The 57,671-nt window shown below is 60.1% G+C and carries 44 protein-coding genes and 2 pseudogenes (2 of these 46 running past the window's edge); 33 read left to right on the forward strand and 13 right to left on the reverse strand.

The annotated features are described in order from the left end of the window. The 21 genes and pseudogenes from NVV72_11810 to NVV72_11910 form a co-directional block, all read left to right on the forward strand. Nucleotides 1-69, forward strand: partial view of a glycosyl hydrolase gene (locus tag NVV72_11810; GenBank protein ID MCR6659978.1) — the final stretch only. 1,476 nt of this gene lie to the left of the window's left edge; 69 of the gene's 1,545 nt are visible here — the last part of the coding sequence; its start codon lies beyond the left edge, outside the window; it ends in the stop codon at nt 67-69. A 64-nt stretch (nt 70-133) separates the two neighbouring features. Continuing rightward, nucleotides 134-916 (forward strand): FadR family transcriptional regulator, encoded by a 783-nt coding sequence (locus tag NVV72_11815; GenBank protein ID MCR6659979.1) that lies wholly within the window; start codon nt 134-136, stop codon nt 914-916. 221 nt (nt 917-1,137) lie between these two features. Next, on the forward strand, nt 1,138-2,430 hold the full coding sequence (locus NVV72_11820) for a beta-galactosidase (protein MCR6659980.1): 1,293 nt from the start codon (nt 1,138-1,140) through the stop codon (nt 2,428-2,430). Next, entirely contained in the window at nt 2,321-3,001 is a 681-nt protein-coding gene (locus NVV72_11825) for a hypothetical protein (GenBank protein ID MCR6659981.1), read from the forward strand. Before NVV72_11820 ends, NVV72_11825 begins: the two co-directional genes overlap by 110 nt. A 393-nt stretch (nt 3,002-3,394) precedes the next feature. Then, nucleotides 3,395-6,142, forward strand: coding sequence for a TonB-dependent receptor (locus NVV72_11830; protein ID MCR6659982.1), 2,748 nt, complete (start codon nt 3,395-3,397; stop codon nt 6,140-6,142). A 108-nt stretch (nt 6,143-6,250) separates the two neighbouring features. Further along, nucleotides 6,251-8,362: a beta-galactosidase gene (locus NVV72_11835; protein MCR6659983.1), complete on the forward strand. Its 2,112-nt coding sequence runs from the start codon at nt 6,251-6,253 to the stop codon at nt 8,360-8,362. Nucleotides 8,363-8,389: 27 nt separating this feature from the next. Continuing rightward, complete coding sequence (locus tag NVV72_11840) at nt 8,390-9,541, forward strand: cellulase family glycosylhydrolase (protein ID MCR6659984.1); 1,152 nt, start codon at nt 8,390-8,392, stop codon at nt 9,539-9,541. 156 nt (nt 9,542-9,697) lie between these two features. Further along, nucleotides 9,698-12,199, forward strand: a complete 2,502-nt coding sequence (locus NVV72_11845; protein MCR6659985.1) for a PAS domain S-box protein — start codon at nt 9,698-9,700, stop codon at nt 12,197-12,199. 118 nt (nt 12,200-12,317) lie between these two features. Continuing rightward, nucleotides 12,318-14,522: a hypothetical protein gene (locus NVV72_11850; protein MCR6659986.1), complete on the forward strand. Its 2,205-nt coding sequence runs from the start codon at nt 12,318-12,320 to the stop codon at nt 14,520-14,522. Between the two features lie 106 nt (nt 14,523-14,628). Further along, nucleotides 14,629-14,922 (forward strand): hypothetical protein, encoded by a 294-nt coding sequence (locus tag NVV72_11855; protein MCR6659987.1) that lies wholly within the window; start codon nt 14,629-14,631, stop codon nt 14,920-14,922. A 110-nt stretch (nt 14,923-15,032) separates the two neighbouring features. Beyond that, nucleotides 15,033-15,737 carry a hypothetical protein gene (locus NVV72_11860; protein ID MCR6659988.1) on the forward strand — a complete coding sequence of 235 codons (705 nt, stop codon included), beginning with the start codon at nt 15,033-15,035 and terminating at the stop codon, nt 15,735-15,737. Next, a complete protein-coding gene (locus NVV72_11865; GenBank protein ID MCR6659989.1) occupies nt 15,737-17,107 on the forward strand; it encodes a hypothetical protein in 1,371 nt (456 codons plus the stop codon). Before NVV72_11860 ends, NVV72_11865 begins: the two co-directional genes overlap by 1 nt. Continuing rightward, nucleotides 17,104-17,406 (forward strand): hypothetical protein, encoded by a 303-nt coding sequence (locus NVV72_11870; protein MCR6659990.1) that lies wholly within the window; start codon nt 17,104-17,106, stop codon nt 17,404-17,406. Before NVV72_11865 ends, NVV72_11870 begins: the two co-directional genes overlap by 4 nt. Further along, nucleotides 17,393-18,346 carry a MoxR family ATPase gene (locus tag NVV72_11875; protein MCR6659991.1) on the forward strand — a complete coding sequence of 318 codons (954 nt, stop codon included), beginning with the start codon at nt 17,393-17,395 and terminating at the stop codon, nt 18,344-18,346. Before NVV72_11870 ends, NVV72_11875 begins: the two co-directional genes overlap by 14 nt. Beyond that, on the forward strand, nt 18,346-19,662 hold the full coding sequence (locus tag NVV72_11880) for a DUF58 domain-containing protein (protein ID MCR6659992.1): 1,317 nt from the start codon (nt 18,346-18,348) through the stop codon (nt 19,660-19,662). The genes NVV72_11875 and NVV72_11880 overlap by 1 nt, the downstream gene beginning before the upstream one ends. Before the next feature lie 10 nt (nt 19,663-19,672). Continuing rightward, the gene (locus NVV72_11885; GenBank protein ID MCR6659993.1) at nt 19,673-20,710 is read left to right on the forward strand and encodes a stage II sporulation protein M; all 1,038 of its coding nucleotides are present in this window, start codon (nt 19,673-19,675) and stop codon (nt 20,708-20,710) included. Then, nucleotides 20,710-21,627 (forward strand): RDD family protein, encoded by a 918-nt coding sequence (locus NVV72_11890; protein MCR6659994.1) that lies wholly within the window; start codon nt 20,710-20,712, stop codon nt 21,625-21,627. The genes NVV72_11885 and NVV72_11890 overlap by 1 nt, the downstream gene beginning before the upstream one ends. Nucleotides 21,628-21,702: 75 nt before the next feature. Further along, nucleotides 21,703-22,575 (forward strand): glutathione-dependent disulfide-bond oxidoreductase, encoded by an 873-nt coding sequence (gene yghU / locus NVV72_11895; GenBank protein ID MCR6659995.1) that lies wholly within the window; start codon nt 21,703-21,705, stop codon nt 22,573-22,575. 109 nt (nt 22,576-22,684) lie between these two features. Beyond that, nucleotides 22,685-24,009, forward strand: a pseudogene (locus NVV72_11900) (UDP-glucose/GDP-mannose dehydrogenase family protein). Between the two features lie 105 nt (nt 24,010-24,114). Then, entirely contained in the window at nt 24,115-24,414 is a 300-nt protein-coding gene (locus NVV72_11905; protein MCR6659996.1) for a hypothetical protein, read from the forward strand. A 7-nt stretch (nt 24,415-24,421) separates the two neighbouring features. Beyond that, complete coding sequence (locus NVV72_11910; protein ID MCR6659997.1) at nt 24,422-24,847, forward strand: DUF1810 domain-containing protein; 426 nt, start codon at nt 24,422-24,424, stop codon at nt 24,845-24,847. A gap of 6 nt (nt 24,848-24,853) precedes the next feature. Here NVV72_11910 and NVV72_11915 read toward each other — a convergent pair whose 3' ends face one another. The 5 genes and pseudogenes from NVV72_11915 to NVV72_11935 all read right to left on the reverse strand — a co-directional run bounded on the left by NVV72_11915 (nt 24,854) and on the right by NVV72_11935 (nt 30,503). Then, the gene (locus NVV72_11915) at nt 24,854-25,912 is read right to left on the reverse strand and encodes a LacI family DNA-binding transcriptional regulator (GenBank protein ID MCR6659998.1); all 1,059 of its coding nucleotides are present in this window, start codon (nt 25,910-25,912) and stop codon (nt 24,854-24,856) included. Next, nucleotides 25,913-27,497, reverse strand: a pseudogene (locus NVV72_11920) (tryptophan 7-halogenase). A 453-nt stretch (nt 27,498-27,950) separates the two neighbouring features. After that, complete coding sequence (locus NVV72_11925; protein ID MCR6659999.1) at nt 27,951-28,811, reverse strand: glycoside hydrolase family 16 protein; 861 nt, start codon at nt 28,809-28,811, stop codon at nt 27,951-27,953. A gap of 85 nt (nt 28,812-28,896) precedes the next feature. Next, on the reverse strand, nt 28,897-30,048 hold the full coding sequence (locus NVV72_11930; GenBank protein MCR6660000.1) for a sodium:solute symporter: 1,152 nt from the start codon (nt 30,046-30,048) through the stop codon (nt 28,897-28,899). Beyond that, nucleotides 29,985-30,503: a hypothetical protein gene (locus NVV72_11935; protein ID MCR6660001.1), complete on the reverse strand. Its 519-nt coding sequence runs from the start codon at nt 30,501-30,503 to the stop codon at nt 29,985-29,987. The genes NVV72_11930 and NVV72_11935 overlap by 64 nt, the downstream gene beginning before the upstream one ends. Before the next feature lie 96 nt (nt 30,504-30,599). Between NVV72_11935 and NVV72_11940 the strand changes: the two genes are divergently transcribed. The 4 genes from NVV72_11940 to NVV72_11955 all read left to right on the forward strand — a co-directional run bounded on the left by NVV72_11940 (nt 30,600) and on the right by NVV72_11955 (nt 36,688). Beyond that, on the forward strand, nt 30,600-31,127 hold the full coding sequence (locus NVV72_11940) for a mismatch-specific DNA-glycosylase (protein MCR6660002.1): 528 nt from the start codon (nt 30,600-30,602) through the stop codon (nt 31,125-31,127). A gap of 47 nt (nt 31,128-31,174) precedes the next feature. Next, a complete protein-coding gene (locus NVV72_11945) occupies nt 31,175-32,155 on the forward strand; it encodes an NUDIX domain-containing protein (GenBank protein ID MCR6660003.1) in 981 nt (326 codons plus the stop codon). A 65-nt stretch (nt 32,156-32,220) separates the two neighbouring features. Then, a complete protein-coding gene (locus tag NVV72_11950; protein MCR6660004.1) occupies nt 32,221-34,839 on the forward strand; it encodes a glycoside hydrolase family 2 protein in 2,619 nt (872 codons plus the stop codon). A gap of 73 nt (nt 34,840-34,912) precedes the next feature. Continuing rightward, entirely contained in the window at nt 34,913-36,688 is a 1,776-nt protein-coding gene (locus NVV72_11955; GenBank protein MCR6660005.1) for a DUF885 family protein, read from the forward strand. Nucleotides 36,689-36,693: 5 nt separating this feature from the next. On the opposite strand, the gene NVV72_11960 is transcribed toward NVV72_11955, so the two are convergent. Beyond that, a complete protein-coding gene (locus tag NVV72_11960) occupies nt 36,694-38,214 on the reverse strand; it encodes a tryptophan 7-halogenase (protein MCR6660006.1) in 1,521 nt (506 codons plus the stop codon). A 169-nt stretch (nt 38,215-38,383) separates the two neighbouring features. Then, nucleotides 38,384-41,272 carry a TonB-dependent receptor gene (locus NVV72_11965; GenBank protein MCR6660007.1) on the reverse strand — a complete coding sequence of 963 codons (2,889 nt, stop codon included), beginning with the start codon at nt 41,270-41,272 and terminating at the stop codon, nt 38,384-38,386. 656 nt (nt 41,273-41,928) lie between these two features. On the opposite strand from NVV72_11965, the gene NVV72_11970 reads away from it, so the two are divergent. From NVV72_11970 to NVV72_11990, 5 genes are all read left to right on the forward strand, one after another. Further along, on the forward strand, nt 41,929-43,302 hold the full coding sequence (locus NVV72_11970; protein MCR6660008.1) for a hypothetical protein: 1,374 nt from the start codon (nt 41,929-41,931) through the stop codon (nt 43,300-43,302). A gap of 15 nt (nt 43,303-43,317) precedes the next feature. Next, nucleotides 43,318-43,839 carry a hypothetical protein gene (locus NVV72_11975; protein MCR6660009.1) on the forward strand — a complete coding sequence of 174 codons (522 nt, stop codon included), beginning with the start codon at nt 43,318-43,320 and terminating at the stop codon, nt 43,837-43,839. Nucleotides 43,840-43,948: 109 nt separating this feature from the next. Beyond that, nucleotides 43,949-44,407: a D-Ala-D-Ala carboxypeptidase family metallohydrolase gene (locus tag NVV72_11980; GenBank protein MCR6660010.1), complete on the forward strand. Its 459-nt coding sequence runs from the start codon at nt 43,949-43,951 to the stop codon at nt 44,405-44,407. Between the two features lie 556 nt (nt 44,408-44,963). Further along, nucleotides 44,964-45,101 (forward strand): hypothetical protein, encoded by a 138-nt coding sequence (locus NVV72_11985; protein MCR6660011.1) that lies wholly within the window; start codon nt 44,964-44,966, stop codon nt 45,099-45,101. Nucleotides 45,102-45,107: 6 nt separating this feature from the next. Further along, complete coding sequence (locus NVV72_11990) at nt 45,108-46,148, forward strand: L,D-transpeptidase (protein MCR6660012.1); 1,041 nt, start codon at nt 45,108-45,110, stop codon at nt 46,146-46,148. A gap of 153 nt (nt 46,149-46,301) precedes the next feature. On the opposite strand, the gene NVV72_11995 is transcribed toward NVV72_11990, so the two are convergent. The 4 genes from NVV72_11995 to NVV72_12010 form a co-directional block, all read right to left on the reverse strand. Beyond that, nucleotides 46,302-46,472 (reverse strand): hypothetical protein, encoded by a 171-nt coding sequence (locus NVV72_11995; GenBank protein ID MCR6660013.1) that lies wholly within the window; start codon nt 46,470-46,472, stop codon nt 46,302-46,304. Between the two features lie 82 nt (nt 46,473-46,554). Continuing rightward, the gene (locus NVV72_12000) at nt 46,555-46,947 is read right to left on the reverse strand and encodes an OsmC family protein (protein MCR6660014.1); all 393 of its coding nucleotides are present in this window, start codon (nt 46,945-46,947) and stop codon (nt 46,555-46,557) included. A gap of 56 nt (nt 46,948-47,003) precedes the next feature. Beyond that, nucleotides 47,004-47,603: an NAD(P)H:quinone oxidoreductase gene (gene wrbA / locus NVV72_12005; GenBank protein MCR6660015.1), complete on the reverse strand. Its 600-nt coding sequence runs from the start codon at nt 47,601-47,603 to the stop codon at nt 47,004-47,006. A 123-nt stretch (nt 47,604-47,726) separates the two neighbouring features. Next, nucleotides 47,727-48,611 carry a pirin family protein gene (locus NVV72_12010; protein MCR6660016.1) on the reverse strand — a complete coding sequence of 295 codons (885 nt, stop codon included), beginning with the start codon at nt 48,609-48,611 and terminating at the stop codon, nt 47,727-47,729. Nucleotides 48,612-48,703: 92 nt separating this feature from the next. Here NVV72_12010 and NVV72_12015 point away from each other — a divergent pair, with 92 nt between their 5' ends. Both NVV72_12015 and NVV72_12020 read left to right on the forward strand, forming a co-directional pair. Then, on the forward strand, nt 48,704-49,597 hold the full coding sequence (locus NVV72_12015; protein MCR6660017.1) for a LysR family transcriptional regulator: 894 nt from the start codon (nt 48,704-48,706) through the stop codon (nt 49,595-49,597). 123 nt (nt 49,598-49,720) lie between these two features. After that, nucleotides 49,721-50,431 (forward strand): FadR family transcriptional regulator, encoded by a 711-nt coding sequence (locus NVV72_12020; protein MCR6660018.1) that lies wholly within the window; start codon nt 49,721-49,723, stop codon nt 50,429-50,431. Nucleotides 50,432-50,438: 7 nt separating this feature from the next. On the opposite strand, the gene NVV72_12025 is transcribed toward NVV72_12020, so the two are convergent. Further along, nucleotides 50,439-50,750 (reverse strand): hypothetical protein, encoded by a 312-nt coding sequence (locus tag NVV72_12025; GenBank protein ID MCR6660019.1) that lies wholly within the window; start codon nt 50,748-50,750, stop codon nt 50,439-50,441. 170 nt (nt 50,751-50,920) lie between these two features. Here NVV72_12025 and NVV72_12030 point away from each other — a divergent pair, with 170 nt between their 5' ends. Further along, nucleotides 50,921-55,447 (forward strand): pre-peptidase C-terminal domain-containing protein, encoded by a 4,527-nt coding sequence (locus tag NVV72_12030; GenBank protein ID MCR6660020.1) that lies wholly within the window; start codon nt 50,921-50,923, stop codon nt 55,445-55,447. Nucleotides 55,448-56,407: 960 nt separating this feature from the next. Here the strand turns inward: NVV72_12030 and NVV72_12035 are convergent. Continuing rightward, nucleotides 56,408-57,671, reverse strand: partial view of an IS66 family transposase gene (locus NVV72_12035; protein ID MCR6660021.1) — the 3' portion only. 365 nt of this gene lie beyond the right edge of the window; 1,264 of the gene's 1,629 nt are visible here — the last part of the coding sequence; the start codon falls outside the window, past its right edge; it ends in the stop codon at nt 56,408-56,410.

The following is a 57,671-nucleotide window of genomic DNA, read 5'->3' on the forward strand; positions in this document are numbered from 1 at the left end:
CCTCTTGGGCAGGGGCTGGTGGTGCCGCCATTATCGGTGACCACCTTTATTGTGACGGCGCGGTCGTGACTACCGCCTTGCGCCGGAAGGCGGCCTCGCTCATAAAGCAAAGGCATTGGGAGCGGTATGAGGCATGACTGAGAACGGAAATGGTCCCGACCTGCAGGGATTTGGCGATTCGACCTATGAGGAAGCGGTCTCCCATGGGCGGCTGCATGGTACCCTGGCGCATCGGCTGGCCGTCGATATCCTGAATGGTGTCTACAGGCCGGGTGATACATTGCCCTTCCAACTCGATTCCAGCGAGGCGCTGAATATTTCCCGCACGCCTTACCGCGAAGCCTTGAAAATTCTGGCCGCCAAGGGATTTGTCGATAGCCGGCCCAAGCGCGGTACGCGCGTACGCGAACGCACGAACTGGAATCTGCTCGATCCGGAAGTCATGGGCTGGATGTTCGAGACCACGCCGACGGAGGACTTTATCCACGGCCTGTTCGAGTTGCGCCTGATCAATGAGCCGGCCGCGGCGGAACTGGCTGCCGAACGCCGCACGGCGGAAGAGGTCGAGCGTATGCGTCACGCGCTGGAGGTGATGCGCGTGGAGACCCTGGCCACCGAGACCGGCCGGCTGGCGGATATCGATTTTCACAAGACTTTGCTGATCGCGACGCGCAACGAGGTTTTGATCTCTCTCAACAGTTCGATCGCGGCGGCCATTGCCTGGTCGACCCGTCTGAAATCGACGGACCCCAAGGATCTGCGCAGCAGTTGGCAGGATCATGCGCGCGTCTTTGAGGCCATCGAGGCAGGAGACGGCCGGGCGGCGCGCTGGTCGATGGAGACCCTGGTGCGCCTGGCGCTGGAAGACACCCGCCGGTCGCAAAAGCGGCGCGAGGTTGAAGGCGAAGCGCGATAATTCGGCAATAAATCACATTTTATAATTGCTGTATTCTTATTGTGTGATAATTCATAGGCGTGGCCGCTTATAGGATGGCCTGCTGCATACGAAAATTCTGTATTTTTTGGTTCGGCAGGCTGCATTTCTGAAAATTCCTTCCAAGTGGCGAATAAATTAATCGCACTAAATGTGAGCGTTGGGTGTGCCTGTGTTTGCGCAGCCTGACCCAGGAGGAACGAATGAGTCAGATAAAACAAACACGCCGGAATTTCCTGGCGTCGGTGGTCGGCGGCGGCGCGGTGATCGCCTTGTCCGGTGTGGCCGGCGCAAAGACCGCGTCGCGTTTTACTGTGACGAATGACCAGTTCGTGCTCGATGGCAGGCCGTTTCAGATCCTGGCGGGCGAAATGCACTATCCCCGCATTCCGCGCGAATACTGGCGCGATCGCCTGCGCAAGCTCAAATCCTTGGGGCTCAATACCCTGACCACCTATGTCTTCTGGAATGCCCACGAGACGTCACCAGGCGTCTTTGATTTCAGCGGCAATCTCGATGTTGCGGCCTATATCAGGCTGGCGCAGGAAGAAGGGCTGTGGGTGAACCTGCGGCCTGGCCCTTATGTCTGTGCCGAATGGGACAGTGGCGGCCTGCCGGCCTGGTTGTTCCCGGAAGAAACCGGCATCGCCCGCACCAGCGACCCCAAATTTGTCGGACCAATGAAGGCGTGGTTCAAGCGTCTGGGCCAGGAACTGGTGCCGCTGCTGATCGATAATGGCGGGCCGATCATTCTGACCCAGATCGAAAACGAATACGGCGCTTTCGGTACCGATCATGACTACATGCGCCAGGTCATGGAGGCCGAGCGTGATGCCGGGTTCACGGGCCTGCTTTACACGGCCGATCCATCACAGTTTGTCGCCAACGGGTCTTTGCCGGGTATCGTTGCCGGTATCAATTTCGGCACCAACTACAAGGCGGAAGAAGAGTTCGCAGCGCGTGCCAAGGTGCGCAGCGATGGGCCCTTCTTCAATTCGGAGCTCTGGGGTGGCTGGTATGACGCCTTCGGCGATCTGCACACGACCATGGAGATTCCGCCTCTCATTGACAGCCTGAAATGGATGCTCGACCGCAAGATGTCGATCAGTTTCTATATGCTGCACGGCGGCACGTCATTCGGTTGGTATGCGGGCGCCAACTGGGATTCCAAGGGCTACAGCGCCGATATCTCCAGCTATGATTACGACGCCATCCTGGACGAGGCCGGTCGGCCGACGCCCAAATATGCGGCGGTAAAGGCCCTGTTCCAGAACTATCTCCCGGCGGAAGCCTTTGCGCCCCCTGCCGCCTGCCGAGGCGCCGGTGACGGTGCCGCGTTTCCGCCTGACGGAAGCGGCGCCTCTGGAGGCGCTTCTAGACAAGCCGATGCGCCAGTCGTCACCGAAATCGCTGGATGCGCTGGGCCAGATGCACGGCCTGATGGTCTACCGTCACCGCGCGGAAAAGCCCTTGTCGGGCGTGCTGAAATTCGATGATGTGCGCGACTATGCCCTGGTGCGGGTAAATGGGATCACGGTGGCAACGCTCGATCGCCGCCTGAAAGAAACCTCCGTCGCAATCGATGTCGCCAAAGGGGCGGTGCTGGAAATCTGGGTCGATACCCACGGTCATTGCAATTACGGCAAGAACATCGGCCGCGACCAGAAGGGCCTGATCGGCCAGGCCATGCTGAATGGCGCGCCGCTTACCGGATGGGAGCAGGCGGGGGTCACGTTTGATGATATTTCAGGACTGACGTTTGCCGCGAAGCCTGTTGCCGGGCCGGCCTTCTATCGCGGCACTTTCACTGTAACGGCGGATGGCGCCGTGCCGGGCTTCACCTTCCTGGATATGCGCGGCTGGGGCAAAGGCTATGTGTTCGTCAACGGGCGTAATCTCGGCCGTTACTGGTCGGTCGGTCCGCAACGCGCCATGTTCGTACCGGGGCCCTGGCTGAAGCCGGGCGTCAATGAAGTGGTCGTGCTCGATCTGCATGAGGCGGGCGAGCGCACCCTGGCCGGCGGGCCAAATGAAATCTGGGATTTGCCGGGACTGGTGAAAGCGTAACGGCCTCCGGGTTTAATGCCGCATTTTTGGATACTGACTTCCATTGCGGCGACAGGAATTGAAAATAATCGGCTTTAAAGAGTCGATTGTTTTCAAAATGGTATGATTAAATTCAGCCTCGCTGCGAGGTGTGGTTTGCCCCCTTGCTCATTTTAGGCGGGTTAACGGTGGTAATTTTTAAAATATCTCAATGCAATCAATATATTTTGTTATTTTTGCGGTGCGGTGAAACCCTTTTGCATTTGGGGGCTGGTGTGCGGTTGTTGCATAATTGTTACGACGCCGCCCCATTAGTCATTCTATATAAATCCGATTTGAAAATAAAATCATATTGTCGTACAAATACTCTCAACCGGCGCCGTGACGCCGACAGAAGAAACAGGAGGGAACTTTATGAAGTCCAAAATGAGATTACTTGCATCTGCGTCCGTCGTGCTGATGATGGCTGGCGGCGCCGCGTTCGCCCAGGAGGCGGCCCAAGAGGCGCCCCAAGGGACGGCTGCGACCAGCGCCGACCAGACGGCTACCGAAAAAGCCAAGGACAAGGACGATCTGACCGTCATCGTGGTCAAGGGCTATCGCGCCAGTCTGCGCTCTGCCCAACAAATCAAGCGCCGGTCTGATCTGATCATCGACGCCGTCGTGGCCGAAGATATTGGCAAGCTACCCGACGTGAACGCGGCCGAATCGCTGGCGCGCCTGCCGGGCGTTCAGATTACGCATGGCAGCGATGAAGGCAGCGGCGTGCTGGTGCGTGGCCTGCCAGATGTGGCCACGACCGTCAATGGCCGCGATATTTCAACCGCCGAACTGCGCCGCGTTCAGATGCAGGATTTCCCGTCCGGCGCCCTGGCCGGCATGGAGGTCTACAAATCCGGCACGGCTGACCTGCTGGAGCCGGGCCTGGCCGGCCTGATCAATGTCCGCACCCGCCGCCCGTTCGATTTCAAGGGCTTTGAAATCGATGGTGCCGTCCGCGAGACCTATAACGACCAGAACGGCAAGTTCAATACCAACGGCAACGTGCTGGTTACCGATCGCTGGATGACCGGCGCCGGTGAAATGGGCGCCCTGCTGAACCTCTCCTACACCGAGCAGGATTTCCGCAATGCCGTGCGCTGGGCAACTGGTTATATAGCCAATTCCACTGCGGATCCTTCATTGCCCAGGTATCCGGACCAGGTTGGCGTTTATATGGATACCGGCCACCGCTGGCGACCTTCGGCCAATGCCACGCTGCAATGGCGCCCGAACGATCAAACCGAACTTTACGCCGACTTCCTGTGGCAGGCCTATCGCGCCGAACACTGGAATGACTGGGCCATGGCACCGTTGTGGAGCGGTACAAAGACCAATGTCGTGATGCAGGAAGGCACCAATCAGATCGCCAGTATGACCAACACGGGCGGTGATCCGATCCAGTTCTACCGCTCGACAGGATTTGACCGCACCGACACGCAGCAGATCGCTGTGGGCGGCAGTTGGACCAGCGGCAAGCTGAAGCTCTCCACTGATCTGGCCTATACCAACAGCCTCTATTCGAACTCGTCATGGAGCCTCGACTCGGCGCTCAAGCAATCCTATCCGATTAATGTCAGCTATGTCACTGACGGTGGCGCTGCCTGGTCGGCCGAAGGTCTGGATGTCTCGGATGCCAGCAATTATGTCTGGCGCGGCTATTATGAAAGCATCTACAAGGTTGGCGGCAACGGTATCCAATGGCGTGGCGATGCGGTCTATGATACCGATTGGGGTATCTTCAAACAGTTGAAAGCCGGCCTGCGTTACTCGGATCGTAACGCCTTCTACGAAGCCAATGATCGTTATGGTTGGGTGTTGCCGCTCGCCATTCCGTTCGACTCGATCGGTGTTGGCGAACTGTCTCTCACGCAAGATACTTTCAGGGGCAGTGATCAGGGCTTCCGGAACTACCTGCAGCCTTCGCGTGCCGGCATTGTAGACAACACGACGCTGCTGGTGAACGAGACCCGCGCGGCGCTTGCCCAAATGGGGAATACTGGTGGCGTGGCGCAGTACACCCCGATCCTCATGGGCTATGATCCATTCCGTGGTTTCACCGCCAAGGAAGCGACCCGTACAGCTTATGCCCAGGAGCACTATCAAACCCACTTCTTCAACTCGGATGTTGACGGTGTGATTGGTGTGCGTGTGGTCAATACGGTCGGCAAATACAGCGGATATTCGCGCGTGAAGTGGAACAATGTCGAAACCGGCGTTCCGAAAACCATTGATCAGAACTACATCGATGTTCTGCCTAATTTCAGCATGCGCCTGAAGCCGAACAGCGAAATGCAGATTCGTTTGGGGGTGACTAAGACCCGCACGCGTCCGGATTTCAGTCAGCTCAACCCGGCGTATAGTATTACGCAGTTCGATCCGAGCACGGGCGGCAACAATCCTGATCCGGCCGATGCCTATGGTTCCGCCGGTAATCCGGACCTGAAGCCGCTGACGTCGACGAATTACGACGTCACCTGGGAATACTATCCGGAGGCGAATACCTCGGCGAGCGTGGCCGTGTTCTACCACGACCTCTTCGGCTTCATCAGCAACTATACGACCCGGACCAATGACCCGATTTACGGTGTTCTTGAAGTTTCGCGTCCTGAAAACGCTGGCGCCGGCAAGATCAAGGGTGTGGAAGTTGCCGGTCAAACCTTCTTCGACTTCCTGCCGGGGGCGTGGAATGGTCTCGGTGTTCAGGCAAACGTTACCTATATCGATGCGTACAATGAACTGCCGGACGCTATCGACCACTCGAAGCAGATGGTGAAAATCCAGGGCGTGTCGAACTGGAGCTATAACCTGGCTCTGTTCTACGAAAAGGGTAAGATCTCCACGCGTCTGTCCTATAACGGCCGCTCTCGCTGGATCAACTCCTATGATAACCGCAAGGGCTCTTGGGAAGGTGAAGGTACGGAAGCTGTGAACCGCCTAGACTATTCGCTCAGCTATTCGCCGAACGACGCTTACACGATCAACCTGGATGCCTCCAACCTGCTGGCGCAACCGTTCCATAACTTCCACGAGTATGACGGCAATGCGCACGCAAAGTTCGTCCGTGATATCCGTGACGAAGGCCGCTACTATGGCCTGTCTGTTCGTTTCAAATATAACTGATGAATGAGGGGGCCGCGCCTTGCGGCCCCCTCATTATTGCTGGATTTCAAGTTCTTGGGGCCGGTCCGGACGGATTCGGCCCCATTAATATCAGACAGGGGCCCATCCATGAGAACACGCAAATCCCTCGCCATCACGCTGTCCGCGCTGACCGGCTTGTTTGGTCTCTGGTCGGGCGCCGCTGATGCCGAACCGAAAAAGCCGGATACGGTCCTGTTCGGCGTGGCCTATTACGACGAATACACGCCGGTCGACCGTGTCGAGGAAGACGCGCGCATGATGAAGGCGGCGGGTATTTCCGTTGTCCGTATCGCGGAATCCACCTGGGGCACGCTGGAGCCGCAGGAAGGCGTCTTCGATTTCAGCCATATCGATCGCACCCTGGCGGCCATGAACCGGCAGGGCATCAAGGTGATCATCGGCACGCCCACCTATGCGGTCCCGACCTGGCTCGTCCGCGCGCATCCCAATGTGCTGGCCATCACGCCGCAGGGGCCAAACAGATACGGCCCGCGGCAAAATATGGATATCACCGATCCCGATTATCGCCGGGCGGCCGAGCGGGTGATCATCGCCCTGATCGATCATGTAAAGGATAATCCGGCGGTCATCGGCTATCAGGTCGATAACGAGACCAAGGCTTACGGAACGTCAGGCCCTAATGTGCAGGCCGGCTTCGTGGCGCACATGAAGCAGACATATCCGGATCTTGACGATCTGAATAAAGCCTTTGGTCTCGACTACTGGAGCAACCGGATCAACACCTGGGAAGACTTTCCCTCGGTCAATGGTTCCATCAATGCCAGCCTGAGCAATGCTTTTGCCGAATACCAGCGCGGCCTGGTCACCGACTTCCTGACCTGGCAGGCGGGCCTGGTGCGTGCCCATGCCCGGCCGGATCAGTTCATCACGCAGAATTTCGACCTCGGCTGGCGTGGCTATTCCTACGGCATCCAGCCGGAGGTCAATCACTGGGAAGCCGCCAAACCGCTCGATATCGCCGGCATCGATATCTATCATCCCAGTCAGGACAAGCTGACCGGCGCCGAGATCGCCTTTGGCGGCGATGTCACCCGCTCGATGAAGAACGGTCAGAACTACCTGGTGCTGGAAACCGAGGCGCAGGGCTTCCCCGAGTGGACGCCCTATCCCGGACAGTTGCGTTTGCAGGCGTTCAGTCATCTGGCATCCGGCGCCGATATGGTGGAATACTGGCACTGGGCGACGACCGCCAATGCTATCGAGACCTACTGGCGCGGACTGCTCTCTCAGGATTACCAGCCGAACGCCACCTATGAGGAGGCCAAGACCATCGGCGCCGATTTCAAGCGCCTGGGGCCGAAGCTCGTCCATATGCGCAAGCATAACAAGGTCGCCATCTATGTCAGCAACACGGCGCTCAGTGGCTTTGACTCTTTCAAGATGAATGCCGAGGGCAGGAGCATCGGCTACAACGAGGTGCTGCGGCCCTTCTACGATTCGCTCTATCGCCAGAATGTCGAGGTCGATATCCTGTCGCCGTCATCGACCACGCCCCTGGACGATTATCAACTGATCATCGTGCCGGCGCTCTATGCCGCCAGCGATGCCGAGATCGACCGCCTGAACGCCTTTGCCAAAAAGGGCGGGCACATCGTCTATACCTTCAAGAGCGGGTTCTCCGACGAGAACACCAAGGTGCGTTATGAAAGCCAGCCCGGCCATATCGCCGAGGCGGCCGGCATAAAATACAACCAGTTCACAATCCCGGAGAATGTGTCGCTCGAAGGCGATCCGTTTGGTGTTGCCGAGGCGGATAACAAGGCGCGCTGGTGGATGGAATTTGTGACGCCGACCACGGCCAAGGTGGTGGCGCGCTATAAACATTCGGCCTGGCCGGACTATGCCGCCGTGACGCGCAATCAGTACGGCAAGGGGCAGGTAACCTATATCGGCTTCATGCCCACCGATGCCCTGATCGACAAGATCATGGCGCAGGAAGTCCAAAGCGCGGGCGTAGCTGATCGTTCGTCCGGGGCGCGCTTCCCGGTCATTGTGCGTTCCGGCACTTTGCAGAATGGCCACAACGTCCATTATGTCCTGAACTATTCCGCGACGCCGCAAACCCTGTCCTACCAGTTCGCCGCCGGCAAGGAGCTTTTGTCGGGCGTCAGCGTGGCCGCCAAGACGGACTTGGGCCTTGAGCCCTGGGGCATCAAAATCATTGAAGAAAACAAATAATAACTGGAGGAAATAGTCGTGAGTTTCATGTCTTCGAAAGCTTTACGCGCGGGCGTGGCGTCTGTGGCGCTTCTGGCCATTTTGGGCGGTCAGGCCCATGCCGAGACGGCCCGCTGGTCAGCGGCGGCGGCCAACCAGTGGTACGCGAAGCAGCGCTGGCTGGTCGGTTCCAACTTCCTGCCGACCGACGCCATCAACCAGTTCGAGATGTGGCAGGCCGATACCTTCAATCCGGCCGAGATCGACAAGGAATTCGGCTACGCCGAAGGCATCGGCATGAACACCATGCGCATCTTCCTGCAGGACCAGCTATGGGCGCAGGACCCGGAAGGGTTCAAGAAGCGCATCAATATCGTGCTCGACCTGGCCGCCAAGCATCATATCAAGCCGATGCTCGTCCTGTTCGATTCCTGCTGGGATCCGAACCCGAAACTGGGGCCGCAGCACCCGCCGATCCCCGGCGTGCACAATTCCGGCTGGGTGCAGTCGCCCGGTACGGCGGGCCTGATGGATGAGGCCGGCTGGGGCAGGTACGAGGCTTACGTCAAGGGCATTGTCGGCGCCTTCGCCAGGGACGATCGCATCCTGGCCTGGGATGTGTGGAACGAGCCCGACAATCAGGGGGGCGGCAACTATCAGCAGCTAGATGAGGCCACCAAGACGGCTCAGGTGGCCAAGCTGCTGCCGCAGGTCTTTGCCTGGGCGCGGACGCAAGACCCCATACAGCCCCTGACCTCCGGCGTATGGCATAATGATGACTGGTCGCCGAACGGCAAGTTGAATGCGGTTGAGCGTGTGCAGATCGACCAGTCGGACGTCATCAGCTTCCATAGCTATGACTGGCCCGAACGTCTGGAAGAGCGCATCAAATCGCTGCAACCCTATGGCCGTCCGCTGATCATGACCGAGTACATGGCGCGCGGCAACGGCTCGACCTTTGACTCGGCCCTGCCTATGGCACGCAAGTATAATGTGGGGGCCATCAACTGGGGCTTTGTGCTGGGCAAGAGCCAGACCAACATGCCCTGGGATTCATGGGAAAAACCCTACACGAAAAGCCCGCCGACCCTTTGGTTCCATGATATCTTCTATGCCGATGGCAAGCCTTACCGGCCGGCCGAAACGGCGCAGATCAGGGCGATGACGGCCGAAGCCGAAAAAACGTTCAGGAAGAAATAGGGCGGTTCGCGGGGAACTGATCATGCAGGGGACGGAGGGCGGGCTCAGCGAACAACCGGTTCGTCGAGTCAGCGGCTTTGGGTAGTTCCAACTGTTTTCTTATTTTATTCTTTGTACGCCAAAAGGCTTCCCGCGCTTACTCGAACCATCGGAACCGTGAATAACAAGCTCGAAAGTGAAGCGCTGCTGGCGCAGGCCCGTCTGGGGGCGATTGTCGAATCGTCCGATGACGCTATTGTCGCCAAGACGCTGGACGGCATTATCACCTCGTGGAATGAGGCGGCTGCCAAGATTTTCGGCTATTCCGCGCAGGAGGCGATCGGCCAGCACATTACCCTGGTCATTCCCGATGACCGCCGCTCCGAGGAAGACCTGATCATCGGCAAGATCAGGGCCGGCGAGCGCGTTCATCACTTTGAAACCGTCCGCCGCCACAAATCCGGGGCGGCCATTGATCTGTCGGTCACGGTATCCCCCATTCGTGACCCGGAGGGCCGGATTATCGGGGCATCGAAGATTGCCCGTGATATCTCTGAGCAGAAGCGTGAGACGGTCCGCCGCCAGGCGCTGATGCGGCTGACCGACGAAATCCGCGATGTGGAAGACGCCGACGAGATCGCCTTTGTGGCAGCGAGGCTCCTGGGTGAAACCCTGAAGGTCAGCCGGGCAGGATATGGCGTGATCGATACGCTCAACGAGACGATTACCATCGAGCGCGACTGGAATGCGCCGGGCATAAAGAGCCTCGCTGGCGTGCTGCATTTCCGTAATTACGGCTCCTACATCGAAAACCTGAAACAGGGCGAAACCGTGGTCTTCGCCGATGCCGAAACGGACCCGAGAACGGCCGGTTCCGCTGCCGCCCTGAAGGCGATCAGCGCGCAGTCCGTCGTCAATATGCCGGTGACCGAGCGCGGGCGCTTTGTCGCGCTGCTTTACCTCAATCACGAGACGGCGCGGGAGTGGCCTGAGGAGGAACTGGCCTTCGTGCGCGAGGTGGCGGAGCGGACACGCACCGCGACGGAACGCGCGCGCGTCACGGCGGAACTCAGAGCGCTGAATGCCCAACTGGAGGAGCGCGTCGGCGCGGCCCTGGCGGAACAGCGCATTCTGGCGGATATCCTGGAATCGACCGACGCCTTTGTTCAGGTGGCGGATATGGATCTGAACTGGCTGGCCATCAACCGGGCCAGTGCGGAAGAGTTCAGCCGCATTTTCGGAGTCACGCCGAAAGTCGGTGACAATATGGTGGCGGTTCTCAGTCATTTGCCGGAGCAGCAGGCGGCGGTGCGCGCAGTCTGGAGCCGGGCCCTGGACGGCGAAGCCTTCACCGAGGTGGCTGAATTCGGCGCCCCCGAGCGTGAGCCTCGCCATTATGAAATGAAGTTCAACCCCCTGTATGACGAGGCGGGGCGCCAGATCGGCGCCTACCAGTTCGTCTTCGACGTGACCGAACGCATACGCGACCAGGTGCGCCTGCGTGAAGCCGAGGAGCAACTGCGCCAGGCCCAGAAGATGGAGGCCGTAGGGCACCTGACCGGCGGTGTGGCGCATGATTTCAACAATATGCTGGCGGTTGTCTCCGGTTCGCTGGAACTTCTTGACCGCCGGACAGCGGTTGATGATCCGCGCGCCAAGGCGTTGATTTCTTCGGCGCTTGAGGCATCCAAACGTGCCGGCAACCTGACCCGGCGTTTGCTGGCCTTCTCGCGCCAGCAGCCCCTGAAGCCGGAAGTGACCGATCCCAATCGGCTGGTGGCCGGCATGTCGGATCTGTTCCGCCATTCCCTCGGCGCGGACATCCAGTTGGAGACGGTCCTGTCGGGCGGCGTCTGGCGCATCCATGTCGATCAGAACCAGTTGGAAAGCGTCCTGCTCAATCTGGCGGTCAATGCCCGCGATGCCATGGAAGGGGGCGGCCGACTCACCATCGAGACCCAGAACGCGCATCTCGACAAGCGCTATGTCGCCAGGGAACTGGGCATTACGCCCGGCCAGTATGTCATGATCGGCGTGACCGATACCGGCAGCGGCATGGCGCCCGATGTCCTGGCGAAGGCGTTCGATCCGTTCTTCACGACCAAGGAAGTCGGCAAGGGTACCGGCCTGGGGCTCAGCCAGGTCTATGGCTTCATCAAGCAGTCGGGCGGGCACACCAAGATCTATTCCGAGATCGGTCACGGTACGAGCGTGAAGATATATTTGCCGCGTTATATGGGCGATGCCGTTGACGGAGGCGACACCGACCGCCTGGCGGATCTGCCGAACAATGACGGGCGGGAACTGATCCTTGTGGTTGATGACGAGGATCTGGTCCGGCAGTTCTCGGCCACGGCGCTGGCAGATTTGGGCTATCGCGTCCTTGAAGCCGGCAATGCCCAGGGCGCTCTGGCCACCCTGCTTGACCGGCCCGATGTGGACCTGTTGTTTACCGATATCGTCATGCCGGAAATGAACGGCCGCAAACTGGTCGATCTGGTGCGCGAAAAGCGCCCGGAACTGCCCGTTATCTACACGACCGGATATACGCGCAATGCAGTGGTCCACAATGGCATACTGGACAATGATGTCGAACTGATCGGCAAGCCCTTCACCCTGGAGGAGTTGGCCTTGCGTGTGCGTGACGTGCTGGACAGGGCCGCATTGAAGAAGCGATAGGCGCACTGGCGAATTTATGTCGGTGCGCCGTCTGCCGGCCTTTGGGCGCATCGATATTTTACGGGCCTTTGTCATAGCTTCGTCCAATCGAACGGATGGGAGTTGAGCGGAATGACCAGTGCCGACGAGAAGACCGGAAAAAGAAAATCCGCACCCAGAAGTGCCAGGCTTCACGCCAGAAACGCTGAATGCCTGTTTCGAACTTCAGGCGGCCACCGGGGCTGAAAGCCAGTGGACGTTGGGTGATTACAGGGTTTCCACGCATCATGGCCGCGACGCCTTCTGGGTGGTGGTTCACGGGCCGGGCCAGGGCGGCATTGCCCTGCGCACTTATCCGATCATGGGCCAGAATATCATTGTCGAGGCCCATCGTCGTGAGGATGGCGGCGACTGGAAAGTCGAGACCCCTTCCGGTGTTTACCGCATCAGCCTGACCTTTCTAGGCGACACTCTCCTGCGCATGACCTCGCGCCTTGTACCCTCGCATGATCTGCTGGTCGTCTTCTGGCCGCGTGATCTTTATGTGCTCGATGAAAACGACGATCCGCGCCACGCCGAAGGCCGGGTGGAGGCCGGGCAGCGCGGCCTGAATGCCGGCCTTTGTTATCTGTGCCTTAAAAAGCCGGCCTTTGGCAGCGTGCTCTACATGCAGAATTTGACGGCGCTCAATCCCTTCTTTATCGATACAAAAACTAAGCCTGACGGCGTGGTGGGCGGGCAATGGCCGGAACTCGGCTACCAGCCGCCGGGATCACCCAATGGCGACTCGCCGCCAGTCAATCCGCTGAAAGCGGGGCAGGACTATGTGATTTCCGACGCCCTGGTCAGCCTGCGCGCCGACTGCGGCGCGAATGAGTTCGAGGTGGCGCGCAACTTCGTCGAGATGCTGGCGGATATCTATCCCCATCTCGACAAGCCCGAACCGGAATACCGCGACTGGATCTGGCGGGCCGACAAGACCCTGCTTGACCTCAAGACCTCGCCCGATGTCACCGAGGTGCATGACGGCAAGACCTATATCCGGCCCTATGTCGCGGCCGAATATCCCGACAGCATGGTCCAGATGACGGTGCTGAAATCCCTGCGCGAATACGAAGCCTGGCGCGGGCGCCGTGATCCGTTTTCGGATGACCTGGCCGTGGCCATGGAAGGGTTTTTTGACAACGACCTGCGCACCCTGCGCCGCTACCTGCCGGATGTCGGTAACGACAAGGACCGTGACGCGGTCGATTCCTGGTACATATACCATCCGCTGATGAATCTGGCGCGCCTGGCGCTTAAGGGCGAAGCCTGGGCCGATACCCTGTTTCGCAAGTCGATCGCCTTTACCGTGAAGGCGGCGCACCATTTCAAATACAGGTGGCCGATCCAGTATGACCTGACGAACCTGAAGGTGATCGAAAAGGATCGCGGCGACGGCCTGGGCCAGACCGATGTCGGCGGGTTCTACGCCTATGTCATGCTGCTGGCGCACGAACTGACCCACGACGACACCTACGTCGCCGAAGCGAAGGCGGCGCTGAAGGCCTTGGAGGATGACCGCTTCGAACTGGTCTACCAGACCAATCTGACCGCCTGGGGGGCGTTGGCCTGCCTGCGCCTGTGGAAAATGGGGGACGAGCCGCACTATCTGGACCAGGCCTATGTCTTCATTGCCGGCCTGATGCACAATTGCGAACTGTGGGGATCGAAGATCGGCTGGGCCGGTCATTATACCAACTTCTTCGGCGTCACCTGCCTGCATGACGGCCCCTATATGGCGGCCTACGAAGCCTTCGAGGTGTTTGATGCTTTCGATGAGGCGCTCAAGGTTTCGGATGAAGACCTGCCGGCGGCGCTGAAGCTTCTGATGTGCGAATACCGGCGCTATGCGCTCGATGTGCTGTGGTCCTTCTATCCGGATTTCCTGCCGGCGGAGAGCCTTTCCGATACCGTGCGCAACGGCCATATCGACCGGGCGCTTTCACTGCCGCTCGAAGATATTTACGGCGACGGCAGTCCCGCCGGGCAGGTGGGACAGGAGGTCTATGGCGCCGGCAGCGCGTTTGTGCTGGCGGCGCGGGCTTACTTCGCTTGCGGCGACGCGCCCTTCCGGCTGTTTGCCGATCATCCGGCCAATATCGAGCCGAAGGACGGCCGTATCGTCATCCGGCTCAAGGGGCCGAAAGGCTGCACGGCGCGCCTCCGCCTGATCGCGCTTGATGATAAGGCCGGGTCGCCTGAAGTCTCAATTGAGGGGCTGGAAACAACGGACAGCGGGAACGCCTATGTCGAATACCGGCCGGCGGCCGATGCTGAAATCACGGTGCGCTGGATCGCATGACAGCGCCTGAGTTCACAGAAAAGCGAGGCGCTCACTTCCGCATTGGTTCCTGATAGTAAACCGGGCAGTATGACGGGACACACAAAAATCAGACAGGGAGGTTCTGATGGCCCAATATCATGCGGTTGCGAACAGCCGGAACATTGGCCGCGGCATGGCCTTCACCATCCAGAGCGGGGTCCTGCGCCGGATGGATGTCCTCGACTTACATCTGGAAGAAGACGGTAAGGTCGAGGCTACGATTGAGCATTTTGACCCGACCGGCCTGTGCATCAGCCTGAATGGCGCTACCTTCAAATGCCGTCCGTGGCGAATGGGGGATGCGGCGGTCAGACGACTGCCAGGCACGATTTCAAGCTGGACCATCGATCAGATACTGGAAGAGGCGGCGGACGCCTGACGTCCTGTTGTCTCGCTTAAAGCTTGACCCGGCCCCTGCTTGCGCCCTAAGGTCTTACCGTTACGGCGTGGGGGCGCCTGTAAGGCGAACGGGATGGGGGATAGCAGGCTTTGACGCAGACCGGGGCAACAGACAGCGCCTCACATGCCGCGGCGGGGGCCGGGCATGACAGGGTCGACGTTGCCGAAGCCAAGCGCCTGATCGGGCAGGTCAATGGCAGTCATGACCTGCAAACCACCTTCACCGCCATGCCCAAGCCGGATTTGAAGGCGCTGGAGTTCTGGAACCGGTTTTTCAAGAATATCGGGGAATTTTTCGAGAAGGTCGCCAGTGCCTTCAAGCCGCTGGCCCCTTTCATGCCCTATATTCTTGGCGCCCTGGCCATAGCCCTGATCGCACTGCTGCTGTCGCCCTTCGTGCGCATGATGATTACCTCGCGTTTCCAGCGGCTGTTCGCGCGCGATCACCTGCGGGCCGATGCGCCGTGGCGGCCGACGCGGGAGGCAGTGACGGCCCTGCTAGGCGATATCGACAAACTGGCGGCCGAGGGCAGTTATGACGAGGCGGTCCATCTGCTGCTGGTGCGGTCTGTGGCGGATATCAACGCCTTCCGGCCCGACCTGGTGCGCAAACATTATTCGGCGCGCGACATCCGTTCGCATCCCTTGCTGCCGGAAGCGGCGCGGCCGGCCTTCACCGAAATTGTGCGCTGCGTGGAAAAGAGCTATTTCGCCGGCATTTCGGCCACGCGGGCGGATTTTGAAGCCTGCCGCGCCGCCTATACCGCCTTTATTGCCGCCGAAGGGATCGCCTGATGGCCAAACCGGCGGCAGACAAAAAGACCTTGGGCCAACATATCGGGGCCAGGATCGGCAAGGTGTCCGGCTGGCTGCCGGCCGTGGCGGCCTTTCTCTGCTTGTGCCTGTTCGCGGCGGCGGCCATCACGCTTTTCGATGTCAATTCAGTGCCGAAAACGGGCCAGAAGGCCAATGTGACCGGCCTTTCGGCGCAAGGCACGGCGGGGCTGCGCCGCCTGTTGGAGGCGAGGGGGCATGAGGTCATTGTCAACCGCATGGAAGACGGTCCGCTGATCGAGCACGGCGACCTGGAAATCATTACACTTGATGATGACGGCGGCACCCTGACCTATGCCTATCATTTCGACAGTGACGATACGTCGTCAGCCTCTTCGAGCAGCGCGTCTTCGGCTGAGGTTTCCTCGGCCAATGCTGCCTCGGCCAATGACGCCTCGGAAAGCGCCGCCTCTGCAAGCGCTTCAGCTGGTGGTGACGCGGACGAGGAAACGGGCTCCGCGAATCTGATCCCTGATCCCAGGCGTTCAAAACACGTCCTGCGCCAGCCGCTGGGCAAGGTGGTGCTGGTCGTGGCGCCAAAATGGAACGCCGGACCCGATCCGCGCAACCGCTACTGGGATCGCGGTGCGACACTGGTGGCGACGGCGAATGTCATTGACAGCCTGGGCTTCCTGTCGCCTGTCAGCGAAACGCCGGCACCGAAAGATGACAAGCAGGCCGTGGCCAAGGTAAAAGCGTCGCCGCCGGGGACGCAAACCGTGCGCAATGGCGACAGTCTGGTGACGTTCGATAGAGCCCCCTATGTGCTGAAACGCGACATGCGTCCGATGGCCGGGAAAGCCGAAAAGGGGACAGCGCAGCCCTTTGAGCCGGCACCGCATCTCTGGACGTTCCGTCCGGTCCAGGGCGGCCCCTTTAACGCCCCAGTTTCTGTGGGTGCGATCACTGGCCTGCAATCGATCACCGGGCCGAACCTCAAGCCGCTTCTGGTCGGTCCCAATGGCGAGGCGGTCCTGTCGCAAGTCATCGTGACCGGCAATCGCCCGCAACCGAAGGCGCCGATATACCTGCTCAGTGACCCCGACCTGCTCAACAATCAGATACTGGCCGATCCGCAAAAGGTCATCGCGGCGCTGAACCTGATCGATACGATCAGCCCGCCGGCGGACAAGCCCGGCCGGGTGATCTTCAACCTGACCTTCAATGGCATTTCGACCGATCACGACCTGCTGCACGCCCTCAGCCGTCCGCCCTTCATCGCCGTGCCCCTGTGCTTGCTGATCGCTGGCTTAGGCCTGATGTGGGCAGCGTTTTCGCGCTTCGGCCCGGCCCGCGAGGCGCCGGTGGGGCCGCCCTGGGGCGCGGCGTGAAAATCCTGGCCGATAATGCCGCCCGCCTGATGGCCATCACGCTGAAAGAGGTTAAGCTGGGGCCGGCCTATGCCGACCTGGTGCGCGATCAGGTACTGAAGGACAAAGGATACCGGCTGGGCGTCAGCCCTGAAAGCCCGGACGATCTCGCCGAACGCCTCGGCCAGGCGCAAAAGACGACTGACTCCTTTATCGACCTCAAAGCCCGCGCGGCCAAGGTCATGACCGTACACCAACTCATCGATATCACCCTAAAGCTCCACGCCTGGAAGACGGAGATACAACGTGCTCATACCTGAAATCCAACTCCTCGCGGCCCGGCTGCGCGGTGAGATCGGCAAGGTCATCATCGGCCAGACCGATACGGTCGACCTGCTGTTGACGGCGCTGTTTTCCGGGGGCCATGTCCTGCTCGAAGGCCCGCCGGGCACCGCCAAGACCCTGCTGGCGCGCGTATTCTGCCAAAGCTTAAGCCTCAAATTCGGCCGCATCCAGTTCACGCCGGACATGCTGCCGGGCGATGTGCTGGGCTCGAACCTGTTCAACTTCCAGACATCGAGTTTCACCCTGACTAAGGGGCCGATCTTCTGCGACCTGCTGCTGGCCGATGAAATCAACCGCACGCCGCCGAAGACCCAGGCCGCCCTGCTCGAAGCCATGCAGGAACGGTCGGTGACGCTCGATGGCGTCAGGCATGACCTGGGCCAGCATTTTACTGTCATCGCCACGCAGAACCCGATCGAGCAGCAGGGCACCTATCCGCTGCCGGAAGCCCAGCTCGACCGCTTCCTGTTCAAGCATGTGCTGGGCTATCCGTCGCTTGAGGAAGAAAAGCGCATTGTCGATACGGCGGGGAATGCGGCGGCAACCGACCCGGTGCTGGCCGGCGTTTCGGCCGTTCTCAGTGCCGCCTCGCTGGCGGAGGCGATCCAGGTCGTTTCCACCGTCAAACTCAACGACGCCAATCTCAACTATATCGTTGCCCTGATCCGCGCCACCCGCGAAGCGCCGCAATTGTCGGTCGGGGCCAGCCCGCGTGCCGGCGCCTTGCTGGCCCGTGCGGCCCGTGCCAGGGCGGTGCTCGATGGACGCGACTATGTGCTGCCGGACGATATCAAGGCGCTCTATCCCGCCACCATGCGCCATCGCGTCCTCTTGTCGCCTTCCGCCGAAATCGAGGGAGAAAGTGTCGATCGCGTCCTTCAGGGACTGCTTGAAAGAATTGAAATACCTCGCTGATGCCCATCTATCCCACACCGCGACTGCTGATCCTGCTGGCCTTGAGCGTACTCGCTGCGCTCGGCATCGGGATATTCGCGCCCGGTCTGTGGGCCTGGGTGCCGCTGGCGGCGGCCCTGCTGTTTGTTGCCGCCCTGCTGGATGGCATGTTCGCACCGGTCGGCGCCGGGCTGACTTTCACCATAAGGCCGCCGGCTGTTCTGGGCGTCGGGCGGACGGTCGATGTGCCGTTCGAGGCACGCTTCACAAAGTGGCGGCAACCGGCGATTATCGAATTGCGCCTTGGCCTGCATCGCCTGCTGCTGGCCTCGACCTATGAACGCCGGCTGGTGCGGCAGGACGGCGCGTTTCATGGCACGCTGAACCTGAAAGCCATGGCGCGGGGGCGCGGCGATATCGACGCTGCCTATATCCGCTGGCAGGGTTTCTTAGGGCTGGTCCATGTCCAGACGCGCGTTCCGCTCGATAGCGAAATCGTCGTGACGCCCGACCTGCAAGGCGTCGAGCAGGATGCCGCCGACCTGTTCTCGCTCGATAATATCTACGGCGTCCGGGTGCAGAACCAGCTTTACAACGGCTCGGAATATCATGCCCTGCGCGAATACGACGCCTCGCAGGATCACCGCCGCATCGACTGGCGGTCGTCGGCGCGGCACATGAAGTTGTTTTCGCGTGAATACCAGGCCGAACGCAATCATCATATCGTGCTGGCCTATGACACCGGCCGCCTGATGGGCGAACCGCTCGGCGGGCTGAAACGACTGGACCGCGCCATCTATGCCGGCCTGCTGCTCGGCTATACGGCGCTGAAGATCGGCGACAATGTCCGCACCTTCGCCTTCGCCTCGAAGCCCTATCATAATGCGCCGGCCATTTCCGGCACAAATGGCTTCAATACGCTGAAATACCAGTTGTCGGCGTTGGAGGATTCGCCGGAGGAATCCAACCACACCTTGGCCCTGGCTGATCTGAATGCCACCGTGGCCCGCCGTTCACTGATCATACTGTTTTCCGATTTCATCGATGAAATCAGCGCCGACCTGATGATCGAGAGCCTGAACCGCCTGTCGAAAAAGCATCTGGTATTGTTCGTCGCTTGCCGGGATGAGGTGGTCGAAGGTCTGATGGCGAAAATACCGAACCAGGCTGAAGACGTGACGCGCGCGGTCTTTGCCCGCCGCCTGGCCAGCCAGCGCGAACGCGTTCTGACGCAACTGCGCCGCCAGGGTGTGGAGGTGCTGGAAACGCCGACCGAACAGATGGCGACAGCGATTGTCAGCAAGTATCTGGCGTTGAAACGCGCCGACCGGCTGTAGGGGGGACGTGATGAACGAAGACATCCATGCACCGGCTGACGCGCCAAAGCCCGTTCTGCGCCTGAAAAGCCAGAAGTTCCGCGAGGCGCGGCAATCCGATTGGCGCGCGCTTTCAACCCAGCTCGACAAGGTGGAAAAGCGCGGCCTTGGCAGTTTTTCCATCGATGAACTGCTGAACCTGCCGCTGCTCTATCGCTCGGCCATGTCGTCGCTTTCCATGGCGCAATCGATCTCGCTCGATCGCAACATGATTACCTATCTGCAGGCCCTGTGCGTGCGGGCCTATGTCTATGTCTATGGCCCGCAGACCCGCCTGAAGGACGTGCTCTACAGCTTTTTCGTCCTCGCCTGGCCGCGCGCCGTGCGCAGACTGGGCGGCGAAATCGCCCTGGCCTTCGCCACACTGGTGGCGGGCGCCATTGCCGGCTGGCTGATGTGCGCGCACGATTCCACCTGGTACAATGTCTTCCTGCCGGGTGAACAGGGCAGCCGCGGGCTCGATTCATCAGCGGAGGAACTGCGCAAGACCATCGGCGGCAATCCGGAAAACCACGCCCTGTCGCCCTTCGCCGTCTTCCTGATGACGCACAATGTCGGCGTGGCGATCTCCACCTTCGCGTTTGGCGCGGTCTTCGGCCTGCCGACCTTCGCCCTGACGCTCTATACCGGCATTACGCTGGGCGCCATGGTGTGGCTGTTCGCGCAGCAGGGGCTGGGCTTTGAATTCGCCGCCTGGCTGACCATCCACGGCACGACGGAACTGTTCGCCCTGGTCATCGCCGCCGGATGCGGCTTCCATATCGCCCGCCGGCTGATGTTCCCCGGCGACGCCACCCGCAAGCAGGCGCTGCGGGAGGCCGGCACCCTGACCGGCACGGCCATGATCGGTGTCGCCATCATGCTGACGGTGGCTGGCTGCCTGGAGGGTATCGGCCGGCAAATGCTCACTGATCCGTTTGTCCGCATCGGCATCGGCGCGGTCATGCTGACGATCTGGGGGCTCTATTATACCTCTGTCGGCCGCAGGAAACCGGGGGAGGGCGCCTGATGGCCAAAGCCGGAAAGCGCGACCTGGCCAGCGATGCGCCCTATGGCGAAATCGGCCGCACCGCCACGGAAATCCTCACGCCTGAAGGCGTGGTCCTGCCCTTTATCAATGCCACGTTCGGTGAGCGCGTCGGTGCGCTTCTGCTCGACTGGCTGATCATGATCCTGGCACCGGTCATCGTGCTGATCATCTGGCTGATCCTGCCGCTGGAGCATGTGTTCGACAACGGCAAGAACAAGGCGCTGGGCTCGTTCGTGCTGATCGTGGCCATGTTCTTCCTGTTTTTCCTGCGTTCCGGCTATTTCATTATCTTCGAGATGGGCGCGCGCGCCGCCACGCCGGGCAAGCGGGTCATGAAACTGCGGGTCATCTCGCATGATGGCGGCCGGCTGACCCCGGCGGCGGTCTTTACACGCAATGCCCTGCGCGAGGTCGAGCTTTACCTGCCGGTGACCCTGATCTTCGCCTGGTCGGCCAACCATTCGGCCGGCTCATGGCTGGCCTTTTTGTGGGCGCTGGCCCTGCTGCTCCTGCCCCTGTTCAACAAACAGCATGCCCGTCTGGGCGATTTCCTGGCCGGCACGCGCGTCGTCCACATGCCGAAGGCCGCCCTCAGTTACGATCTGGCCGATTTGGAGGGTGATCGCAATCTGGGGCTCAGCTTTACGCCGGATCAACTGGCCTATGGCGAGATGGAACTGACAGTGCTTGAGCAGGTGCTACGCGAACGCAAACCGGCGGTGATGAAAGCGGTGGCCGCCCGGATCAAGGCGCGGATCAACTGGGTGGACCCGAAAAATGATCCGCCGGGTGACGAGACTTTCCTGCGGGCCTATTACGGCGCCCTCCGCGCGCACCTGGAGGCCAAGATGCTGCTCGGTCGCCGCCGCAAGGACAAGCACGACGCCCCTGTGTAAGAATAGGCCGGACCGGTTGCAAAGCCGCCAGCCGCGACCATATGAAGGCCAGACAGTTACAGATTTAGGTGCGCCATGGCCGATAACGATCCCGCCCAAAACCAGCCCGCCGGCTATGTCGTGCCAAAAATCTGGCAGTGGGACAAAGGCAACGGCGGGCAGTTCGCTAATATTAACCGGCCTGTCTCCGGTGCGATGCATGACAAGGAGTTGCCTGTGGGCAGGCATCCGCTTCAGCTCTATTCGCTGGGCACGCCCAATGGCATCAAGGTCACCGTCATGCTGGAGGAGTTGCTGGCGCTGGGTCATGCCGGTGCCGAATATGATGCCTGGCTGATCAATATCGGTGAGGGCGACCAGTTCGGCAGTGATTTTGTTTCGATCAATCCCAATTCCAAAATCCCGGCCCTGATGGATCACTCAACCAACCCGCCGACACGGCTGTTCGAGAGCGGTGCGATCCTGTTCTATCTGGCGGAAAAGTTCGGGGCTTTCCTCCCGACGGAGCACTATAAACGCGCCGAGACGATGAACTGGCTGATGTGGCAGATGGGGTCCGCGCCGTTTGTCGGTGGTGGTTTCGGCCACTTCTATGCCTATGCGCCATTCAAAATCGAATACGCCATCAACCGCTACGCCATGGAAACCAAGCGCCAGTTGCATGTGCTGGATACGCAGTTGGGCAAAAGCGAATATGTGGCTGGCGATGACTATACCATCGCCGACATGGCCATCTATCCCTGGTATGGCGGCATGGTGAACAATGCCTATTCCGCCGCCGAGTTCCTGTCGGTTGACGAATATACGAATATCCGCCGCTGGATGGACCAGCTTGAGGCGCGACCGGGCGTGCAGCGCGGCCGGCGGGTCAATCGCGCCGCCGACGGGCTGAAGGAACGCCATGACGCGGCCGATTTCGACGCCCTGTCGGGGCTGCAAGCGACCTGATACAATCGGTCACCATATTTCGCTTGCCTTTGCGGGTGCAGTTGGGTTTGGTTCGGCTCAAAGTTTTTGATGACTCGCTCCGTGGGTTTGGGCAAAGTAAGGTCGAAAAATGAAGATTACGATGATTGGCTCGGGCTATGTCGGCCTGGTTTCGGGTGTGTGTTTCGCCGAATTCGGCCATGATGTCGTCTGCATGGACCTGAATGCCGACAAGATCGAAGGGCTGAAGAAGGGCGTCATCCCGATCTTCGAGCCAGGTCTTGAGGAAATGACGCTGGATAACGTCAAGGCCGGCCGCCTGACCTTTACGACCGACATCAAGGAAGCCGTAGCCGGCGCCGAGGTGGTTTTCATCGGGGTGGGCACCCCGCCACACCCGGAAACCGGTCATGCCGATCTCAAATACGTCTATGCCGCCGCGCGCGATATCGCCCGCTCGGTGGAAGGGTTTACCGTCGTCGTCACCAAGTCGACCGTGCCGGTCGGCACCGGTGACGAGGTCGAGCGCATTATCCGCGAGACCAATCCGGACGCTGACGTGGCCGTGGTCTCCAATCCGGAATTCCTGCGTGAAGGCGCGGCGATCAAGGACTTCATGATCCCTAACCGCATCGTGGTCGGCATCGAGGATGAACGCGCCCGCCCGGTGATGACAGAGGTTTACCGCCCGCTGTTCATCAATCAGTCGCCGCTGATGTTCACCACGCGCCGCACCTCCGAACTGATCAAATACGCCGCCAACGCCTTTCTGGCGATGAAGATCACCTATATCAACGAAATGGCCGACCTGTGCGAAGCGGTGGGCGCCAATGTCAGGAAGTGGCGCGCGGCATCGGCCTCGATAACCGCATTGGCACCAAGTTCCTCCATGCCGGTCCGGGCTATGGCGGCTCGTGCTTCCCCAAAGACACCCTGGCCCTGGTCAAGACCGCACAGGATTTCGGCGCGCCGATCCGGCTGATCGAGACGACCGTGGAGATCAACGACGCCCGCAAGTCGAAGATGACGAAGAAGGTCATCAAGGCGCTGGGCGGCAGCGTCGCCGGCAAGACGGTGGCCGTGCTCGGCCTGACCTTCAAGCCGGAAACCGACGACATGCGCGATTCCCCGGCCATCACCATCATCGAGGAACTGGTCGAGGCTGGCGCCACCATCCGTGGCTTCGATCCGGAAGGCATGGAGAATGCCAGGGCCGTCCTGCCGCCGATTACCTATTGCGAAGGGGCCTATGACGCCGCCACCGGCGCTGACGCGGTGGTGATCGTCACCGAATGGAACGAGTTCCGCGGCCTGGACCTGAAGCGCATCAAGGCGGCCTTGAAATCACCGGTCCTGGTCGATCTGCGCAATATTTACCGTAAGGAAGAGGTGGCACGCCACGGCTTCACCTATTCGTCGATCGGCCGCCCGAGCGAGGATATCGCGGCCGGCTGAATTTTCAGACTGAAAATTTATAATGAACGCGATTGTATAAGGTCGTCGCGTGTGAAAGCGGCAATGGGGCAGACAGTAAATGTTTTGCAAACCCAGGAGGAAGCGATGACCGCCATTCCCGCTAGCCTTACGGCCACCGGCCAGGCCGACGCCGTTGAACTCACCCTTGCCGGCCTCAGGCAACATAGCCTGACCGAGACGGAAACCCGCGACGATATCCTGCTGTTGTTCGATATCGACCTGACAGTCGAGCAAGCGCGGCAGATGTCGGGTTATCTTACTCGCGTGCTGTCTACGGTGCGCGCCGGTGATATGTCGGCTGGCGACGCCGCCCGTGATATCCGCCAGGTGATGAGCCCGCTTTTACCCGACCAGCCAGTTCAGTATGAAATGAACCTGATCTGACCGGGCTGTGCGCCCTGACTACGATCTTGAACGCTTTGTCACCGCGCAGGCGCCGGTCTATGCGCAGGTGTTGACCGAACTGCGGGCTGGCCGCAAGTCCAGCCACTGGATGTGGTTCATCTTCCCTCAGTTATCCGGCCTTGGCCGCTCGGCGCAGGCCCAATATTACGGCATGTCAGGTCTGGCGGAGGCTGGGGCTTATCTGGACCATCCTGTCCTGGGAGAGCGCCTTCGTGCCTGTACCCGCATCGTCATCGACACGCAGGCGCCATCACTGCATCAGATATTCGGCACGCCGGATGACCTGAAGTTCTGTTCCAGCATGACGCTGTTTTCCAGAGCCGCTAAGGATGCCACACTTTTCGATGAAGCGCTTGAGCGGTGGTGTGACGGGGCGGACAATGCAACCCTGCGCCTGCTTGAAAGCGCCTGAATCCGATTAACGCTGGCGCAGTGGCGCCGTGGAGCCGCGCAGCACGATATCGTGCGGCAGAACCTGATGAGGCACCGGCGTCGGCCATTCCGAGGTACCGAGCGGCGACAGACGGGTAAACAGAAGATCGCCGGCCATGGCGCCCAGTCTCGGTACAGGCTGGCGAACCGTGGTCAGCGAGGGCCACAGCATTTCAGACGTCGGGATGTCGTCGAACCCGACGATCGAGCAGTCGTCCGGCAGGGTCAGGCCCATTTCATGCGCCACCTTGATGACGGCGACGGCCATTTCGTCATTGCAGGCAAATATGGCGGTCGGCGGCGCCTCGCGTTCCAGAAGTCGGCGGGCACAGGGAATGGTAGCGAAATAACGGAACTCGCCATCTTCTACCAGGCCGGGATCGACCTCCAGTCCTGCCTCCTTCAGGGCCTGGGCGTAGCCCTCAAAGCGATAGATGGTGGCGGCGTGATTGGGCAAACCGCGAATGAAAGCGATCCGCTTGTGACCATAGGTCAGGAGGTGCTGCGTCATCTGGTAGGCGGCACGCTTTTCATCGATGCGCACGCTCGGCAGGTGCGGGACTTCCGTTACCGGCGACACCCGGACATAGGGCACGCCGGCTTCATCGAGCACGCCCAGGACAATTTCATTGTCGGTCAGCGGCGCGGTCAGCACCGCACCGTCGAGCTTCAGGCGCCTGACCAGATCCTTGGCGCGGCGCTCAACATCGGGACTCTGGTAATCCAGTTCCTCGACGACGAGGTGATAACCGAAATAGCGGCAGCGCTCCATCAGGCCAAGCTGGATATCGTGGGTATAGAGCCCGCCGGCATCGCCATAGAGGTGGGCCACGACATAGGATTTTTCCGGCGCCAGGCTGCGCATACCGCGCGCCGATTCATTGGCCTCGAAGCCCAGTTGGGTGACCGCCTGGCGGACGCGGGTGCGCATGTCCGCTGAGACATGACGCTCATTATTGATGACGCGCGACACGGTCTTGATCGAAACCCCGGCCAGGCTGGCGACATCGATGATGGTCGGTTTACGGGTGATCGGATCGGGCATCTAGCGGCTCACGGAGATAAAGGGATCGGCGCGTTTGGGGGCGGGCGGCGCGGCAAAGCCATGCGCATAGACCTGGGTGATCAGGTCGCGGTGCGCGGGCAGATCGCGGATGGCGCCATCGGTAAAGGCGCGGATGCGGGTGAACGTCTTTTCGGCGGCCTCGGTGCGGCTGTGGATCGGCGCCCGGCCGCGGATGTCTGTCGGGTAGTTCATGCCGTAGAGGATGTACTGGTAGGACGAGGCGGCGAAGATATCGATATCGGTCAGGGTGTCGAAACGCGAGGGCGGTCGATATGCCCACATGGCCAGCAGGTGTCGCAGGTTTTCAGGAATGGTGGCCGGATCGGCATTGTCGCGCCAGAAGGCTTCCGGCCGCCGAGAAATGCAGTAATGCAGTTTCAGGAATTCGGCGGTCTTCTCATAGCGCTGGCGCATGCGTTCGTTGAACAGGCCCGCCGAGGCATCAGCCGGACCGGCGAAGGGAAAACAATCGACCAGCAGGCTGATGGCCACCTCGATCATCATGATGCCGGTGGCTTCCAGCGGTTCGTAGAAGCCGGCGGAAAGGCCGATGGCGCAGCAGTTTTTAACCCACTGGTCTTTGCGGTAGCCGGGATCAAAGCGGATCAGGCGCGGCTCCAGGCTGTCGACCCTGTCGCCGGCATGACGGCGCAGATAGGTGCGCAGGACCTCGCGCGCGCGGTCGTCCGAACTGTGGGCGCTGGAATAGACGTAACCGACGCCGCGCCGGCTATCGAGGCCGATGTCCCAGGTCCAGCCGGCCTCATGCGCCGTGGATATCGTATAGCTGGGAATGGCTTCCTGCGGGTCGGCATAGGGCAACTGGATCGCCAGGGCGCTGTCGGTCAGGAGCACGTCCCTGACCGAATGGAAGGGCGCGCCCAGCGCCTTGCCGATCAAAAGGGCGGCAAAACCTGTGCAGTCGATATAAAAGTCCGCATCCAGACGGCCGTGTTCGGGTGAAACGACAGCGGCAATGCCTTCAGGTCCAGTCTCGACACCGCTGATGCGACCCTGAAGATGGGTGACGCCATAGAGGCGGGCATATTTGGCGAGCAAATTACCGAACCGGCCGGCGTCGAAATGGTAGGCGTAGTTCATCCGGCCGCCGAAATAACCGCCTTCGTGCGTGCGCTTGGGGGCGCGGCCGGCCTCAGCCACGCGCTTTTGCAGGGTGACGGCCTCGGCGAAAGGCGCGCGCATGGCCGGATCCTGCAACAGCCAGTAGGGCAGCAGCCCGGCGCCATCGGTAAAATAGGGCGCCTCAAAGGGGTGGCTATAGCTCGTGCCCTGCGCTTCCCAGTCATCGAAACGAATGCCCTGCTTGAAGGTGGCCGAGCACTCGCGCAGGAATTCGGCCTCGTCTATGCCCGAGGGTTTGCAGGGTGGTGCGGATCGTCGGAATGCTGCCTTCTCCCACCCCCACCGTGCCGATATCGGGCGATTCGATCAGGGTGATCCGTGGCGCGCCGGACCCCTGGCCGAATACGCGCGCCAGATAGGCGGCGGTCATCCAGCCGGCCGTGCCGCCGCCGGCAATCAGGATGCGCGGTGAGGATGTCATGCAAGCCCCCCAAAGGACGATAGAAATGATGACAGGTGTGTGACGCTAACACGAGGCGAGGCGGAGGGCAAGCAATGGACAGGGCTGCGGGACAGGCTAAGAATTTGAACTGAAATAGAAAATTTCAGCCCCGGTTCGTGGTGGCTGTCATTCTGGCGTGGTCTGGTTGTCCTTGTGGACAGGGCAGCTTCGATAAGCCTATGAAAAATAGAAAATTTTTCTGTGATATTTATGCAAAAATTCAGTTATTTCAATAAATTGGTATTGTCTCGAAGACGTGGCGCTGACTGACAACATTGTCAGAATTCATTTACAGCCGGTCTTGCCGGGACTATGTGTTTCACGCGTCACAAGCCCCGGATAAAACCGGTCCGATGACCAGCGAAACGATCATCGGGCTGCCGGCATATCCGGAAAATACGCTTCCTGAGTTCCCGAGACTCAGGAAGCGATCTATTTCTGATAGACCCGCACATAGTCGATCTTGAACTGCCACGGCATGGTGCTGTCATCGACGCCGGTCTTGCCGCCGAAATCGCCACCGACTGCCAGGTTGAGGATCAGCTCATGCGGCCGGTCGAACGGCCAGGCGCCCTTGCCGGTGCCTTCGTTGCGGAAGCGGTAGTAGAAGCGGCCGTCTATGCCTTCCTTTATCTCGTCCGGCGTCCACAGCAGGCTGTAGGTATGCCACTGGCCACAGACGGCCGGCATGGTTTTGAGAACACCTTTCTGCGTGCCTTTGACGTGGTTGTAGAGGCCGGTATGGACGGTGTGGTAGATCGTGTCCGGGTTCCAGCCGACATATTCCATGATGTCAATCTCGCCGTCATCCGGCCATTTGAGCGCCTTGGTGGCCGGCAATTGCCAGATGGCGGGCCAGACGCCCAGGCCGCACGGCAGTTGTGCCCGCACCTCGACATAGCCGTATGTATAGGTCTTTTTCGACAGCAGGCGGGCGGAAGTATAGTGCTGGCCGCTCCAGTCCGACTTGTCTTTCAGGTCTTCCTTGCGGGCTTCGATAATCAGATTTCCGTCCTCGACACGGGAGTTTTCCGGCCGGGCGTCACTGTAATATTGCAGTTCGTGGTTGGCCCAGCCGTGCATGTTGGCGCCGGTGTCGTATGTCCACAGCCCCGCATCCGGCAGGCCCGGCGTGATGAATTCATCCGACCATTTCAGTGTGTAGCCGGCGGGTATGCCGCCCGCTTCGTCGATGGCCAGGGAATCGGTGGCCGGCGGTGTGGACGGATCGGCCTGGGCGGTCAGCGGCAGGATCAGGGCGAGCAGGGGCATGAAACGGGCAAGGGGCGACACGGGCGTCTCCTGTAAAAAGCGTTTGTTTTTTGTGTTTCGCTGATGCCTTTTCGGCTTATGGCGGCAGCCTAGCAGACGCCGCCGATTATGCAAACCAGATGACCACGGCTCCGGTCAGCAGCAGCAGGGCTACCGAAAGCACACGATAGTTCTGATACCATTTTACCGTCTTCAGGTGCGTCGTCTCCGCGCGCCAAACGTCCTTTGCGAACATCAGGTGGTTGACCGTGGCGGGATCGGGCGCGGGCGCCAAAAGGCTGCCGGCCAGCAGGGCGACGAAGGCGACCGCGAAAATGACGATAGCCGCCACGAGGAAATGCAGCGGCAGGAGGTGAAACGCGAAGGCGTCGATAAACAGGATCAGGCTGGTGATCGTGCCGGCCACCAGCCCGGCCGCGGCGCCGGCACGGTTGACCCGTTTGATGAACAGGCCGGCGATAAAGACGGCGGCGATCGGCGGCACGAAATAGCACAGCACCGCCTGGAGATACTTCCACAGGGTGTCCTGGAAATGGATGATCTGGGGCGTCCACAGGACGGAAATGACCATCAGGATCACCGTAATGGCCTGACCGGTGCGCACCAGTTGCACATCGGTCATGTCCGGTTTGAGCTTGCGGATAAAGTCCATGGTCAGCAGGGTCGAGGTCGAATTATAGATGCCGGAGAGGTTGGCCAGGATGGAGATCAGGCAGGCCGCCACGATTAACCCGATCAGGCCGTGGGGCATGATCTCGAAGACCATATGCGAGAAAACGCGATCAGGCTGCGGCAGGGCAGGAAAGAGCAGCAGGGCTGCGGCGCCCGGCAGGATGACCAGAAACAGGTTGGTCAGCTTGAGCGCCCCGCCCATCAGCGAGCCCCAGCGCCCGTGATCAAGTGATTTCGCCGCCAGAACGCGCTGGACCATGATCTGGTTGGTACACCAGAAATAAAAGCCGATCAGCGGCACGCCGGTGAGCAGGCCGGTCCACGGCATGTCCTTGTCATCCGCCGGCATGATCAGTTTGAGATGCGCGGGGTCGATGGCTTTCAGGGTATGGCTCCAGCCCGCGATCACATCGCCGCCGCCCACCGCCCGGAAGGTGAAGAAGGCGATGCCGGAGGCGACAATGACCATGACCACGCCCTGTATGCCTTCGACCATCAGGACGGCGCGCAGGCCGCCGGCGATCAGGAAGCCGCCGGCGAGGAGGGCCAGCAGCGCGCATACCTGCCACAGGGGCCAATCCGGCACCAGGATCTGGAACAGGATGGAGCCGGCGAACAGCCCCCCGCCGCATCGAGGAAAATGCCGAGCACGACCGACAGGCCGGACACATAGGTGCGCACGAACCGGCCGTAGCGCAGTTCGAGGAACTCCGGCACGGTGAAGACCTGCGATTTAATATAGGTGGGCAGGACGAAGGCGCAGAAAATGGTCAGCACAATGGCCGCCATCCATTCGTAGTTGAAGACGGAAATGCCGTGCGAATAGGCAGCACCCGTAAGGCCGACGAGTGAAGTGGCCGAGATGGTCGAGGCATAGAGCGCGAAGCCGATCTTCGGCCATGAGGCGGATTGCCCGGCCAGGAAATGTTCGCGGGCCTTGAGCTGCCGGTGGCGGTCAATCAGGCCGAACAACAGGAGCCCGCCGATATAGACGCCGAAGACGCCCAGATCGAGCCAACTCAGATTATGCGCCAGAGGCATGGTGTCCGCTTCCCCGTATTCTTTCGTTCAGCCTAGCGGAATTCACAAAGGGCGCAAGCCGGTGGTATAGGGGCTTCTCTTTGATGTGGAATTGAGATGGATAAGTCCGGCCCCCTGCCGCCCGGCCACGTACCCGACCTGCTGGCGCCGGGGCTGAAGGTCGTTTTCTGCGGCACGGCCCTGGGGCGCGTATCGGCTGAACAGCGGGCCTATTATGCCAATCCGGGCAACTTCTTCTGGCGGACCCTGCACAATACCGGCCTGACGCCTGAACGCTTGGCGCCGCAGGACTATGCCCGGCTGCTGGATTACGGCATCGGCCTGACCGACCTGTGCAAGGCGCATTTCGGCAATGACAATCAGCTTCCGCCGTGGGCGCTGGATGCAGTCGCCCTGCGCGAAAAGATCGAAAAGTACCAGCCTAAAATCCTGGCCTTTACCAGCAAGACCGGCGCCAGCGTACTCCTGGGTCGGCCGACCGGCCAAATCCCCCTGGGCTTTCAGCCGGAAACAGTCGGCGACACCCGCATCTGTGTTCTGCCGTCTCCCTCAGGGCAGGCGCGGATTTTCTGGAACCAAACGGCCTGGCAGGAGCTGGCCGATGCGGTAAAGACCTTTACCTGACCGCTGGAGAAGCCTAACCTTGCGTATGATCCCACGACAGGTGCCCCATGATCTACGAATTCCAGCATGGCGTTATCACGGGCGCTTTCGCGCCGCCCCTGGCTGGTGATCTGGCCCGGCTGGAAGAGGCTTTCCGGCGCTGCGGACATCTCCATATCGTCCTGACCGGCGCCGACCGGGCGCCGTCAACCCAGATGCCCTGGCCGGCCCACATGCGTGAGGCCATGCTGCGGGCGGCGCTGGGGCCGCTGGCGGATCGGGCCGATTTTTGCCATGCGCGCGATCATCTGTACCGGCCGGATCTACAGGGCAGTATCTGCGAACAGGTGACGGCACTTATGCCGGAAGATGGCGGCGGCTGGCTGGGCGCGGAAGACCTGTCGCATCCGCCGGCCGAGCCCGAAAGGGCCGAACAGGTGCGGGCTGGCTTTCTGCGCGATGGCCCGGACGCCATAGCCGGGCAGGTGCCAAAGGCGGTGCTGGAGATGCTGCGCGCCTATGCCAGCACGCCCGATTTCAACCGCCTGCGCGAGGAGCAGCTCTATATCGACGACTACAGGTTAAGCTGGGGCGTGGCGCCCTATCCGCCGATCTTCGTCACCTGCGACACCCTGATCCAGCATGGCCGTCACCTGCTTTTGATCAAGCGCGGCGGCCAGCCGGGCGCAGGGCTTTGGGCCCTGCCGGGCGGCTTTGTCGAGCCGGACGAAACCCTGCTGCAATCAGCGGTGCGCGAGGTGGCGGAGGAGACGCGCCTTGACCTGACGCCCGCCCATATCGCCGAACATCTGGTGGCGTCGCAGGTCTTTGATTATCCGAAACGATCGGCGCGCGGCCGCACAATCACCCACGCGTTCCATTTCCGTTTTCCGGAAGGGCCATTGCCGAAGGTCGAGGCGGCCGATGACGCCGCCGGCGCGCACTGGGTCGCCATCGATGATCTGGAAACCATGCGCGGCCAGATGTTCGAGGATCACGCCGATATTATCGAGTATTTCCGGCTGGAGGCTGAGGCGAAAAACGCGTGACGCGGTGGGGCGGCCTGTGTTACCCTGAATAAATATAACAAATATATTTATTCAGGGAGAAGACCATGCGCCGTAACACCCCGAACAGGCGTGCGCTGCTGAAAACCTCGGGCGCGGGACTGGGCCTGGTCCTGCTCGCCGGTCAGACGCAGGCGAAAACGGCAGCCGGGACGCCAATCGAACGGCGGCTTGATACCGGCTGGCAGATGCGCCAGGCTGGCAAGGACGACTGGATCGCGGCCACCGTGCCGGGAACAGTCCATACTGATCTTCTGGCGGCAGGCAGAATCGCCGATCCTTTCTACCGCACGAACGAACGCGACCAGCAGTGGATCGACAAGGTCGACTGGGAATACCGCACCACGCTGGATATCGACGCGAAGACCCTGGTGCAGGATCACATTGAACTGGTGTTCGAGGGCCTCGATACCTACGCCGACGTCTGGCTCAACGACGCGCTGGTGCTTTCAGCCGACAATATGTTCCGTGAATGGACGGCGGACATCAAGCCGCAGGCGAAGGCCGGTGCCAACGCCCTGCGCATCCTGTTCCGCTCGCCGATCGCCGAAGGGCTGAAGCGGCTCGATGCCCTGGGTTACAATCCGCCGGCGCCGAATGACCAGAGCGAAAACGGCGGCCTGGACGACAAGAAGGTGAGCGTATTCACCCGCAAGGCCGGTTATCATTATGGCTGGGACTGGGGACCGCGTTTTGTCTCCTCCGGCCTCTGGCGGCCGGTCACCCTGCGCGCCTGGAGCAGTGCCCGGATCAGCGATTTGCAGGTGGTGCAGGACAGCCTCACGACGGATGCGGCGGCCCTGACGATCGTGTTCGAGATCATGTCTGAGAAAGCCGGTCCGGCGGTCATCGACCTCAGCAGTGAGACGGATAGCGCCATCCGGGCCCGTCAGGCGGTCACGCTCGTCAAAGGCGTCAATACCTTGCCGCTGAAGGTGAACGTCAAACAGCCGAAACTGTGGTGGACCAACGGCCCGGGTGAGGCGCACCTTTACAGCCTGACCGGCCGGGTGGCCACCGCCAATGCCACCGACAGCCGGACCGTGACCACGGGCCTGCGCACGGTCAAGATCGTCCAGACGCCGGATGCCGATGGCCGCAGCTTCTATATCGAACTGAACGGCGTGCCGGTCTTTATGAAGGGCGCCAACTATATCCCCAATGACAGCTTCCTGCCGCGCGTGACGCATGAGGTCTATGACCGCGTCATGCAGTCGGCGGTCGATACCCATATGAACATGTTGCGTGTCTGGGGCGGCGGCACCTATGAGGACGATTATTTCTATGACCTGTGCGACCGCAACGGCATACTGGTCTGGCAGGACTTCATGTTCGCCTGCTCGATGTATCCGGGTGATGCAGCCTTCCTCGAAAACGTCCGGCAGGAGGCGATATATAATGTCCGCCGCCTGCGCAATCACCCGTCCATCGCCCTGTGGGTGGGCAATAACGAGATCGACGCCGCCTGGCAGAACGACGTGCCCGAAGGTGGCTGGGGCTGGAAGCAGAAATTCACGCAAAGCCAGCGCGACGAAATGTGGGCGGGCTACAAGGCGGTCTTCCTTGATATCCTGCCGAAGGTGGTGGCCGTACATGACGGCCAGCGCTTTTACTGGCCGTCCTCCCCGCAAGCCGCGTGGGACAAACATGCAGATTTATCGCAACCGAAGCAGTCCGGCGATATCCATTACTGGGATGTCTGGTGGGGCCAGAAGCCCTTTGCCGATTACCGTACTCGCATCGGCCGCTTCATGAGCGAATACGGCTTCCAGTCCTTCCCGGAATTCAGGACGGTGCAGAGCTACACGAAGCCGGAGGATTACGACATCTTTTCCGAAGTCATGGCGGCACACCAACGGTCCTCGATCGGCAATGGCACGATCAAGAATTACATGCAGCGCGACTATGCCGTGCCCGGGGATTTCCAGCAATTCCTCTATGTCGGGCAGGTCTTGCAGGCCGAGGGTATCAAGGTGGCGATGGAAGCCCACCGCGCACGTATGCCATACTGCATGGGCTCGCTGTTCTGGCAGATCAATGACTGCTGGCCGGTCGCTTCTTGGAGCAGCATCGACTATTTTGGCCGCTGGAAGGCTCAGCAGTATTTCGCCCGCAAGGCGTTCGCGCCGGTGCTGGTGTCGCCGGTGCTGGAGGGCGACAAGGTCACCATTACCGTGGTCAGCGACCATCAGAAGGACATGGCGGCCACACTTGAAATCAGGACGATGGATTTCAAGGGGGAGGGCGGGCGCATCCAGACCGTACCGCTCAGGCTCAAAGCCAATCGTGCCGAGGCCGTCTTTACCGGCAATGTGGCGGGCCTTCCGAATGGCCTGACGCCGGAAAACGCCCTGCTGCATGTCCGGCTTATGGACGCAGACCAGTTGCTGTCGGAGAACATTGTCTACTTCAAGCCGGTCAAGGATCTGGCCCTGCCGAAACCCGCGATCGAAAGGCGGGTGAAGCCGCTTGATGGTGCGGTGGCCGTCACAGTCACTTCGCCGGTTTTGGTCAAGAACCTGTGCCTGAGTTTCGAGGGGCATGATGGGGTGTTCAGCGATAACTTCTTTGATCTGCTGCCGGGCCAGACGCGGATCATTACCTTTACCCCGCGTGGATCGCTTCCGGGGGGGGCCGATCTCACCCTGCGGCATATGATGTCGTAAAGCCTGAAATTAGAAGTTGCCATCGCAATGCGGCAGGGGGCATGGTCGCTTCTTACCTTTTAGAGGACCGCCCATGCCCGTTTCTCGTTTTGCGCTCGCCCTTTGTCTGTCCCTGTCTCTGGCCGTGCCCATGATCGCGGGCGCCGCGCCGGCATTTGCAGAGGCGTCCGACGATCAGTTCAAGGCGATCTACACCACCGAGTGGGCCTGGCGGCAATCGCTGCAACAGACCGACGAGAACAATGTCAATGCCGGCGTGGCCGCGCACCTGCCCGATGTCAGCGCGGCGGCGCAAATGAAGCAACTGGCCTACTGGCAGGATGTGGAAGCGAAGCTGGCCGCCATCGATACCAAAAGCCTGTCAGCGGAAAACCAGGTCAATTATCAGGTTTACAAGGCGCAGATCGACGGGCTGGTGGCCGCAAAGCAATTCCGCGAATATGAAAAGCCGGTCAATTCCGACAGCAGTTTCTGGGCCGACCTGACCTATATTACCGAAAGCGATTTCCATACCGAGGCCGATTACCGCAACTATATCGGCCAGCTTTCCGACATGCCGCGCTATTTCGATCAGCAGATCGTCAACATGAAGGCGGGGCTGAAGCGTCATTTCACCGCGCCGCAGGTGACGCTGGAAGGCCGCGACGCCTCGATCCGCACGGTGATCGATGTCAAAAAACCGGAGGACAGCGTCTATTACAAGCCGTTCGTGACCATGCCCGCCAGCATACCGGCGGCAAAACAGGCCGAATTGCGCGCCGCGGCGGTCAAGGCCATCACAGATGCGGTGATCCCGGCGCACAAGACGCTTCTGGTTTTCTTTGATACGGACTATGTACCGCACGCGCAGGTGGCGCTGGGCGCCAGCGAATTGCCCGACGGCAAGGCCTATTACCAGTCCAAGATCCGCGAATTCACCACTCTGGACATGCCGCCGTCGCAGATTCACCAGTTGGGTCTCGACCAGATGGCCCTCATCCGCGCCCAGATGCTGGAGGTGATGAAGGAGGTCGACTTTAAGGGCGACCTGCCGGCCTTCCTGAAATACCTGCGCACCGATCCGAAATTCTATGCCAAGACGCCTCAAGGTCTGCTCGACCGCGCCGCCTGGATCGCCAAGACCTTCGATGGCAAGGCGTCGCAATATTTCGGTCGGCTGCCGCGAAGCCGTTTCGCCATCGTGCCGGTGGCGCCCGAAATCGCGCCCTATTATACCTCAGGTCGCGGCGGGCCGGGCGCCTATTATGTCAATACCTACGACCTGCCGTCGCGGCCGCTGTTCCAGCTTACAGCGCTGACCCTGCATGAATCGGCGCCGGGCCATGCCTTCCAGATGCCGCTGGCTCTGGAAAACAAATCCCTGCCGGAATTCCGTCAGAAAACCTATATCTCGGCCTATGGCGAGGGCTGGGCGCTCTATTCGGAATATCTCGGTGTCGAAATGGGCATGTATGACACGCCCTATGATCGTTTTGGCTACCTGAGCTACCAGGCGTGGCGGGCGTCGCGGCTGGTGGTCGATACCGGCATTCACTCAATGGGCTGGACGCGTGAGCAGGCCCGCCAGTACCTGCGCGACAACACCGCCCTGTCCGAACACGAGATCGATACCGAGGTTGACCGCTATATCTCATGGCCCGGTCAGGCACTGAGCTATTATCTCGGCGAAATGGCCATCCGTGACGCGCGCGTAAAAGCCGAAAAGGCGCTGGGCGACAAATTCAATATTCGCGCCTTCCACGATGCCGTGCTCGAACTGGGGTCAGTGCCCCTGCCGGTTCTGACAGCGCATATAGACGCCTTTATCGCCAAAGGGGGCGTGGGGCCATACCCGGACGAGGAGAAATAGCCAGATCAGGCCGTTTTCATGAAATTCTCCGACGGACAATGTTTTGCAATGAATTCGGCATGTGAAGGCACCTGTGTCACGACCCGTTTGATGCCTTCCCGGCGCTTCTGCATCAGGGCGTCCAGGGTCTCAAGCGGGATACGGTCGGTCAGAGGGTCATAGGCTGCCGCTCTCACCCCGTGACCATGGTAGATCGAAATCCATGACGGTTCGTGGAAATGATCAAATTTGCGCACCAGAACCTCGCCGCGCCGCTTGTAGAGCTCCAGCTTCCATTGCAGATCGTCAGGGATCGGCATGTTCGCGCAGTAGCGCCACAACTCGCCGTCACGGCTGTTCAGGCGGTAATGGGCGATGATGAAATCGCGGACATAGTCATAGGAGGCCTGATTGCGCAGATTGTATTCGTCCCGCAGATAGGGGTCTATGTCCCTGGCTGGGAACAGTTCCAGCAGGCGAATGGCCGCATTCTGGATAAAGTTGATAGAGGTCGATTCCAGCGGTTCGAGGAAGCCGGTGGCCAGCCCGACGGCGACGCAGTTCTTTTCCCAATAAGCCTTGCGATGGCCGGTCTTGAAGCGGATCAGCATCGGGTCTTTCAGCGGCGGCGCATCCAGATTTTGCATGAGCGTATCGAGTGCAGCCTGTTCACTGATGTGGCTCGATGAAAAGACATGGCCGTTGCCGGTGCGATGCTGCAGCGGGATGCGCCACTGCCAGCCGGCTTCGCGGGCGGTGGAGCGCGTGAACGGCGTCAGGTGGGGTGAGGCTGGTTTCGCCGTCGGCACGGCCCAGGCGCGATCGACCGGCAGGTAGTGCGACCAGTCGACGAACGGCACGCCCAGCGCTTCACCCAGCAGCAGGGCACGGAAACCGGTGCAGTCGATGAACAGGTCGGCGGTCTCGACCCGGCCATCATCAAGGGTCAGGCTGTCGATATAGCCGTCCTCGCCGCGCAGATTGACATGGCTGATCTTTGCATTGAGACGGCGCACACCGCGCTGCTCGCAATGCTGGCGCAGGAAACGCGCATAGAGGCCGGCGTCAAAGTGGAACGCGTAGGAATAGTCGTGCATCGGCGAGCGCGGGTCGGGATTGGGCGGGAAGAACTTGCCCGCATAGGCCATCTGGGTGCCGACGCTGTAGGCTTCCAGTGGCGTCGGATCACCCGCCAGGTTGAGGCGGCGCCAGATCTGGTGCGCGGCAATCCCCTCGTGCGTGCCGCCGTAATCACCGAACGGGTGGAAGTATCGATTGCCTTCGTGTCCCCAGCCCTGAAATTCGATGCCGAGCTTGAAGGTGGCTTCGGTGGCGCGGATAAAGCTCGCCTCATCAATGCCGACATGTTCATTGAACAGACGGATGGTCGGAATGGTGGCCTCGCCGACACCGATCGTGCCGATGTCTTCCGATTCGATCAGCAGGATTTCGACGGCCTGAGCCAGGCCCGTGCGCAGGGCGGCAGCGGTCATCCAGCCGGCCGTGCCGCCACCAGCGATGATGATCTTGCGAATTGGTTCAGCCATGCACGTTTCCCCGGTTTTTGGACTGTGGCGACCGTCTTATAGCAGCAAAACAGGGCCTGACATAAAAAGCCCCTCCCGGTGAAACCGGAAGGGGCAGAGAGAAGCAAACTTCAGGGAGGCGGCGCCGGCGGAAAGTCTCGGGACCGCCGGCGCCGGGAAGCTGCCGTCTTTAGAACAGGCCGCGCAGGACGACCGAGATACGGCGGTCGGTCTTGATGGCCGAGTACCACTGGGTTTCCAGCGGCGCGGTCAGATCGCTCGACACCAGTTGGGTGGTGGTCGAGTGTGTCAGGTTCACGGCACGGACGCCGATCTTGTAGTTCGGGTTGATCGTGTAGAAGATCGAGCCGTCGAGCTGGCCGTAATCATCCGCCCACAGCGGACGGTTCACGTTGGCCGCCGAGGTGGTGTAGAGGTACTTGGAGCGCCAGTTGTAGGCCAGGCGCGCCGAGATGCCGTATTTTTCATACATCAGGGCAACATTGTAGCTGTCCGGGGACATGCCTTCCAGCGGCAGGGCGTTGAGGGCGCTGCCATCGACCGATCCGGAGTTACGACCGCCCGACGAGTCGATATGCGTGTAGTTGGCTTGCATACCCAGGCCGTTGAACGGCGCCGGCAGGAAGTCGTAGAACTGCTGATAGGCGACTTCGAAACCATCGACCTTGCCATCGACCGTGCCGTTGAAGCGGCGGGTGACATCGTAGGTGAAGGTCTGGCCGTTGCTGGTATAGGTTTCGGCGCGCGTACCATTATAGATGTAGTTGGTGAGATCCTTTTTGAACAGGTCGAGCGTGAAGCTGCCGGTCGGGGCGAAGTACCATTCCGCCGTCAGGTCATACTGGTTGGCCTCGATCGGTTTCAGATTCGGGTTACCGCCGGTACCGGTATATTTGGGCTCGCTGCCCGGAGCGTAGGATATGCCGAAGGTCGGGTTGCCGTTGGTGTCCGTGCCGGTGGAATAGCTGTTGAACGTATAGCCGAGCGAAGTGTAGGGGCTGAGCCAGGCCAGTTCCGGACGGACTATGCCCTTGGAGGCGGCAAAGCGGAACTGGAGTTGATCATTCCATTTCATGCGCACGTTCAGGCTCGGCAGGGTATTGGTATAGTCCTGCGAACCACCATAGGCCTGGCCGAGAGTACCAAATGCCACGGCGGCGTTATAGTCGGTACAGTTTTCCGTACATGTGCCGGCGATATTCGGCAGGGTTGCCGAGATAAAGCTGTTGCCGGTGGCTTCGGTCTTCACGATGCGGACACCGAAATTACCATCGACCGTGTGGCCGCTGATTTCACCACCAAATTTGGCGTTGATGTAAGCGGCAGTTGTTTTCTCGTTCTGCGTGTTCAGACCGCCGCTGGCGGCATAGGTCGACCAGTCGTCGCTGAGTGGCTTCCAGCCCCAGGAGGCCGTGTTGGCCATCGCCAGAAGCTGGGCTGTCGTGGCGGTGCCGCGATTGACGATCGAGGCTTCCGGGAAGACGACCGAGCCGGGGACCGGGACATCACCATTCATGAAGTTGCTGAAATCGCGCACTTCATATGTACCGGAACCGGTATTAGTGGTTGATTGCGGATCGCCGGCATTGCCCCAGTACTGAGAAGACAGGAAGCCCCAGTTATAGCCGGACTGCCGGGTGTTGTAATCCTTGTCGGTGGTGCGGACACCGAACTTGAAGCTCTTGAGCCAACCGGCGTCGAGTTGATAATCGCCATCGATACGGGCGGCGATTTCCTTGCCATCATTCTGTTCAATATGGTCCATCGCCGCAGCCCACCAGTATTGAGACGCGTCGGCGGTATCCTTGCCGGAAACGCTGATCACGGGCAGATCACCCGAAATATCAATCGTGGCGTCGGGCTTGTCGGCGGCGGTTTGACCGATCTGCAGGAAGGCGGTGTTTGACAGGACATGTGCTGTGGACTTCACATACTGCACATCTCCGGCCAGGGTCAGGCGGTCATTGACATTCCAGCGGGCGTGCAGCGACACATCAGTCGTTTCATTATGGTCTTCGCCATAGCGCGTGTTCGAGGTTATGCCGGCTTGTTTGACCGTGCCGCTCTTGAAGACGCCGTTGGAGTCATACTGATAGGTTGCCATGGAGTCGGCCGAAGAGAATTCGCCGCTGTCGTTATAGAAGCCGACATTATATTCGGTGTTCTTCGGCTCCGCCTTGGCGTTCAGGACCGATAGAGTGAATTCCAGATCATCGCTCGGACGCCATTGCAGGGCACCGTTGATCGCCGTGCGCTTCTGGTTCCAGTCGATGGTACGCCAGCCCATGGTATTGGGGATCAGTTTGTCGCCAACCTGATTGTAGCGGTCAACGGCAATGACATTCGTCATATTGCCTTCATTGACCAGCGAGTAGTTCAGCAGGGCGCCGACTTCACCGATCGAGGTGTTCCAGCGGTTGGAATAGAGGGCGCTGAGCGAATAGTGGTTTTTCTTTTGCAGGTCGCCTTGCGTGGCGTCCGCCGTGAAGGCGATGATCGGCTTCTTCGAGTCAAACGGCAGGCGGGTGCGCAGGTTGACCGTGCCGCCGATGCCGCCTTCGATCATGTCGGCCGAGGGGTTCTTATAGACGTCAACGCCGGCCAGCAGGTCGGAGGACACATCGCCCCACGAGAGGCCGCGGCCGTTCTTGGCGGAGAAGATGTCGCGGCCGTTGGTTTCCGAACGGACCCAGGCCAGGCCGCGGATTTCGACGCCGCCGGCTTCAGCCGTCATGCGGATCGGGTCATTGGCTTCGGCGGCGCGCTGGATGGTGACGCCGGAAATGCGTTGCAGGGCGTCGGCCACCGAACGATCCGGCAGGGCGCCGATATCGACGGCGGTGACCGAATCCACGATCACGTCCGAGTCCTTCTTGATCTTTTGCGCGCTCTTGAGCTGGGCGCGCTGGCCGGTCACGATGATGACCGTGTCGTCAGCCGGGGCGGCGGCAGGCGCGGCGTCCTGTGCGTGGGCGATGGCGCCGAGGGCCAGCGTGCCGAGAACGGCCATGGAGGCGGTTCCCATCAGCAGGCCCAGTTTCTTTTTAGTCGTCGTCATTAAACGTCTCCCTGGAGTGAACAGCCGCGCGCTTTCCGAACGCGGCATAAGCGGAACTGACAAGACGGGAGAACGGCCCACGGCGTGGCGACCGCGTGCATATAAAACATTGTTTAAATGTAAAAACGCTGAAACGTGACAATAAGGCCCGTATGAGCGTTTCGCCAATCCTTACGTTCTTTCCCAACTTGTTTGATACGATACTCGCCGGCGGACTCGGTGTGTGCGCCGAGGGCCTTGGGTCCGTATTCCTGATAACGCTATCATAGGGTCTGACAACGTTGCCAGGTTTTATTGATCACTTGTACTATAAATAGGGTGCTTGATAGCAAAAATGCCACAGAAGTCATTGAAATGGCGTAAATTTTTTTATGTATGATAAATGCGCAGCGTGAAATTTCAAAATTAAAAAAATTATTACAGACGAAATATTTAATGTCCGTCTTGTGACTTTCCATTTTCGATTTCCGGATAATGAATGGAACCTCGACCTGACGGGGCGCCCCGAATCTGTGGCAAAAAATGCGCATGACGGCGTTATTCCGCACCCTTGAGGGGCCGTCGGGGTTCTTGATATTGCACTTTGGTTAATTTGGGTTAACCATGTTATCCGGGCAGGTTGCCAAAATGGCATAAGAAAGGGCAGGGGGCTGCGCGTGGGTTCGTTATTACCTGACTCGATCGATGTGGCGGCGGGGCTGGTCTTCGTCTACCTGCTGATGAGCCTGCTGACCACCGTGGTGCGCGAAGCCATAGAGGGCTTCATGAAGCGCCGGTCGCGCAACCTGGAAAAGGGGCTGATCGAGCTTTTGTGCGATCATCCGCCGCAAAATGTCAGCAACAGGACGGCCAGGGTCACAGCCGATGCCACCGGCTACGAGCTGCTGAAAAATTTCTACGACCATCCCCTGACCATGTCGCTCTATCGCGGCCGCTACACCATTCCGCCGAAGCGCCGCTTCTTCCAGGGCAAGAACCTGCCCTCCTATATTCCCAGCAGCCATTTCGCCTTCGTTGTGCTTGACCTGCTGGCGGACAGGGGCGGCAATAACGCCGAGGGCAGCCTCGACCCGAACGCCATCCTCACGGCCAGCCGCAACCTGCCCAATGCCCGGCTGTCGAAGATGGTCCAGTTCGCCATCAATAATTCGGCCGGCGATATCGACAAGGCGCGGATGTTCCTGGAAAACTGGTACAATGCCACGATGGACCGCGTTTCCGGCTGGTATCGCCTCGAAACCCAGACGCTGATCTTCTGGCTGGCCCTGGTCACCTGCGTCATCCTGAATGTCAATACGGTGGTGATCGCCCAGAGCCTCTATCTCAGCCCGTCCCTGCGCAAGGCGGTCGAGGCGTCGTCGGAGACCTATTACAAGGAAAAGGCCAGCGTTCACAGCGACGCCTCGCAACTGATGCCCGATTCCGGCAATAACCCCTTGAGCGCGCTCGACCTGCCCCTGGGCTGGAACGACACCACCATCGACACCATGAACCACCTGTTCCGCTTCTGCGATAGTCCCGGCGACGCCACCTATACGCCGGGCAATTGCCGCACCACGGAAATTCCGGTGACGCCCATGCCGGACTGGTCGAAAGGCAGCTTTACGCACAATCTCAGCCAGAGCTGGCGCAATATCTCCGAACGCACGGTCAATCTCTATCGCGGCACGCCTTCGCTGGGCGATAATGCCCTGTTCAATGTCCTGCCGCTGATCTCATTGGTCGCGGGGTGGCTGATGACCGCCTTCGCCGTGACGCTCGGCGCGCCTTTCTGGTTCGATATACTGGCCCGCCTGATGACGGTACGCTCGACCCTCAAGCCCAAGGATGGCGGCAGCGGCGTGACCGGATCCGATGGTCTGGCCTCCCTGATGAACGCGTTCAAGCCGGCCGCGGACAATACCGGCACTTCGCAGGTCACGCCGCAACTTGGCTACCAGCCATCTCTCGTGGCGTCTGCCGGCAATGTGCCGGACGACCTCGCCGCCCTGCGCGCGCTCGATCCCGGCCAGCGCCCGCGCGACGACTGACGGGGGGGGGGACGCATGACCATCATCACGCCTGAACGGCTGAAGGCGCTGTCACCCTCAATCCGTGACGATCGTGCGCTGGCCTATGCGCCGGCGCTGGAAGCCTGCCTGGCCCTGGGCAATATCACCTCGCGTCAGCGCCTCGTCCATTTCCTGGCGCAACTGGCGCATGAAAGCGCCGGGTTTCGGGCGTTGAAGGAAAACCTGAACTACCGCCCGGATGTGCTGCTGGCCGTCTTCCGCAGCCGGGTCCAGACCATTGAGAAAGCCAATGAACTGGTGGCGGTGGGACCGGACGCCATTGCCGAGTTCGTCTATGGCAACCGGCCGTCGCTCGGCAATGTCAATCCCGGCGACGGGGGCGAAATATATCGGTCGCGGTTTCATCATGATCACCGGCCGCAGCAACTACGCCACCTATGCCGCGCTCATCAACCAGCCCCTCCTCGACCAGCCGGAATTGCTCGAAGACCCGGTTTACGCCGCTCAGGGTGCCGCCGCCTTCTGGAAACAGACGGGCTGCAACGCCAAGGCTGACGCCGACGACGTCGAGGGCGTGACACGCATCGTCAATGGCGGGGTCAATGGCCTGGAAGACCGCAAAATCTGGCTTGATAAGGCCAGGGCCGTCTTCCCGGCGCTGGACGTGCCCGCCGAACCCGCCCCGCCGGCCAACGGTTTCGCGCAGTATTTCACGCTCGACGAACTGACCCATACCGAGCACCGCAATATCGACAATATGCCATCGCCGGAAATGGTCCAAACCCTGCGACAGACGGCACAGCAGATGGACCGGGTGCGCACGCTGCTCGGCAAGCCGATCAGGGTCAACAGCGGCTACCGCTCGCCGGCCCTCAATGCAGCCGTCGGCGGTGCCCCAAACAGCGCCCATATGAGCGGCTATGCGGTCGATTTTGTCTGTCCGGGCTTCGGTACGCCGTTGCAAATCTGCCAGAAGATCATTGCCAGCGACATCCGCTTCGATCAATTGATCCAGGAAGGCACTTGGGTGCATATCTCTTTCGATCCGCGTCTGCGGATGCAGCAACTGACGGCCACCTTTACCGCCGCAGGCACACAGTATTCCAGTGGCGTCACAGCCTGACCGGCGATTTGTCTGGCGGCCGGGGTGGCGACCCATCAAAGCCACATTATGTAGGTAGTGAAAAAAGACCATTCCCGTGTTAAGGTATCCAGTATGCGCAGCCGCCGTCATTTCCTGTCCCTCGCCCTGTCCGCCGGCGCCGCCGGCCTGATCGTGCCGCGCGCCCACGCGGCCACATCGGGCGGCCCGTCTCCGCAATTGCTGGCCAGGGCGCGGCAGGCTTTGCTGAGCCACGGCGACCGGATCGCCCATACCGACCTGATGGGTATTGCCGATTTTTCCCGGCCTTCGCATGAACCGCGCTTCCATATTCTCAACCTGGCGGATGGCCGCAGCCAGTCCTTCCTGGTGGCCCACGGCAAGGGGTCCGATCTCAACCATACGGGATGGCTCCAGCGTTTTTCCAATGCCCCCGGTTCGGAAGCGACCTCGGAAGGCAGCTACCTGACCGGCGATACCTATACGGGTAAGCACGGCCTTTCGCGCCGGCTTGAGGGGCTCGATCCTCAGAACAATAATGCCTTCAGCCGCGCCATCGTTATTCACGGCGCCTGGTATGTCAGTCCCGAAATGGTGGCCACGACCGGCAAGCTGGGCCGCAGCCGAGGGGTGCCTGGCGTTTTCCGAAGCCGATCGCCAGACCGTGATGGACCGTCTGGGCGCCGGTCGCCTCATCTATGCCGGAAAGGCCTGACGCAACATGAAGCTTTTTCCTGCCCTCAGCCTTTCCATTCTTATGCTCGGTATGTCCGGGCAGGGCCTGGCCGAGACCGCGAAAAAGTCTTCCTCAATCGAGCTGGCCTATGCCGCGCAGGCGCTGAAGCCCGGCGAGTGGGTCTGGGCGCCGGAAATCGCACCCACCGGTCCGGTCATGATCTATGTCGATCTCTCCCGCCAGATTGCCACCATCTATCGCAACGGTGTGCGTATCGGGGTGACGACCATATCCAGCGGCAAGGATGGTTACGAGACGCCGACCGGTGTCTTCACCATTCTGCAAAAGGATATCGATCATCACTCCAATCTCTATGACGACGCGCCCATGCCCTTTATGCAGCGCCTGACCTGGAGTGGCGTGGCGCTTCATGCCGGCAACCTGCCGGGTTATCCCGCCAGCCACGGCTGCATACGGCTGCCCTATGCCCTGGCGGAAAAGCTGTTCACCATTACCAGCCTGGGTATTACGGTTATCGTCAACGCGGTGGATGCCGTGCCCATGCGCATGACGGGGGGAGATCTCCTGCTGCCGGTGGATGCCGTGGGCGCGGCCGCCCCGTCTTCCGACAGTGCCATACCGGCCTCGGCGGACTATGAATGGCATCCGGAACGTGCGCCGCAGGGGCCGGTGACCGTCATCATTTCCCAGGCCGATAACCGGATCATCGTCATGCGGTCGGGGGTCGAAATCGGCCGGGCCCGTATTTCCATGCCGGCGCGCGATTTCGAGAGCCATGTCCTGACCCTGACGATTACAAAATCAGGGGAAAGGCAGTGGATCTTTGCCAGCCTGCCGGGACGCGAAGACGAAGCCGGCAAGCCGCTCGACAGCGCCATATCGCACGAAGTGCAGATACCGAAGCCGTTTGCCGATGCCCTGTCAGCCATTCTGAAAACCGGCGACACGGTGTTTGTGACGCCGGCTGTGAGCAATCTGGAAACGACGGGCGAAGTCCTGACCATCATGGAAGGGGATTTGCCCACCGGGGACGAGCTTCCACCCGGCCTGCGTATTCAGAAATGACCGGCCAGACATAGATCGTATCGAGATTGCTATCGAATCTTTACAACATTTCCTGTTTCATGGAAGTCGGACATCATTCCCCCTGTGTCCTTCCCTGAACTTTGACCCTCAGTATTTGGCGTCCGGCGCACCACCGGACGCTTTTTTTCAAGCTCAATGCGGGCGGCTGGTTGTCAGCCGCAGCTTCGAGGCCAGGTCGATCAGTTGCGCCGTACTCATAGGCCCGCGTCCATCGACCTGCCACAAGGGGGATGATTTCAAGGGATTGATGGTGAAGCCGGCATCGCGCAGGCCCTCCACAAGTCTGGTAACCGCTTCCGTCATTTGCCCAGCCTCCATACTCAACTAACCAATGGTTAACATGAGTCGCGCATTTGGCGAATGAGGCCAGGGGATACCGCTCAGGTCAGGCGTTCCGCAGGGTGGTGGCGATGGTCAGGCCCTGTTTGAGCGTTTTGGTCACCGGCGTGCGCTCCGTCACCTGAAGCAGGCGTTCGCGTTGTTCCGGCGTCAGGTCACCATCGAGGGTAACCACCCGGTCGATGATCTCCTTTTCGCCGTCGCGGTAAAAGTGCAGGGCGACATCAACCGTCTTCAGCGGCCAGCCCTTGTGATCGGCATACATGCGCAGGGTAATGGCTGTACAGGAAGCCAGTGCCGACAGCAGGAAATCATAGGGCGCCAGGCCGGCATCCTGGCCGCCATTGTCGGAGGGCTCGTCGGCGGTGAGGGTCCGTCCGGCGACATGAAGCGTGGTGGCGTATTGCTCGGTGCCGATATGGGCGGTGGCGCGGGCCATGAATGTCTCCTGAGAATAAAGGGCCGCCCGTGTGTGGGCGACCCTTTCATAGCATATCAGCCGTGCAGCTTAATGGCCGTTTCGGCAATCTTGCGGCCCTGATAACGGGCGCCGGTCAGCTCGTTTTCGCTCGGTTGACGCGAACCATCGCCACCGGTGATGGTCGAGGCGCCGTAAGGCGAGCCGCCGGTGATTTCATCCAGCGTCATCTGACCGGCGTGGCCGTAATCCAGGCCGACCACGGTCATGCCGAAGTGCAGCAGGGAGGTGATGATGGAGAACAGGGTGGTTTCCTGGCCACCGTGCTGCGTGGCGGTCGAGGTGAAGGCGCCGCCGACCTTGCCGTGCAGGGCGCCGCGTGCCCACAGGCCGCCGGCCTGATCCCAGAAGGCGGCCATTTGTGAAGCCAGGCGGCCAAAGCGTGTGCCGACACCGACGATGATGGCGTCATAGTTTTCGAGATCGGCGACCGTGGCGATCGGGGCTTCCTGGTCGAGCTTGAAGTGCGCCGCCTTGGCCACTTCCAGCGGCGCGGTTTCGGGCACGCGCTTGATATCGACCTGCGCGCCGGCTTCGCGGGCGCCTTCGGCCACGGCCTTCGCCATGGTTTCGATATGACCGTATGAGGAATAATAGAGAACGAGAACCTTAGCCATTGGGGTAATCCTTGTTACTGATTGGGGAGGGGGGAAGGAAAAAAATTTCCGATGCGCTTGCGGATCGGCAAGGGCAAGGCCCGCCGTCGCTGATGCGACGAGCCTGCGCGGCCTATGAGCGCATTAAGATATCTTTCCCATGCGGCCGGCGTAGTAGTCGCGGACGGCGCGTTCGAGTTCGTCGATGGTGTTCATGACGAACGGGCCATGGCGGACGATCGGTGCGTCGAGCGGATCACCGCCAACGAGCAGGATTTCGCTGTCCTGATCGGTGGTAAGGGTGATGGCATCGCCGTCTCCGAAGCGGACCAGTTCGCCGGGAGAGACGGTTTGGCCGGCAACCACCGCCGCGCCGGTCATGACATAGAGTGCCAGTTCGCGGGCATCGGTTTCCAGGGTGATCGCGCCGCCGGCTTGCAGCGAGGCGTGGATAACGACCGGCGCGCCGAAACTTTCGAGCGGCCCCTTAACGCCGTTGACATGCCCCGCGACGATCCGCGCCGTGGTCTTGTCACCGTGAACCACGGGGATTTCTCTGGCGGTAAAATGGCGGTAGGCCGGCTCGTCGTGCTTGCGGCCCTTCGGCATGTTTAGCCAGAGCTGGATGCCGTGATTGCGGCCGCCGGTGCGCTGAATTTCGGCATCGGGGCCTTCATCGTGGATGATGCCGCGACCGGCGCGCATCCACTGCACTTCGCCCGGCTGCATGACGCTCATATTGCCAAGGCTGTCCTTGTGGATGCTGCGGCCTTCGAGCAGCAGGGTCAGGGTTTCGATCCCGGCGTGCGGGTGAGCCGAGGCGCCCTTGGCCTCGCCGGGCAGGAATTCGATCGGGCCGAAATGATCCAGGAAGATGAACGGGCCAATCGCTTCATAAGCTTTGGCAGGGATGGCGCGACGCACCTCGAAGCCGTCGCCTTCCAGAGTGCGGAAAGCCGTATGGACGGTGGTGATCGGGCGATCTTTTTGTGCGGTCAGGGTGGTCATGGCGACAATCTCCTCGGACAAGGTCATTTCCTCGTCGGTGAGTGATCTTCTATGCCTTGCGGACTGTTCTGAAAATCCATATAATATTGAATAAACTTTTCGGAATTTTAGAAATGTCTAATCCCGGCACACCCACGCTTGACCAGTTGCAGATCCTGCTGTGTGTGGTGGAGGCCGGCAGTTTTGCCGCTGCGGCGCGTCGATTGAACCGCGCAACCTCGGCGATCACCTATGCCATCGACAATCTCGAACTTCAGCTCGGCCTGCTGCTGTTCGATCGTGTGGGGACGCGCAGGCCCGAACTGACCGAGGCGGGCCGGGCGGTGCTGGCCGAGGCGCGCACGGTGACGCACGGGGTCGATATCCTGCGCGCGCGCGTAAAGGGCTTGCTGGAAGGGCTGGAGGCTGAGGTCTCCGTGGCGGTGGATGTGATGCTCCCGACGGCCCGCCTCGTCGATGCACTGCAAGCCTTCCAGGCGGCCTTTCCCACCATTCCCCTGCGTCTGCATGTCGAGGCGCTGGGCGGCATTACCCAGTTGGTGACCGGGAAGACGGCGGTGATCGGCATCAGCGGGCCGCTTAATACCTCGGTCGAGGGGCTGGACCGTCGCCATATCGGCGCGGTTAAGCTTGTGCCGGTGGCGGCACCCTTCCATCCGCTGGCCCATACCGGCCGCAAGGCGCCGGGCGAGGCGCGCAACCATATCCAGCTTGTACTGACCGATCGGTCTCCGCTGACCGCCGGCCAGGATTTCGGGGTCATCGGCGTCAAGACCTGGCGGCTGGCCGACCTGGGCTCCAAACACGCCCTGCTGCTGGCCGGGGTCGGCTGGGGCTCGATGCCGGAATTCATGGTGCGCGGCGATCTGGAGGCCGGGCGCCTCGTTGCGCTAAACCTGCCGGACTGGCCTGTCAATGAATACGACATGCACGCCATCTACCGCACCGATACGCCGCCCGGACCGGCCGCGCAGTGGCTGATAGAGCGGTTCGCGGCACAAACCTGAAGTGAATATGTTAGCGCTATCAATGACTTGCGCTGATGGTGGTCTGTGATCGCAAATTGAGATGACAAAAGCAATTTAGCCAATTAAATTAAAGGCATAACGAACGAAAATCGGGAAACGCACATGCGGCACATGCCGGGGGTAAGCCTCACCTATTCGCTGGTGGAAACACTGGGCCAGGCCATCGTGGTTGGTGAATACGAACAGACCGGATTCCCGACCGAGGCCGAACTGTGCGTCGCGCACAATGCCAGCCGCACCGTCGCCCGCGAAGCCGTCAAGATGCTAACGGCCAAGGGGCTCCTGACCTCTCGCCCCCGCCAGGGCACGCGGGTGGAGCCCGTCAGCCACTGGAACCTGCTCGATCCCGATGTCACGCGCTGGATGACCGAGCGGCCCTACTCGCACAAGATTTACCGCGACCTGTCGGAGGTGCGGCTGGCCATCGAGCCGATCGCCGCCTCACTGGCCGCGAAACGCGCCACCAGGGCCGATATCAGGGCCATTCGCGCGGGCCTGAACGGGATGCGCGATGATGCCGATCATCATGACCTGGCGCTGCTGGCTGATATCGATTTCCATGTGGCCATCCTTCAGGCGTCCGGTAATCCCTTTATCATCCAGCTCAAGGAACTGATCCATACGGCCTTGACGATTTCGATCGGCCTGACCAACCGCATTGCCGGTCACACGGCCAGTATTCCGGCCCACGAAGCGGTATTGATCGCCATCGAGGCCGGCCAGCCGGCGGTGGCGGAGCGCGCCATGCGGGCGATCATTTCGGAGTCTCTGGAGATGGTGGATTCACTTCAACCCGAAGGCGCGGCGGAATAGTCGCAGGCTACTCGCTGAAGCCGAATTTTTTCAAAAGCTCTTCGCGGGTATAGATTTTTTCCTCAGCACCGGGAAGGCGCCGGCCGGTAACCAGGCGATAGTTGCCTGGGGAAATCTCTTCATAAAAGGATCGGCCTGTGGTGCCCAGCGTTTTCCTGAATGCGAGGTAATCGTCAAGGGTCTTGAAGCTCCGTCCGTCGGCGTAAGCCAGGGCATCCTTTTTGATCGATGTAGCCATTGGACGTCCTTCCGGTGCCGTTTGCGCTGGCGTCTGGGCACAGGCTGTTCCGAAACCAGCAAAATACATAAGGGCGGCCACTATAACATATGAATTCTGCATATATTTTCGCGTTTCGGATAGGGGAAACAATATCTTCGAGCGGTAAAAACTAACGGGTGCATTCAAGCTTTTTATATACTATTTTGAGGCGTAAATTATGTCTTCGCAAACATAATTTGACTGAAGATATCGGTTTCGAGGGGGAAAGCATGAACAAGGTCGTTTTTGAGGGTTCCAGTTTCGGCGACGGCGAAACAGAGTCCAAAGCCGGGGGTGCCGCAGATGTCATGCCGCATCGCATAGGGCGGGAAACCGTACATCTCGTGGAGAGCGCCCTCGAGCGGGGGCAGATTCTCATGATGTCGATGGCCAGGCTGGCAGACGATTACGCCGACACCGTGTCCCACGGGCTTCATGTGCCTGCCTTTGAAGCCCGTGTGAATGATATTACCGGCACGCATGAACATCTGATCAGCCCTGTCCACGGGGGAAATGGTTTTGAAGTGGCGGGAACTGACACCATTCCAGCCAGCACGGGCACAGGCGAAGCCATTGGCTTTAATTCCAGTGATATAGGTTACGCCAGTTCGGCCGCGGATCATGATTGGTTTCGCCTGCATGTGGTCGCCGGCATCAGCTATACAATATCCGCAGACAAACTGGTCGATCTGACCGGTCAACTTGTCGGGCTGGATGATCCCTTCCTGACCCTGCGCAACAGCTCTGGTGGTGTATTGGCGACCAACAACGATCATGGCGGCACGCTCAATGCCGAGATTACCTTTACGGCGACAAGCACGGGCGATGTCTATCTGGATGTCAATTCAAACAGCGGGCTGCTGGGCTATTATACGGTCGGCCTCGTCGACACGATCGGCAATACAACAGCCACGGCGTCTGCGCTGACCGTTGGGGGCAGCAAGACGGGGCTGATCGAGGACAGCAGCGATTCCGACTGGTTTTCGATCACGCTGGTCGCCGGCAAGTCATATGACTTTTCGCTTACTGGCTACAGCACGGATGGTCTGGCCGATCCGTATCTCGAACTGCGCGATGCGGCCGGCAATCTTCTGACGTCCAATGATGATGTCTCCTATCCCGGTAACATCAATTCGTCCCTCCATTTCACGGCGACAACGGGTGGTACCTATTACCTTGCGGCCAGCGGCAGCGCGCTAGCCTCTACGCAAGACGAGGCAGCGGGCATCTACACGATCCGCGCCGTGCAATCGAACGATGTCTACGCCGATAATTCGACGACAACAGGCACGCTCACGCCTGGTCATTCTGTTACCTCTGTAATTGATAGCCAGGGCGATGCTGACTGGTTCGCGGTGACGCTGGAGGCCGGCTATATCTACAATTTCGCTCTGAATGGCGCGGGTGGCAGTCCGCTCAATGATCCCTATCTGGAACTGTACGATGCCAACGGACAGCGTGTTGCCTTTAACGACGATGGCGGCGCCGGTCTGAATTCAGCTCTGTCCTTTTATGCGGCCAGTGGCGGCACCTACTATATCTCCGCGGAGTCTTTCCCTAACGATCCGCCAGCCACCAATATTGGCGGCTATACGCTGAGTATGGGCGCGCGCGTGACGCCGACCGTGGATGGCGATAACAACACCACATGGAGCGCTACAGCATTGACAGTCGGTGTGACCCAGTCCGCCAATATTGATACGCCTGGCGATCACGACTGGTATACCATAGAGCTCCAGGCAGGGCAGGGCTATGATTTTGATGTCAAGGGCCTCAGTGGTTTCAACGGCTCCCTGTCCGTTTATGATAGCTCCGGTGCGCTATTGGCCCGTAATGACGATTTTGGCAGCGGCACCGACGCGCATCTCGACTTTGAGACACTGACTACCGGAAATTATTATCTTGTGGCTGAAGGTAGCGGCGACGTAACCTATGGCGGCTATACGATCACGGCGGCGGCTGGCGATCGGCCTCTGCTGACGCAGTCTATCGATTGGGGCGCCAAGCTGACCCCTATCAATAATGTCGTGAAGGTCTATTTCGCTAACAACGGGGAAACCTACGACGGCCAGACTTCGGAAGGCTGGACCGCCTATGAAATCCAGCAGGCCATGGCGGCGCTCACCACCTATTCGCACATTGTCAACCTGACCTTCGTTCGCACAACCAACGCGGCGGAAGCCAATTTCAAACTGGTAACCACGGCAACGCTGGATGGCGGTGACGACGGCACAGTGCTGGCCTACATGAACCCACCGGGCACCACCAATGCTGGCGTAGGGGTTTTCGCTACGGATAACCCCTACTGGTCAGATCACGCCGGCGGGGCGCTGGATCAGGGCGGTATCGGCTTCACTACCTTGGTGCACGAACTGGGGCATGGTCTGGGCCTGGCGCATCCGTTTGATAATGGCGGCACGTCGACCGTCATGACAGGTGTCACCGACACGTATGATTATTCAGGCTATGGCTGGCAGAACCAGGGTGTCTATACCGTCATGGCCTATAATGATGGCTGGCCGGGCGGACCTTTCCACACCGGACCTTATTACGGCAATATCAACGGGTATTCCACAACGCCGATGGCGATCGACATAGCAGCCCTTCAAGCCAAATATGGTGCGAACACCACCTATAATTCCGGCGGCAATACCTATTACCTCGACCCCGGCGTCGGGCATTTGGGACATTTTGAGTCTATCTGGGATACGGGCGGCACGGATAAGATTTCGGCTGCGAAGCTGTCCGCTGATCAGGGGGCGGTTATAGATCTGCGCCCGGCCAACATGTATTACACTGATGGCAATGGCAATGGCAATGGCAATGGCAGTGACGGCAGCGCCTATCCTTACAATAGCACCAGTGGTGGCGCGGTTTCACGCGTTGACGATGTCGATGGGGGCCTGACCATTGCCGCAGGCGTCGTCATCGAGCGGGCGGATGGTCATGCCGGGCGGGACACGATCTACGGCAACGATGTGGGCAATGTCATCAATGGCAATGGCGGGTCTGATACCATCTACAGTGGCGGTGGTAACGACAGTATAACCATGAACCTGACCCTTCAGGATAGTTCCGTTGGCGGCGATGTCGATGGCGGTGCAGGCAACGATACCCTTATATTCAATGTGTCCAAGGATACCTTTAAAGGCGTCGGGGCGACGGAATATGACGGACAGATCACCTTCCAGGCTGCGGGCATCTATCTTACCGTAAGAAATGTCGAAAAATTTGTATTCACCGATGGCACCTATACTGCTGCACAGGTGGTTAATCATCCGCCTGAAGTCGAGGGGGCTCTTCACGCCACAATGGCCCGCGGCGGCGAACATGTGGTGACGACGGATGAACTGAATTTTCACACGACTAACGGTGCGACTTCAGTCACCTATCATGTTGCCGATAGCTACTCTTTTGGATGGTATTATGGTGGCCTGTATGGCGGTTATGTCACCCTTAACGGCTACATGGTCGATAGCTTCACGTCGGATGAAGTGGCCGCAGGGCGGGTGCATTTTGTGCAAAATGGTGCGGCCGATACGATTGGCAGCGAGTTTGGTTTCAGCGTCGTTGCGTATGATGGCGATATGGTGTCCAGCGGCCGTAAACTCACAATGACTGTGGTGGATGATCATGTCGACAATGTTTTCCTCGGCGGAACATCGGAGTTGGATCGACTGTACACCGGGCGCGGGAATGATACGCTGATCGGCCTTGCCGGTGACGATACGCTCGATGGTGGCAAAGGCGCCGATATTATGAAGGGCGGCATTGGCAACGACACCTATTATGTGGACAGCTTCCAAGATCAGGTTATTGAACTGAAGAACGAAGGCACGGACACGGTGATCTCGTCGGTGCAGTACATTATGGGCGGGTCATACGTCGAGAACGCCACGCTGACCGGCACGCTGAACAGCTATGCGGTGGGTAACGCACTCGACAACATCCTGTTCGGTAACAGCGGCAATAACAACCTGACCGGCGGGGCCGGCAATGACCGTCTCGATGGCGGGGCGGGGTCTGACGGCTTGCGCGGTGGTGTCGGCAATGATGTCTACTATGTAGATAACCTGGGCGACTTCATCGTCGAGAACAAGAACGAAGGGACGGACCTGGTCTATTCGACGGTAAGCTTCAACCTGGGCGCCCAGTATGTCGAAAACCTGACCTTAAGAGGCAGCGCCAATATCAACGGCCTGGGCAATGCCCTGGCCAATACGATCACCGGCAATGCCGGCAATAACCTGATCGATGGCCGTGCCGGCGCCGATGTGATGAGGGGCGGCGCGGGGGATGACATCTACTATGTCGACAATGCCGGCGACAAGGTGATTGAGGCAAAGGACCAGGGTACGGACAGCGTCTATTCAAGCGTGACCTTTGCCATGGGCGGGCAGTATATCGAGAACCTGTACCTGACCGGTAGCGGCAATATCAACGGCACGGGCACCTCCCAGGCCAACACCCTGGTCGGCAACAGCGGCAAGAACACCCTGACGGGGGGCGCCGGCAGCGACACCCTGACCGGAGGCGCCGGGGCGGATATCTTCTTCTTCGGCGCCGGCAGTGGCAAGGACACGATCACCGATTTCTCAGCCAGCCAAAACGACAGCCTCAATCTGCACGCCTGCAGCCAGGCGACGGCGGTGATCACCCAGGTGGGCAATGATACCGTCATCGATCTCGGCGGCGGCAACGTCATCACCCTGACAGGCACGCACAAGGCAGATGTGATCAGCCATATTACGTGGTGACGGCCTTACGTCGCAGCCGGACAGGCTGCAGCGCTCAACGGATGACACTTTTGGGCCGCAAGTCCGCACTTGCAATAACGTTATTCATGGACGAGACATATGACCACCTTTATCGCGACCCTTGGCAACGACACTTTCACCGGCACTGCCGCCAGCGATGATACCGTTGATTACAGCCGCACCACCTCGGCCGATGAAGGCGTGTTTGTCAATTTGACGACGGGCGGCAGCCAGGAAACCTATGGCTCCGGCACGGATACCTTCACATCGATTGAAGGCCTGATCGGTACTGGCTACCGTGACGTCATCAGGATATCGGGAACAGCCAATTATCACCTGTCGCTTGGTGGTGGTGACGATGAAATTCTCAGTGATTCAGGTCTGGGTGCGTGGACTCTGGATGGCGGTGACGGCATCGATTACTGGGGCGCCAATCTCGACGGCATGACCACGAACGTGGCTTTCATCTATGACAGTCTGACCGAAACGGGCACACTAACCGGCGGCACGACTCTCAGGAACATTGAAAATATCGGCATCAATTTTGGCACCGGCAATGATACGATTACCATAACAAATGGCATCGGCCATATGAGGGACTGGGGAACAACCCTGACCGGCGGCTATGGCGCTGATACTTTTATCATTGATGGTTTCCAGGGGCTGAATAACTATGTCAGTGGCGGGACCAACGCCCCAAATATGGCGGCGGACAATGATTCCCTGACTCTGGATCTGTCGAAAAGCGATGCGACTGCTCATGTCAGTTACATCTCTGATAGCTACAACAGTTTCAGACTCGAAATCAGCGGATCGGGTGCCTTCAGTTCCGATGGGTTTGAGCACCTAAACTATACGGCAGATAATAGTGACAATCGCATTGTCGTTAACAGTCTGCCGGCATTTACCGGCAATGTTTCCCTGCATGTAGTAAGCATTCGGCGTAGGCCGCAGGTGGGGTTATGCCGCCTTCTGTTCGAGTTGGCGGAGCCGCTTCCAGTTCCAGGGCAGGAGGTCGTCTATTCGGTTGGCTGGGTGAGCGGCGATACGGTCGAGGACGTCCGCCAGCCAGGCCTGGGGATCAATGTCGTTGAGCTTTGCCGTGACGATAAGGCTGTACATGGCAGCGGCCCGCTGACCGCCGCGGTCAGAGCCTGCAAACAACCATGATTTTCGACCCAGGGCGATGCCGCGCAGGGCGCGCTCGGCAGCATTGTTGCTGAGGCAGATTCGTCCATCATCGAGGAAGCGCGTGAAGGCCGGCCAGCGCTTCAGCATGTAGTCCATGGCCTTGGCAAGGTCGTTGCCGCGCGCCAGCTTGGCGCGTTGCGTCACCACCCAGGCATGGAGGTCATCGACCAGGGGCGCAGATGAAACCTGACGTACAGCCTTGCGCTCCTCAGCGCTCTTGCCGTTGATCGTGCGCTCGATATCGAACAGGGCATCCATGCGACGCACCATCTCCAGCGCCATAGGCGATAGGACGGAGGCCACCTTGCCTTGCGCCACGCGACGCGCATTTTGCTCTGCATCAGCCATGGCAAAGAAGGGCCGCCTGGCATGAACCCAGCAGGCCGCCTCCAGGATCGGTCCCGGCCTTCGTTCCGAAAGATAGAGCTTGCTGTAACCGCCATAGGCATCGGCCTGAAAGATGCCGTGCCATGTTTTCAGGTGGTCCTGTGGATGCTCCGCCGTTCGATCCCTTGAATAATAAAACATGGCTGACGGCGCCGATGTGCCGCCGAAGGGCTTGTCATCGCGAACATAGATCCATATCCGCCCCGTGTCGGTCTTGCCTTTTGCAAGCACGGGCACCGTCGTATCGTCACCGTGCAGGCGTCCGGCCGCAAAGGTGTGGTCTTCGATCCGGCGGATGAGGGGATCGAGCACGGCGCAACAGGCGCCGACAGCATCGGCGGCCGTGGACAGGCTGATGGGCACGCCTTCCTTCTCGTAGCGCATGATTTGCCGATTCAGGGGCTGATGCTGGCCGAACTTCTCAAACAGCATCATGGCCAACAGGTTCGGCCCGGCCCAGGCTCTGGGGATGGTGTGGAAGGGGGCTGGCGCCTGGCTGATCTTCTCACAGTCCCGGCAGGTGAACGTCTCGCGCACATGCTGGATCACCTTCCACTGGCGTGGAATGACCTCCAGGGTTTCAGTAACGTCCTCGCCAAGCTTGCGCAGACGATCCCCGCCACAACAGGCGCAGGCTGTGGGACCA

The sequence above is a fragment of the Asticcacaulis sp. genome (assembly GCA_024707255.1).
Lineage (GTDB): Bacteria > Pseudomonadota > Alphaproteobacteria > Caulobacterales > Caulobacteraceae > Asticcacaulis.

What these genes read in the sequence shown, in the direction of transcription:
- NVV72_11915 (MCR6659998.1), bottom strand. Translation starts at nt 25,912, where the DNA reads ATGCCCGATCCGATCACCCGTAAACCGACCATCATCGATGTCGCCAGC.
- NVV72_11960 (MCR6660006.1), bottom strand. Translation starts at nt 38,214, where the DNA reads ATGGCTGAACCAATTCGCAAGATCATCATCGCTGGTGGCGGCACGGCC.
- NVV72_11940 (MCR6660002.1), top strand. Translation starts at nt 30,600, where the DNA reads ATGGATAAGTCCGGCCCCCTGCCGCCCGGCCACGTACCCGACCTGCTG.
- NVV72_11965 (MCR6660007.1), bottom strand. Translation starts at nt 41,272, where the DNA reads ATGACGACGACTAAAAAGAAACTGGGCCTGCTGATGGGAACCGCCTCC.
- NVV72_11975 (MCR6660009.1), top strand. Translation starts at nt 43,318, where the DNA reads ATGACCATCATCACGCCTGAACGGCTGAAGGCGCTGTCACCCTCAATC.
- NVV72_11995 (MCR6660013.1), bottom strand. Translation starts at nt 46,472, where the DNA reads ATGACGGAAGCGGTTACCAGACTTGTGGAGGGCCTGCGCGATGCCGGC.
- NVV72_11865 (MCR6659989.1), top strand. Translation starts at nt 15,737, where the DNA reads ATGGCCAAACCGGCGGCAGACAAAAAGACCTTGGGCCAACATATCGGG.
- NVV72_11905 (MCR6659996.1), top strand. Translation starts at nt 24,115, where the DNA reads ATGACCGCCATTCCCGCTAGCCTTACGGCCACCGGCCAGGCCGACGCC.
- NVV72_11880 (MCR6659992.1), top strand. Translation starts at nt 18,346, where the DNA reads ATGCCCATCTATCCCACACCGCGACTGCTGATCCTGCTGGCCTTGAGC.
- NVV72_11815 (MCR6659979.1), top strand. Translation starts at nt 134, where the DNA reads ATGACTGAGAACGGAAATGGTCCCGACCTGCAGGGATTTGGCGATTCG.
- NVV72_12000 (MCR6660014.1), bottom strand. Translation starts at nt 46,947, where the DNA reads ATGGCCCGCGCCACCGCCCATATCGGCACCGAGCAATACGCCACCACG.
- NVV72_11835 (MCR6659983.1), top strand. Translation starts at nt 6,251, where the DNA reads ATGAGAACACGCAAATCCCTCGCCATCACGCTGTCCGCGCTGACCGGC.
- NVV72_12030 (MCR6660020.1), top strand. Translation starts at nt 50,921, where the DNA reads ATGAACAAGGTCGTTTTTGAGGGTTCCAGTTTCGGCGACGGCGAAACA.
- NVV72_11945 (MCR6660003.1), top strand. Translation starts at nt 31,175, where the DNA reads ATGATCTACGAATTCCAGCATGGCGTTATCACGGGCGCTTTCGCGCCG.
- NVV72_11990 (MCR6660012.1), top strand. Translation starts at nt 45,108, where the DNA reads ATGAAGCTTTTTCCTGCCCTCAGCCTTTCCATTCTTATGCTCGGTATG.
- NVV72_11825 (MCR6659981.1), top strand. Translation starts at nt 2,321, where the DNA reads ATGCGCCAGTCGTCACCGAAATCGCTGGATGCGCTGGGCCAGATGCAC.
- NVV72_11840 (MCR6659984.1), top strand. Translation starts at nt 8,390, where the DNA reads ATGTCTTCGAAAGCTTTACGCGCGGGCGTGGCGTCTGTGGCGCTTCTG.
- NVV72_11985 (MCR6660011.1), top strand. Translation starts at nt 44,964, where the DNA reads ATGTCAGTCCCGAAATGGTGGCCACGACCGGCAAGCTGGGCCGCAGCC.
- NVV72_11955 (MCR6660005.1), top strand. Translation starts at nt 34,913, where the DNA reads ATGCCCGTTTCTCGTTTTGCGCTCGCCCTTTGTCTGTCCCTGTCTCTG.
- NVV72_12020 (MCR6660018.1), top strand. Translation starts at nt 49,721, where the DNA reads ATGCGGCACATGCCGGGGGTAAGCCTCACCTATTCGCTGGTGGAAACA.
- wrbA (MCR6660015.1), bottom strand. Translation starts at nt 47,603, where the DNA reads ATGGCTAAGGTTCTCGTTCTCTATTATTCCTCATACGGTCATATCGAA.
- NVV72_11935 (MCR6660001.1), bottom strand. Translation starts at nt 30,503, where the DNA reads ATGCCTCTGGCGCATAATCTGAGTTGGCTCGATCTGGGCGTCTTCGGC.
- NVV72_12015 (MCR6660017.1), top strand. Translation starts at nt 48,704, where the DNA reads ATGTCTAATCCCGGCACACCCACGCTTGACCAGTTGCAGATCCTGCTG.
- yghU (MCR6659995.1), top strand. Translation starts at nt 21,703, where the DNA reads ATGGCCGATAACGATCCCGCCCAAAACCAGCCCGCCGGCTATGTCGTG.
- NVV72_11885 (MCR6659993.1), top strand. Translation starts at nt 19,673, where the DNA reads ATGAACGAAGACATCCATGCACCGGCTGACGCGCCAAAGCCCGTTCTG.
- NVV72_11890 (MCR6659994.1), top strand. Translation starts at nt 20,710, where the DNA reads ATGGCCAAAGCCGGAAAGCGCGACCTGGCCAGCGATGCGCCCTATGGC.
- NVV72_11830 (MCR6659982.1), top strand. Translation starts at nt 3,395, where the DNA reads ATGAAGTCCAAAATGAGATTACTTGCATCTGCGTCCGTCGTGCTGATG.
- NVV72_11820 (MCR6659980.1), top strand. Translation starts at nt 1,138, where the DNA reads ATGAGTCAGATAAAACAAACACGCCGGAATTTCCTGGCGTCGGTGGTC.
- NVV72_11855 (MCR6659987.1), top strand. Translation starts at nt 14,629, where the DNA reads ATGGCCCAATATCATGCGGTTGCGAACAGCCGGAACATTGGCCGCGGC.
- NVV72_11950 (MCR6660004.1), top strand. Translation starts at nt 32,221, where the DNA reads ATGCGCCGTAACACCCCGAACAGGCGTGCGCTGCTGAAAACCTCGGGC.